Consider the following 56393-nt stretch of genomic DNA (forward strand, 5'->3'; position numbering starts at 1 on the left):
TGTACATCGCGGGGCGGAACAGCACCGAAGGGCTGTTGTCGGCAATGCCCAGCAGCGGGTAGAGGTCGCGCCGCACGAAGAAGGCGTTGTTGCCCATGTCGTCGCAGCAGACCAGCTCGTAGCCCTTGCGCTGGCCGAGGTGGTATAGCGATTCCAGGCTGGCGCCGTAATAGGTCGAGCCGTCCCAGGCGTGTTCCGGGTTGAAGCACATCACCCAGCGTTCGGGCGGCGCGTAATAAGGGTTGTATTCGATGGCCACGATGCGCGGCTGAAAGGCCGTCAGGCCCTGCCACACCCAGTAGTCGTTGCCGTCGATGTCCAGCGACAGCAGGTCGAAGTCTTCGGGCACGCCAGCCTCGCGCAACAAGGCATCCACGGTATCGGGCTGTACCTGCTCCCGCCGCAACTGCACGTTGCCCGCCGCGCCGTAGTTGGCGCGCAGCTTGTCGTAGCGGTAGGCGCTGGCTTCCACCAGCAGGCCTTGCCATCCCTGTTCGCGCAGCAGCAGGGCGGTGTTGCTGTTGCGCAGGCCGTCGCTGGCGCCGATGTCCACGCAGTGCCGCGTCGTGGGGGCGATGCGCGCCATCAGGCGGGCGAGGATGGCTTCTTCGGTGCCTTGTGCGTACAGGCTGGGGCCCAGACCGGACAGGTCGAGAGCGGCGGGGGCGTCCTGCATGGCGTTCCTGGAAGGAGGCTTGAAGGGGGGCCGCCTTCGAGCCGGCGGCCGGGCCATGCCGAAGCCTATCAAAGAACGGCGCCCTCGGTCTTGGCGGCATGGCCCAGCAGCCGGCTGATGGCCTGCGCCTCGCGGCGCACCGCCTGCGCGATCGGGCCATCCACCGAAGCGTCGAAGCCGCCCGTGGCGCCCAGCGCCGTCAGCACGGCGCGGGGACGGCCGGTGTAGTCGTACAACGCCGCCGCGACTGCGCTGATGCCGGGCAGGTTGGTGTCGCGCACGCAGGCGCAGCCGGCGGCCAGCACCGAGCGCTGCAACTGGCCGATGGGATCGTCGGCGTCCAGCAGCGCCCGCCGCTCGGGCGGCGCGCTGTCCAGTTCGGACAGCGCCAGCGCGCGCACGGCGCTTTCGTCCAGGGTGGCCAGCAGGGCGCGGCCGGTGGCCGACCACAGCAGCGGCATCACCGAGCCCACCCGCACGTTCACGGTAACGGGCAGGCCCGGCTCTTCGAAACGCACGATGGTCGGGCCCTTGTTGCCCATGACGGCCACGAAGCAGGTCACTTCCAGTTCTTCGCGCAGCCGCACCAGCGAGGCCTCGGCCATGCGGATGGGGTCGGCCTGGCGCATGGCGGCCAGGCCCAGCAGCAGGCTTTCCAGGCCCAGGTAGTACTGCTGCGTGGCGGTGTCCTGGTTGACCAGGCCGGCTTCCATCAGGCTGACCAGATAACGATGCACCTTGGCGGGGCTTTCCTGGACGGCGCCGGCCAGCAGCGTCAGGCTGGCGCGGCCGCCCAGCGCTGCCAGGGCCTTCAGCACGGCCATGCCCGTCTCGGCGGCCTGCACGCGCTGGCGGCGTTCACGAGGGCGGGAGGGGACGTGCGTAGCGGCGGGCGCAGCGGTCATGGCGAGGCATCGTGAAGGAAAGCCGCAGGTTAAACCCGGGTTGACGAATTACGCAATGCGTATATGATTTACGCAAAATATGCTGCATCCACAACAGCCACAACACCACGGAGACAACCATGCGCCTGGCCCGCATATCCCACATCCTTGCCCTCTGTCTGCTGGCGGTCGCACCCGCCGCCCACGCCGCCGAATCCTATCCGTCCAAGCCCGTGCGCTGGATCGTGCCCTACGCCGCTGGCGGCGGCTCCGATTTCCTGGCCCGTACTGTGGGACAGGGCCTGACCACCCGCCTGGGCCAGCCCGTCGTCATCGACAACAAGCCGGGCGGCAACACCGCCATCGGCGCGTCGGAAACGGCACGTTCCGCGCCCGACGGCTACACCATGCTGTCGGCCGACAACGGCACCCTGGTCTTCAATCCGGCGCTGTACCAGAAGCTGTCGTACGACCCGGTCAAGGACCTGGCGCCGGTCACGCTGATGGGCCGGTTTCCGATGATCCTGGTCGCCGGTCCCGCACTGAAGGCCAATGACGTGAAGGGCTTCCTGGAAGCCGCCAAGTCCAGCGGCAAGGGCCTGGACTATGGCTCGGCCGGCGCGGGCAGCCCGCACCACCTGGCGATGGAACTGCTGAAGGTGAACACGGGCGTCAACCTGGTGCACGTGCCGTATCGCGGCGCGGCGCCGGCCCTGGCCGACGTGGCCGGCGGCCAGATCCCCGCCATGATGGTCGACCTGGCCGCGGGCGCCGGCTTCATCCAGGGCGGCAAGGTGCGCGCGCTGGCCGTGGCCAACCCCACGCGCCTGCCGCAACTGCCCGACGTGCCCACGTTCGCCGAGCTGGGCTACAAAGGCGTCGAGGCCGCCGCGCTGGTCGGCATCGTGGTGCCGGCCGCCACGCCGCAGCCCGTGGTCGACACGCTGAACCGCCAACTGGTGGCCACCATCAACGATCCGGTCATCCGCCAGAAGCTGGTGGACTTCGGCATCGAGCCGGTGGGCAATTCGCCAGCGGAATACCGCGACCTGCTGCAGGCCGAGCGCGCCCGCTGGCACAAGCTGATCAAAGACCTGAACATCAAGCTCGACTAAGGGCTTCGCTATCCGGACGGGGCCGGCGCGATGGCCGGCCCGCGTCCCGTCTAGATTCATCTCCGGAGGACGCCATGTCCGCAACCGCCCCTTCCGTCTCGCGTTGTCCCATCAACCACGCGGCCGCGCCCGCCGCCTCGGCCAGCGGCTGTCCGGTGCACGTCAGCGCGCCCGCGGCCGAGTTCGATCCGTTCGGCGACGGCTATCAGCAGGATCCTCCGGAATACGTGCGCTGGGCGCGCGATCAGGAGCCCGTGTTCTACAGCCCCAAGCTGGGCTACTGGGTGGTGACGCGCTACGACGACATCAAGGCGATCTTCCGCGACAACCTCACCTTCAGCCCGTCCATCGCGCTGGAGAAGATCACCCCCACGGGCCCGGAGGCCAACGCGGTGCTGGCCACCTATGGCTATGCAATGAACCGCACGCTGGTCAACGAGGACGAGCCCGCGCACATGCCGCGCCGCCGCGTGCTGATGGAACCTTTCACGCCCGAGGAACTGAAGCATCACGAACCCATGGTGCGCAGGCTGACGCGCGAGTACGTCGACAAGTTCGTCAATGATGGCCGCGCCGACCTGGTGGACCAGATGCTGTGGGAAGTGCCGCTGACGGTGGCGCTGCATTTCCTGGGCGTGCCCGAGGAAGACATGGACCTGCTGCGGCAGTACTCCATCGCGCATACCGTCAATACCTGGGGCCGTCCGAAGCCCGAGGAACAGGTGGCCGTGGCGCATGCCGTGGGCAATTTCTGGCAGCTGGCGGGCAAGATCCTGGACAAGATGCGCCAGGATCCCGACCAGCCGGGCTGGATGCAGTACGGCATCCGCAAGCAGCGCGAGCATCCCGAGGTGGTGACGGACTCGTACCTGCATTCGATGATGATGGCCGGTATCGTGGCCGCGCACGAGACCACGGCCAACGCCTCGGCCAACGCGATCAAGCTGCTGTTGCAGCATCCCGATGCGTGGCGCGACATCTGCGAGGATCCCTCGCTCATCCCCAACGCGGTGGAAGAGTGCCTGCGCCATAACGGCTCGGTGGCGGCCTGGCGCCGCCTGGTCACGCGCGATACCGAGATCGCGGGCGTGCCGATCGCGGCGGGCTCGAAGCTGCTGATCGTCAGTTCCTCGGCCAATCACGACGAACGGCATTTCGCCGATGCGGACCTGTTCGACATCCGGCGCGAGAATTCCAGCGACCAGTTGACGTTCGGCTACGGCTCGCACCAGTGCATGGGCAAGAACCTGGCGCGCATGGAAATGCAGGTGTTCCTGGAGGAACTGACCCGCCGCCTGCCGCACATGAAGCTGGCCGAGCAAAGCTTCACCTATGTGCCGAACACCTCGTTCCGCGGTCCGGAGCATCTGTGGGTCGAGTGGGACGCCAGCCGGAATCCCGAGTTGCGGACACCCGAAGTGCTGTCGCTGCGGCAGCCCGTGCGCATCGGCGAGCCCACGGCAAGCGCCATCACGCGAACCCTGGTGGTGGAGCGCGCCGAGCTCGTGGCGCGCGACGTGATGAGGCTGACCTTGGCCTCGCCGGACGGCCGCGCGCTGCCGCGCTGGGCGCCGGGGGCGCACATCGACGTGGAGTGCGGCGACAGCGGCCTGTCCCGCCAATATTCGCTGTGCGGCGATCCGGCGGATACGGGACGGCTGGTGATCGCCGTGCTGCGCGAGACCGACGGCCGGGGCGGTTCGGCGTGGATTCATGCGAATGCGCGGCAAGGCATGCGGCTGCGCGTGCGTGGGCCGCGCACGCACTTCCGGCTGGACGAGGAAACCCGCCAGGCGATCTTCATCGCGGGCGGCATCGGCATCACGCCGATCAGCGCGATGGCGCGCCGGGCGCGCGAGTTGGGCATCGATTACGAACTGCACTACAGCGGCCGCTCGCGCGCCTGCATGGCCCTGCTGCCGGAGTTGGCCGCGCTGCACGGCGACAGGCTGCGCGTGCACGTGGGCGATGAAGGGCAGCGCAATGATTTCAAGGTGCTGCTGGCCGAGGCGCGGCCGGGCGTACAGGTGTATGCCTGCGGGCCGGAACGCATGCTGGACGGGCTGGCGCAGGCTTGCGCGCATTGGCCCGAAGACACGTTGCGCGTGGAGCACTTCCATTCCACGCTGGGCAAGCTGGATCCGTCCAGGGAGCACGGCTTCGAGGTGGAGCTGAAGGATTCCGGCCTGACGTTGCAGGTGCCGGCCGGCCAGACCTTGCTGGGGGCGCTGCGCGCGGCCAACATCGACGTGCAGAGCGATTGCGAGGAAGGCCTGTGCGGGTCGTGCGAAGTGCGCGTGCTGGCCGGCGACATCGACCACCGCGACGTGGTGCTCACGCGGGCCGAGCGCGAGGCGAACGGCAAGATGATGAGTTGCTGTTCGCGGGCGAAGGGGACGAAGATCGTGCTGGAGTTGTAGGACTGCTGGGTCGGGTCCTACTGCTCCAGCCGTTCCTTCAGGCGTGCCAGCAGATCCATCTGCTCATGGAGCACGGCCAGGATGACGGCAGGTTGGCTTCGGCGAGGAAGGCAAAAAAATAAAGTGTTTTCCCGCCTTTTTTGCACGCAAACCGGGTAGCAGGTCATCCAATGTCTTGAACACGCCTTCACCAAGGGCGAGTTCGCAGGCGGCTCTTTCCAGTGCTGCGGCATACGCGATGCTTTGCGCATTGCCCCCATGCTTTCTGGGTGTACCGGACGATGCTGCGCAAGTCAGCCGCCGCGCTGCGGGACAGCGCGTAAGGACGCGTCATCGCGTCTTGCCGCGATGCATTTCCGCCATGGTGATCTCGGTGATGCTGCCATCCTCGATCTCGCCGCGTTCGACCTCGGCCAAGCGCTCGTTCAGGAGCGACTTCAGTTCATACATCGCCTGGTCCTGCGCGACGGAGCTGGGAAAAAGACGCTCCAGCGTGTATTGCTTGATGGTTTTTCCTTCCAGCGCGGCCCTGGCTTTAAGCATTTGATGCTGATGGTCCGTTACATCTATGGTCAGTCGGCTCATGGGGCTTCCCAGGATTGAATAATGGACCCACATCAGCACAAATGTGGGTCCGCCGGCTCTTGCTGATGACGAGGGGAGGGCAAACGTACTCATTTCCCTGGCTTCCCGGGAACGCGCTTTCTGGATCAACCGTCCGTCGACATCGTCAGCGCTTCCCATTGCTCGATCTCCTGCGCGAAGGCCGTCAGCTTGCCCCGCACCAGGCCCAAGGCATCGCTGCCCAGCAGCAGATGCGCGGGCGGTTGATCCGCATCGATCGCCGCCAGCATCGCCCGCGCCGCCTTCGCCGGATCGCCCAACTGCTTGCCGCTTTTTTCTTCGCGCGCCTGGCGGATGGGATCGAAGATCGCGTCGTAGTCCGCGATGGAGCGCGGTGTGCGGGTCATCGAACGGCCGGCCCAGTCCGTGCGGAACGAGCCCGGCGCCACGGCCGTCACCGAGATGCCGAGCGAGGCCACTTCCTTGCCCAGCGCCTCGGAAATGCCTTCCAGCGCGAATTTGCTGCCGCAGTAGTACGTGATGCCAGGCATGGTGATGTGGCCGCCCATCGACGTGATGTTCAGGATGTGCCCGCGCCGGCGCTGCCGCATGAACGGCAGCACGGCCTTCATCATGGCGACCGCGCCGAACACGTTCACGTCGAACTGCCGGCGCATCTCCGACAGGGGCGACTCCTCCATGATGCCTTCGTGGCCATAGCCGGCGTTGTTGACCAGCACGTCGATGGGGCCGACGCCGGCTTCGATGCCGGCCACGATGCCGTCGATGGCGTCGAAGTCGGTCACGTCCAGCTGGCGCGCGAGGGCCTTCGCCGACAGCGACTCGAATTCCTGCCGTGCCTGCTCGTTCCGTACCGTGCCGACCACGGTATGGCCCGTGGCCAGTGCTTCCTGCGCCAGGGCTCGGCCAAAGCCGCTGCTGACGCCCGTGATGAGCAGGATCTTTTGGGATGCCATCTGGATTTCTCCGATATCTAGGTTGGAGAATGCATAATAATTACGTGAATGAATCCGATGAATCCAGGATTCGCTATTTATCTTGCATAAAACTATGAGGCCAAAGCGTCTTGCCAAGATGCCGATGAGCGCGCCGCCCTCGGTCGGCCAGCAGCGCACGATCGCGCTGCTGCACGCCCTGGCGCCCGACGAGGGCTACAACCTGACGGCCTTGCCCAGCGTGCGCATCCTGCGTTCCAACCGCGCGCTGTCCCGCACGCCCGTGCTGTACGACCCCGGCATCGTCATCGTCTGCCAGGGCCGCAAGCGCGGCTATTTCGGCGATCAGTTGTACCTGTACGACGAATGGCACTATCTGGCCGTGTCGGTGCCCGTGCCGTTCAGCATGGAGACCGAGGCCACGGCGGAACATCCCCTGCTGGCGCTGTATCTGCACCTGGATTTCACGATGGCGGCCGAGCTGGCCGAGCAGATCGACAACGAGGGTACGGACGGCAGCGCGCAAGCGCCGCTGAGCATGATGTCCACGCCGATGGACCCGGCGATGCAGGCCTCGGTGCTGCGTTTGCTCGAAGCCATGAGCCAACCGCTGGAGGCCGCCGTGCTGGGGCCAGGCCTGCTGCGCGAGCTGTACTTCCGCGTGCTGACGGGCGAGCAGGGCGGGGCGATGCGGCAGGCGTTGGCCCTGCGCGGGCACTTCGGCAGGGTCGGCCGCGCCTTGCGCCGCATCCATGCCGAATACGCGCAGCCCCTGGACGTGGCGCTGCTGGCCGAAGAGGCGGGAATGAGCGTGCCCAGTTTCTACAGCCACTTCAAGGCGATCACGCAGTTGTCGCCGATGCAGTACGTGAAATCGACCCGGCTGCATCAAGGGCGTTTGCTGATGGTGCGGCAGGACCTGACCGCCGAGGCGGCGGGTTATGCGGTGGGCTATACCAGCCCCTCTCAGTTCAGCCGCGAGTTCAAGCGCCTGTTCGGCGCGACGCCCGCGGCCGAGGCCCGGCGTATGCGAGACAGCTTCGCCATCCCGGAAGCCTTTGCGGATGCGGTGTACGTGTCGTCGCATTGATGTGTTTGATGGCCGGAGAACGTCGAGGGAGTCGAGCCGCCACGATGTTCTCCATTACGCTTTCAGCGATGCGGCCTGCCGGTCAGGCGGCGGAAGACGCTCACGGCGACCCATCGGCGCTGCCGGCTTCAGGGCGGCCGAACCAGCGTTCGATCGCTGCCACGGCGGCGGTCTGGTCCGGTTCGCCGTCGCCTGCCCAGGCGACGATGCCGTCAGGGCGCACCAGCGCGGCGCTCAAGCCCAAGGTGTCTGCCGCTTCGCCGCACACATATCCGATGCGGCCGTCCCAGTGCCGCGCCATCTCGGCCAAGGGCGCCCGAAGGCTGAAATCCAGTAGCAAGCCTTTGCCGCTGCGCAGGTGTGCCGCCAGCCGGGTTCCATCGGCCAGCATGAAGTCCGGTGCGCTAAGGCCCACCAGCGGATGTGCATCATCCAGTTCGTGACGCAATGACACGCCCCACATGCGTTCGGCGAAATAGGTGGCGCCATCGCGCGTCTCGATGAGATCGCGCAGGATGGCCCCGAGCGCGCGAGAGCTTGGGCTGGGCCGCATCAGGGCGACCTGCGCGCGCGACCAATCCAGTATCCGTGCCCCGATAGGCATGCGCTCTGAGGGATAGCTGTCCAGCAAGCCGCGCGGCGCGGCGCCGTGGATCGTGGCGGCCAGTTTCCAGCCGAGATTCATGGCGTCGCCCAATCCCAGGTTCAGGCCCTGGCCGCCCAACGGCGAATGCGTGTGCGCGGCATCGCCGGCCAGCAGCACGCGGTCCCTGCGATAGGCCGTTGCCTGGAAGGCGCGGTCGGTCCAGGTCGTGACGAGCCGGAGCGCCTCGATATCGACGTCCACGCCGGATATCCGGCGCAGTACCGATTGCAGGTGTTCCCGCGTGATCGCTTCGGTGCGATGGAATGCGCCGCCATCGAAATCGACCAAGGTGACGAAGCCCGGACGCTGGTACGTATACATGCCCGCGGGCGTGTAGTGCCGGCCCGGCGCGAGAGCATCGGGATCCGCCATGACGATATCCGCGCTGTAGCCGGTGAACTCCGGATGCGTGCCCTCGAACGTAAAGCCCGCCGCCTTGCGCACGCTGCTGCGGCCGCCGTCGCATCCCACCAGCCAGCGCGCGTGGAAGGCTTGTCCCTCCGCATGCACCGTGACGCGGTCTTCGGTTTGTTCGATCGCCCGGACGCCGAGGCCACGCCGTATCTCCGCGCCCATCTTCACGGCGCGGGCCGCCAGCACCTGTTCGATGTGCGCCGTGTCGCTGACCAGCATGCCTTCTTCGGCATGGGGCAGGCGATACGGCCATCGGGACGGGTCCACGTTGTCCCGATGGAGCGGGATGCCGGCGAAGTGGCCCGCGGACGGGCGCGGCTGCTGCATCCAGTGCGGCGCATGCGCGCGGTCTTGCGGGGCGGGCGGTTGGCCGGGCCGGAGGGCTGCCATCTCTGCCAGCAAGCCTCGCCGGTCCAGGGCTTGCTGCGTCGGGACGGACAGGCCGCGCATGCCGAAAGGCGGCCGTTTCAGCGGCGAGTCCGGACTGCCAGCCTGTTCCAGCACCAGGACCGAAACACCGGCCAGGCGCAGCTCGCAGGCCAGGAACAGCCCGACGGGGCCGGCGCCGGCAATGATGACATCGTGGGAAATCGAATCGTGCATGAGAGACCTCGGAATGGAATGGCCGTTCGACCAGAACAGTTCGTTGTCTTGAGAACCGCACTGACGAACAGGACCCACGCGGGATCGCGTGGATGTTCGTCGTGGGACTCATGCGCGGGCATGGACAGAGCTTCCGCGATGCGGAAGGACTTGGGCTGGACCACACCAAGTCTGCCTTTTTCGACGGGGCTAATTTACGTCGGTTCGGGCGCGCTCGGCAAGCGCGGGCCATTCATGTGTGGGCTGTGTTGTTTCAGGGAGCATTCCGTGCCGCTTGGAGCGGCGCAAGCACAACGGCCCCCGCGCGTTGGAGTCGTATCCAGCGCGCGGGGGCCGTTCGGAGCAGCCAGTACGATCAGTCCGCCTTGACGCCTTCCACCTGGATCTGCAGGCGCGTGAACATCTGGAAGCCCCACTCCTTGCCGAAGCTGACGCCGTAGTCGGCGCGGTTGAATTCAGCTTTGGCGTCGGCGCCGCACACTTCGCGCTTCAGGATCGGATTCTCGTAGCACTTGAACGAATTCAGCGTGAGCGTCAGGGGCTTCGTGACGCCGTGCAGTGTGAATTCGCCTTCGATCTTCGTCGGGACGTCGCCCTTGAAGATGAACTTCCTGCTCTTGTAGACGGCCTTGGGGAATTTCGCCACGTCCAGCATCTTGTCGCTGACGATTTCCTTGTCCAGGTCCGCGTCGCCGCTGCTGACGGTGGCGGTGTCGATCTCGACTTCCAGGCTGCCGGTCTTGGCGGCGCGGTCGATCACCACCTTGCCCGAGCTTTTCAGGAACTTGCCACGCCAGACCGAGGCGCCGTTGAAGTGGTCGACTTCGAAGCTGGGGTAGGTGTGCGAGGGATCGAGGTTGTACGTGACGGGGGCCGCGATCACGGGCGAGGCAGCCAGCGCGAGGCAGGTGAGGATGAGTTTTTTCATGGCCGGATCTTCATGCTGCAAGTTGGTCGGAGAGTTGCCAGCAGGCCGTCGAATCGGGCCGCGAGCGCATGAGTGACGTGCCGGGCAACCAAGGGAAGGACGATCCTAGCATGGCGGATTTCGCCGCTTGGGGCGCCTCACAAGACGCACTGTTCCATTTTTTGGCGGCCCGTGCGGGCGCGAAAAATGCCATGTATGGCGAGGCGGGCCTGTCCTGGCGTGAGGCGCGTTGACGGCGCCGATGGACAGCCCGCGTGCGTGGATCATCAGTTCGCGGCGGCTTCCTCGGCGGCGTCGGTGCGCCACTCCAGATCCTCCAGCCGGGTCGCCGGCGACAGGCCGAACGTCACGCGCATATCCCGGACTTCATCGGACGGCGTGCGCCCGAAGAAGCGCTTGAATTCCCGGCTGAACTGCGACGGGCTTTCATACCCCACCTTCGCCGCCGCGCCCGCCGCCGTCAGTCCATCGCGGATCATCAGCAGGCGGGCCTGATGCAGGCGCGTCGACTTGATGTACTGGATGGGCGAGGTCTGCGTCACGGTCCGGAAGTTCGCATGGAATGCAGGCACGCTCATGCCGGCTTCCTTTGCCAGTTGCGCCACCGTCAGCGGCTGCGCGAAATCGGCATGGATGTAGTTCAAGGCGCGCGCCACGCGGCCGAACCGGCCGTTGTGCGCCAGCGCCGCGCGCATGGACGCGCCCTGCGCGCCCGTCAGTACGCGAAAGCAGATCTCGTTGACGATGGCCGGCCCCAGGATCCGGGCATCCAGGGGAGAGGCCAGCGCGCGCAACAGCCGCAGCGTGGCGTCGGCCAGGTCATCATCGAGCGGCGTGGACACGATTCCCATCGGCGCCCCCTGAGCCGGACCGCCGGCATCGTCCAGCTCGGTGACCAGTTCGCTCAGTTCCAGCAAATCCAGCCGGATGGCCACGCCCAGCATCGGTTCGTCCTCGCTGGCGATGGTCTCGGTCGAGAAGGGCAGCGGCACCGACAGCACCAGGTACTGCTGGGCGTCGTACACATACATCTCGTCGCCCAGGAAGCCCAGCTTGCGGCCCTGGCACACGATGACGATGCTGGGCTCGTACAGCACGGGCGTGCGCCCCAGCGGGCGGTTCGAGCGCATCAGGCGCACGCTGTCCAGGGCCGATTGGGTATAGCCCTCGTTGGGCGCCAGGCGCATCAGGATGTCGGTCATGCGCAGCGATGCCGGGGTGGTGCTCTTCACATGGGTCTCCGTGTCTGGCGCGTGGCCCGCCATTGTAGGCGGGTGACGGAGGGGAACGCGAGGCCATCGATAGGAATGGGCAAGGATCGAATCGTCAAGGGTCTTTTCCGAATCAGCCCGTGCTTCTACCATTTCGTCACAGGCTCTTGATCCGCAAGGCCAATCAAACGCCAGGGCAGGAAAGTCCCGCCATCGCGCGGAATACGCACCCGTCTCGGCTTATCGATAGGAGTGTGCAAATGGTTACCCAATCCAAAGTCATCCTCGTCACCGGCGCCAGCAGCGGGATCGGCGAAGGCGCGGTGCGCCTGCTGGCCGCGCAGGGCCACCGTCTGGTGATCGGCGCGCGCCGCACCGACCGGCTGGCCGCATTGGTCGGCGCGCTGGGCGACGCGGGCAAGTCGGTGCATTACCGTGCCCTGGACGTGACCTCGGCCGAAGACACCGCCGCCTTCGCGCAGTACGCGATGGACACGTTCGGCCGCATCGACGTCATCGTCAACAACGCAGGCGTGATGCCGTTGTCCCCGCTGAACGCCCTGAAGCTGGACGAATGGAACCGCATGATCGACGTGAACATCCGCGGCGTGCTGCATGGGATCGCGGCCGTGCTGCCCGTCATGGAGCGGCAGGGCGAGGGCCAGGTCATCAACATCTCGTCCATTGGCGGATTCGCCGTGTGGCCGCGTTGCGCGGTCTACAGCGCCACGAAATTCGCGGTGCGCGCCATCTCCGACGGGTTGCGCCAGGAGACGGACAAGCTGCGCGTGACGGTGATCTGCCCCGGCGTGGTCGAGTCCGAACTGGCCGACACCATCACCGACGAGGGCGCGCAGGCCGCCATGCGTGAATTCCGCAGCGTGGCGATGACGCCGGACGCGATCGCCCGCGCCATCGCGTTCGCGATCGACCAGCCTGCGGGCGTGGACGTGAACGAGATCGTCGTGCGCCCCACGGCCAGCCTGTACTGAGCCATTTCGCGCCGGCCCCGCGGGGGGCGGGCGATCTTCATTCAAGGAGCATCATGAGCAATCGATCCAAGGTATGGTTCATCACCGGCGCATCGAAGGGCATCGGCCGCTGCCTGGCGCGGCGGGCCCTGGAGCGTGGCGACCGCGTCGCGGCCACGTCGCGCACGCTGGCCCAGTTGGAGCGCGCCATCGCGGGTGCGCCACCCGGGCAGTTCCTGCCGCTGCAGGTCGACCTGGGCGACGAGCAGAGCATCGCGGCGGCTGTGCGGCAGGCCGTGGACGTCTTCGGCCGCATCGACGTGGTGGTCAACAACGCGGGCTACGCGCAGCAGGGCGCCATCGAGGCGTTGTCCGATGCGGAACTGCGGCGCAATTTCGACGTGAACGTGTTCGCGCCGGCCACGCTGCTGCGCCATGCCCTGCCGCACCTGCGGGCGCAGCGCTCTGGCCACGTCGTCAACATCGCCTCCATCGTCGGATACCAGGGCGGTTATGCCGGATGGGGCAGCTACGCGGCGAGCAAGTTCGCGCTGGCGGGCCTGACCGAGTCGCTGGCGGCCGAGGTGGCCGAGCTGGGCATCAAGGCCACGGTAGTCTATCCGGGCCCGGTGCGCACGGACTTCCTGGCCAGCGGCGCGCTGGGAGTGGCCGCGCGCCAGATCGACGACTATGCCGAGGCCCGGGCCTCGCTGGATCTGCACCTGGATACGCTGCACGGCAATCAGCCGGGCGACCCGGACAGGCTGGCGCTGCTGATCCTGCAAGCCTGCGATGTCGACGAACCGCCGCTGCACCTGTTCGCCGGCAGGGTCGCCCACGAACTGGCCGAGCAGAAAGCGGTGTTGGTGCGGGCGGACATCGAGCGATGGCGCGGCTCGGCCCTGGCAACCGACTTCACAGGCTGATCCGACCGGGGGAATTTCCCTTCCGTGGCGGCTTGAAGCACGCATGGGAAGGGCCTTTTCCTACACTTTCTTTCATGTGTGTCCCCAATACGCTCGCCATCTTTGATAGGGTAGAGTGTTACAAAAGCAGGGCGACCTGCGGCCAATCCGGGTGGCCGCGGGCGTGACGACATACCCCGACGCTGCGCCTTCGGCTTGCCGCCCCGCTTGGGGGCCGCTTGTCCGTTGGGGCGGCCAGGCGGGAAAAAAGGACACCAATGACGACCAAGAAACTGTCCCAGACGGTATCCCCCATCACATTCTTCGGCTCCGCCATCATTGCGCTCGCACTGATCGCCTATGCCAGCCTCAAGCCGGAATCGGCCGCCGAACTCTTCAAGCACGCCAACGATTGGGTAATTGCCGAGGCCGGCTGGTTCTATCTCCTGGCCGTCGGCTTCTTCGTCGTTTTCCTCCTGGGCCTGGCGATCAGTCCCTATGGCCGTATCAAGCTCGGTCCTGACGACTCTTCCCCTGACTACAGTTACGGCACCTGGGCCGCCATGCTGTTCTCGGCGGGCATGGGGATCGGCATCGTGTTCTACGGCGTGGCCGAACCCATCACGCATTTCTCGCAGCCGCCCGACGCCGAGCCGCGTTCCATACAGGCCATGCGCGACGCGATGGAAATCACGTATTTCCACTGGGGCGTGCACGCCTGGGCGATCTACGCGCTGCTGGGCATGTGCCTGGCCTACTTCGGCTATCGCAAGAACCAGCCGCTGTCGCTGCGTTCGGCGCTCTATCCGCTGATCGGCGAGCGCGTCAATGGCCCCATCGGCTCGATCGTCGACATCTTCGCCGTCGTGGGGACGCTGGCCGGGCTGGCGACCTCGCTCGGCCTGGGGGTATCCCAGCTCAATGCCAGCCTGAACTACCTGTTCGGCCTGACGCAGTCGCTGGACATGCAGCTCTGGCTGATCCTGATCGTGACGATCCTGGCCACGTTCACGGTGGCCACCGGCCTGGATGCCGGCGTGCGGCGCCTGAGCGAGTTCATCATCGTGCTGTCTTTCGTGCTGATGTTCCTGCTGCTGTGCCTGGGGCCTTCGGCCTTCCTGATGTCGGCGTTCGTCGAGAACCTGGGCCTGTATCTCAGCGGTTTCATCGGACGGACATTCCACGTCTATGCGTACGATCCGACGCCGTGGGTCGGAAAATGGACTTTGTTCTATTGGGGCTGGTGGGTGTCGTGGGCGCCGTTCGTGGGCCTGTTCATCGCGCGCATCTCGCGTGGCCGCACCATCCGCCAGTTCCTGCTGGGCGTGCTGTTCGCGCCCGCGGGCTTCAGCTTCATCTGGTTCACGATCTTCGGCGACCTGGCAATGTGGCTGGACATCAACCGCGCGGGCGGCGCCATTTCGGAAACGGTGTCCAAGGACATGTCGATCGCGCTGTTCACGGTGTTCGAATATCTGCCCTGGTCGCAGGTGCTGGCGTGGATGACGGGGATTCTGGTCGCGGTGTACTTCGTTACCGCATCGGACGCGGGCGCGCTGGTCATCGCCATGATCACCGCGCGCAACAACGATGAGGACGAGCCCGCGCTGTGGCTGCGGGTGTTCTGGGCGCTGACCTGCGGCGCCGTGGCGGCCTGCCTGCTGCTGGCGGGTGGCCTGGCCGCCGTGCAGACGGCCGCGCTGATCGCGGGCTTGCCGCTGGCGGTGGTGCTGTTGTTTACCTGCTGGGGAATCTGGAAGGCGCTGTCCGACGAGGCCTCGATGATGGCGACGCAGTCGCTGCAGTCCGCGCCGCTGCTGCCGTCCGATGGCCAGGTGCCATGGCGTCGCCGCCTGAGCGCCATCGTCAGCCACCCGACCAAGGACCAGGTGAACCGCTTCATCGAGAGCACGGTGAAACCGGCGCTCAGCTCGGTCAAGGAGGAGCTGGCGCGTCGCGAATTGCAGGCCGAGATGGAAGAGCTGGACGATGGGGTGCAACTGAAGGTGTTGCACGGCGACGGCACCCCCGAGTTCCTGTATGCCGTGCGCCGCCAGAGCCATCCGATTCCGGCGTTCGCGCTGTCGGACCAGCGCGGCAGCAAGGACGAGCGCCGCCGCTACTCGCGTGCCGAGGTGTATCTGAGCAATGGCGGCCGCGGATATGACATCTACGGCTACAACGCCGAGCACGTGATATCCGACGTGATCACGCATTACGACCGCTTCCGGCATTACCTGCATACGAAGTGATGTCGCCGTGCAAGGCCCGCCCTGGTTGAGCGGGCCTTGCCGATTCTGCGGCCCGTGCCGCGTTTCCCAGAACTCATTCCGAACAAGGACGGCTCCATGGATCTGCAGTTGAACGGCAAGCGCGTGCTGGTGACCGGCGCGTCCAAGGGCATCGGCCTGGCTTGCGCCGTGGCGTTCGCCCGCGAAGGCGCGCGGCCGGTGCTGGTGGCGCGCGATGCGCAGGGGCTGGCCGAGGCCGCGGGCCAGGTGGCCAGGCAGGCGGGCGTGCAGGTCGACATCATCGCGTGCGACCTGGCCGAGCCCTACGCGGCGGCGCGCCTGGCCGACAAGACCGGCGGGCTCGACATCCTGGTGAACAACGCGGGCGCCATTCCCGCGGGGTCGCTCGACCAGGTCGACGACGCGCGCTGGCGCGCCGGCTGGGAGCTGAAGGTGCATGGCTACATCGCGCTGGCCCGCGAGTATTACCCGCAGATGCGCCAGGCGCAGGCCGGCGTCATCGCCAACGTGATCGGCATGGGCGGCGCCAATCCGCGCGCGGACTATATCGCGGGCGCGGCGGGCAACGCTGCGCTGATCGGCTTCACGCGTGCGATGGGCGGCGAGGGCCCGAGCCACGGCGTGCGGGTATTCGGCGTGAATCCCTCGCGCACGCGCACGGACCGCGTGATGACGATGGCGCGCCAGCGCGCCGAGGCCCGCTGGGGCGACGCCGAGCGTTGGCAGGAAACGCTGGACGACCTGCCGTTCGGCCGGCTGATGGAACCGGCCGAGGTGGCCGACCTGGTGGTGTTCGGCTGCTCGCCGCGCGCCGGCTATCTCAGTGGCACGGTCATCGACCTGGATGGCGGCGAGCAGTATGCGGGGCGGCGCTGAGATCGGCGCTACGAGGCGGGTTTGAAAGAGCGCGCAGGCTTCGGCCTGCGTCTTCTTTCAGGACAGGGCTTCGATTCCCTTGCGCCGGATGACGTTGAGCAGTGCCAGCGCAGGGCCTTTGGCTTGCGTGGCGCCGCGCTCCAGTTGAGATATGTAGCCGGCGGTCATGTTGAGATAGCGTGCCAGTGCCGCTTGGCTCAAATGCGCGTTCTCCCGGACTTCACGTATCTGTTGCGCCGACAGGGGTTCGGCTGTTGGCAGTTTCGCGGATCCGAGATGGCGGGCGGTAATTTTTTCATGGGTACTTTCGTCCATGATGCCGAGCCGGCGTTGAGTGTCCGCCATGTCCAGCAGTTCGCTGGCGAGGCGGCTACGTCTGGTAGTCGTCATACTCGATCTCCTGCAGGTCTCCATCGTTCATTGCCGTTGCGATAGCAGTGGCCGATGCGGTCAGCCAGTTGGCGCCAAGGGTGCGTAGCGTACGCAATTCATCGCCGGTGATATTGCCGCGGTCGTTCTTGGCAAAGCCATACAAGAACACAGCCCGGTTGGATTGACGGTAGGCCTCGATCATGCGAAACCCTGAGGAGCTTCCCTGGCCGCGGCGGGCGACTCGTTGCTTGATAAGCCCCCCGCCCAGATCCGCGTCGACAAAACCTTGTGTGGCGCGCTCGATCGCGGTTCGCAGATCATCGTCGGAGATCTGTTCATGGCGAGCGAAGCGTTTTACCCCTTTTGTCTTGAACACCCTCACAGAGTCCACCCCTACTGCTAAAAACTATAGCACTGGAAATCATGGTCTGGGCGAAGTCTGCAGATCCGCCCCGAGGTGGGGATTTAACCTCGGTTCAATGAGGAAGTATGTTGAAGAAGGGACGTGAATGTCACGCTTTGAAGGCCAGGGGCTGTGCCAAAACTCCCGGCATGAGATCAATGCCCCGGCGCCGCTATTTTCCCCGGCTTGTCGTGCGTTCCATACTTCTCCACCATCGTGGCGCTGGCGCGGTTCAGCCCGTGCACGTCCACCTCGATGCCGTTGCGCCGGAACTTGTGCACCACGCGGTCCAGCGCGTCCACCGCGGTGATGTCCCAGAAGTGCGCGTGCGACAGATCCAGCACCACGCGCGGCACGGCCTCCTTGAAGTCGAACTCGCCGACCAGCGACTCGGATGACGCGAAGAACACCTGCCCGCGCACGCTGTAGCGGCGCGTGCGGCCATCGTCTTCCAGCGCCGATTCCACCTGCAGGATGCGCTGCACTTTCGAGGCGAAGAACACCGCGCTGAGCAGCACGCCAGCCCCGACGCCCAGCGCCAGGTTGTGCGTGAAGACCACGACCACCACGGTGGCCAGCATGACGAACGACGAGCTGCGCGGGTGCGTGACCAGGTTGCGGAACGAGCGCCAGTCGAAAGTGCTGATCGACACCATGATCATCACGGCCACCAGCGCGGCCATCGGGATCTGCTTGACCCACGGGCCCAGGAACACGACCAGGATCAGCAGCACGACGCCCGCCGTCAGGCTGGACAGGCGGGTGCGGCCACCGGACTTCACGTTGATGATGGACTGGCCGATCATGGCGCAGCCGGGCATGCCGCCCAGGAAGCCGGCCGCGATGTTGGCGAATCCCTGGCCGCGGCACTCGCGGTTCTTGTCGCTGGCGGTATCGGTGAAGTCGTCCACGATGGAGGCCGTCATCAGCGACTCCAGCAGGCCGACCACCGCGATGGCCAGCGAATAGGGCAGGATGATGCGCAGCGTGTCCAGCGACAGCGGCACGGCGGGCAGCGCGAACGAAGGCAGGCTGCCGGGGAAGGCGCCCATGTCGCCCACGGTGCGCACCGGCAGGCCCAGGGCGACGGCCACGAGGGTCAACAGGATGATGCAGACCAGCGGCGAGGGAATCGCCTTCGTGACGTACGGGAACAGGTAGATGATGGCCAGGCCGGCCGCCACCAGGACGTAGACGGCGGCGGGCCCGGCCGTCAGTTCCGGGATCTGGGCCAGGAAGATCAGGATGGCCAGGGCGTTGATGAAGCCCGTGATGACCGAGCGCGACACGAAGCGCATCAGCCCGCCCAGGCGCAGCAGGCCCGCGCCGATCTGGAACAGGCCGGCCAGGACGGCCGCGGCGAACACGTACTGCACGCCGTGGTCTTTCACCAGCGAGGTGATCAGCAGGGCGACCGCCCCGGTGGCGGCCGAGATCATGGCGGGGCGGCCGCCGGTGATGGCCGTGACGACGGCGATGCTGAAGGCGGCGTACAGGCCGACGGCGGGATCGACGCCGGCAATCAGGGAAAAGGCCAGGGCTTCAGGGATGAGCGCCAGGGCGACGACCAGGCCGGACAGCAGGTCGCCGCGGACGTTCGACAGCCAGTCCTGGCGCAGCGAGGGGGTGATCATGATGGTTGCGTATGTCTGATGAAGCGGGGGGCGGGCAGACGCCAGCCGCGCGGCGTGCGTGCATCGTCCAGGCGCCGGGCCCGACGGAATGCTTGCAGGAAAGGGGGACGCGAGCCCGCCCTGGGGATGGCGGTATGCGCCGCCGTCGCCGCGGCGACCGACCTCTGGAGTCAGGGGCTGGAGAAGATCCAGGCAGAGAGGTCGGCAGCGGCTTTACATGGGTGGACGGCGGGTCGGGGAAAATTTCAGCGCGGATTGTAGGGCGAGGATGGCGATGGCGGCAAATCGGCCGTGTCCGAGCGCCATCCGCGCCGCCTATTGTCGAGCCTTGCGGTGTTTTCGTTGTGACACAGGCAGCCTGGCGAACCCGACGCGCAGCCGCCGCCAGCCGATCACGATGCCGGTGATGGAAACGATCAGGCCGCCCAGGCTCAGCACGATCAGCGCCAGATCGCGCAGCAGGCCGTCCCGCAACAGGGCGGGCGTATCCCAGCTGTGCAGGAAGTTGAACAGCCAGCGGCCCACGCGCTGCGAGCGGTCCAGGCTGGCGGCGACGTCGCCGGTGCGCAGGTCGATGTAGACGCGCGTGGCGCCCGCGTCGGCGAAGTCCAGGCGCAGCACGGGCAGGCCGCGCCATTGCGCGCCGTTCATGGCTTCCGGCTGGCGCGGGTAGTAGTAATCGTCGTAGCGGTCCAGCACCCGGTCGGCTGAAATCGGTGCGGCGAACAGCTTGCGCGCGGCGGGCAGCAACTGGCTTGCAGTCCATTGCGCGGCGATGCTGGCCTGGCCGTGCCCGCCGTCCCGCACCAATCGGCTGGCGCCCGCCGCGTCATAGGCCAGGACGTAGGGCGTGCCGTCCAGCCGCCGCCATTGAAGCTCCACCGCCCGGAATCCCTGGTCGCCCAGCGCCCGCAGCATGCCGGCGGGATCCTGCAGCACGCTGGCGTTTCCGTCGCCGGGCTCGCCCCGATACGCCGCCATGTCAGGCCGCCCATGCGCCGGGGAAAACACCCCCAGCGGATTCATGGACATCAGGCCGCTGAAGATCCACGTGAACAGGATGCCGCTGAACACCAGCCCCATCACGTGGTGCCAGTGCATCCAGCCTTCGCGGTAGGGCGAACGCGATCCGGATTTGTAGCGTCCCCGGAAGCGCCAGCGCCAGATGCCCACCACGATGCCCGTGCCCGCGCTGAGGGTGCCGAAGGCCGACAGCACGATCACCGTCCATGACCACACCGGATCGACCGGCTGGTTGCGGAACAGGTACAGCCAGTGCAGCCAGGCGCCGACGTAGTTCCAGCGCTGTTGCGCCAGGGGTGCGTCCATCACCACCTGGCCGGTGGCGGACGATACGTAGAGCGTGCCCGGCTCGGGGCCTTGCAACTGTATGCGGTGCAGGGGGCGATGCGGGTCCAGGCCGCGCGAGTGGGTCCAGCGGTCCTCCCGGATTTCGTCCTGGCCGCGAATCGACGCGCCAGGCAGGAACGCCAGCGCGGCGGCCGCTGCACTGCTGGCATCGACCGGCCCCGCCGGCAGTCCCGTCGTGGCGGAATAGGCGCGCGGAACCCCTCGTGCATCGTCCGCCACGTAATACGGCTGGCCGCGGATGGACGTCAGCACCGCAGGGCCGCCGCCGCGCGGCAATGCGGCCGGCGCCACGCGGCAGTCCTGCGCGGACAGGGCGGGCAGCGCACCCAGCCGCTCCCAGGGCGTCAACTTGGGATAGCCCACATACAGCATGACCACGCCGCTTGCGAACCACAGCGCCATCAGCACGCAGCCGGCCACGCCGGTCCAGCGGTGCACCAGATACGTCAGCCGCCGGGCGCGCGCGCCGATGTCCGTCATGGCCGTTTCTCCCGGATCAGAAGCGGTGGTTCAGCGTCAGCTCGATACGCCGGTCCGCGCCGTACAGCCATTGCGTGGACGTGTAATAGGCCGTGGTGAAGTAGGCCCGGTCGAACACGTTGTAGCCGCGCAGGCTGACGGTGGTGTCGCGGTTCATGTCCCAGCGCAACGCCAGATCGGTGGTGGTGTAGGACGGCAGTTCCAGCGTGTTGGCGCTGTCGGCGTAGCGCTTGCCCACGTAGCGCAGGCCGCCCATCGCCGTCCAGCCCGGCTGGAAATTCCAGCTCAGCCACAGGTTGGCCAGGCGCTCGGCCACGTTGGGCGGCACCTTGCCTTCGCGCGACACCGCCACGCCGCCGGACGATTCGGTGAAGTCGTCGTACTTGGCGCGCAGCACGGTGGCATTGGCTTCCAGCTTCCAGCCGGGCGCGAAGGCCACCGCCAGCGAGGCCTCCAGCCCGCGCGACGATTGTTCGCCCACCTGCATCCGCAGGCTGGGATCGGCGGGGTCGCGCGTCAGCAGGTTGGATTTGCGGATGTGATAGGCCGCAAGCGTCCATTCGCCGCGGCCATTCCAGAAGCCCTGCTTGACGCCCACCTCGACCTGTTTGCCGCGCGACATGTCGAAATCGGCGTTGGACGGACTGAGCATCAGCAGTCCGCCGACCGGATCGGACGCCTCGGAATACTGCGCATACACCGACAGGTCGGGCTGGATGTCGTAGACCGTGCCCACGCGCCAGCCGATGTCCGAGTACGTGCGGTCCAGCACCTGCTGGCCGGCCACCAGGTCTTGCCGCCGCAGGCGCGCATGGTCGTAGCGCAAGCCGCCCAGCACGCTCCATTGCCGGGTCAGCGCGATGCGGTCCTCGGCGAACAGCGAGTATTGCCCGGCCTTGTTGCGGTAGCGCGGAATGAACGGGACATCGCTGGCGAAATAACCGGGGTCGAAAACGTAGGGATCGACCGGCCCGCTGGTGCCGACGTAGGTGTTGTTGGTGTGCTTGAACGTGCTGTGGTTCACGTCGAAGCCCACCGACAGCGTGTTGTCCAGGCCGCCCAGCTTGCCCTTGAACGTGGCGTCCGTGGTCAGGCCCGTCTGCGACTGGTCGTGCGAGATGGCAGTGTTGTCGGATCGGTCGATCAGGCCCGTGGCCGGGTCGTAGACGTAGGCCTCGGCGTTGCGCCAGTCGCGCTTGCTGCCCACGTGGTACAGGCGGGTGCGCAGCGTGGTGGCGTCGTTGGGCGTCCAGGTGGCGTCCAGTTGTGTCCACTGGTCGCGAAAGCGCATGAAGCTGTCGCGCACGTTGTAGTTCTTGCCGCGCAGGGATTCCAATTGCCGGCCATCCACCAGCGGCGTGCCGAAGTAGCGCATGGGCCGCTGGTAGCCATAGGCATGACTCAACGTGAAAGAAAGGTCGGGCGTGGCATCCCAGCGCAACGCGCCCGAGAAGGTGGCGTCGCCCGAGTCGCCGCGATCCACCCAGCCGGCCGTGTGGTTGCCGCTGACGTCCAGCCGGTACGAGAGCTGGTCGGTCAGTGCGCCGCCGCTGCCCAGGCCCAGCCGCGCCGTGTCTTCGGTGCCCACGGTGGCCTGCACCTCGCTGCGTATCGGGCCTTGCGTGGGCTTCTTGGGCACGATGTTGACCACGCCGCCGATGGCGCCGTCGCCGTAGATCACCGACGCCGGGCCGCGCAGCACTTCGATGCGCTCGATCGACCAGGTGTCGAACGGAAACGTCACGCCCACGCCGCCATATTGGCGCAGGCCGTCGTACAGGCGCATCACCGAGGTGCTGTCGGTGAACCCGCGCGTGGACAGCGCGGACAGGCTGTTGCCCGGATGCGGCATGGCGCTGATGGCGCCGGCGCGGGTGATGGCATCCGATACGTTGGCGTCGCCGCGGTCTTCCAGTTGCTGGCGCGTGATGATGTCCAGGCTGGCCGGCGTCTGCCGTGGCGTCAGGCCCAGGTTGGAGCCCGTCGTGGCGGGCGTGTCCAGCGTGTCGTCGACCCCGTCGGCGCTGACGGCCACGGGGGCGAGCAGGGCAGGCGTCTGGGCCTGGGCGGCGCAGGCAGCCAACCCCAGCGTCAGCGGCCCGGCCGTGCGCAACAAGGCCGCGCGCAGGCTGCCCGGGAAAGGAGAAAACATGATGTCGTTCCTGAATGCGGCGGGACGGCGGACACGGGCGACACCGGGCGCGCATGGCGGCCATGCGGGTCCGCGATGCGTTCGACGAGGTGCGCGCCGGTACGCGCGAACCGCCTGTCTTGAAGGCGTTCGCGGTCCCGCGGGTTATCGGTAGGGAGATCGCGCCGGGCCCGCGCAAGCAGGCGGCCGGACGCGTGGCATTCAGGTGGCGACGGGGGGCGCGCGCGCCAGCGAGACGTTCCAGACCGGCGCGGCGCGCGGGGCGGGATCGTCGGCCACGACCAGGCGCAGGTAGCGCACCAGAACCACCGCGACGTTCGGCGTTTCCGTGGTCGGAAGCAGGGAGGGCGAGTGGCACAGCAGGCAATGGCCCGTTGCGCGGCTGGCGGAGGGCTTGTCGCCCTCCGAAGACTTGTCGGTCAGGTCGACGGCGACGAACTCGTGGGTGGCCGAATTGCACAGTTGCACCCACACCGTGCGCGCGACCGCACTCTTGCCGCTGGCCAGCCCCAATGCGGGAACCAGCGAGGCATAGAGAAAGGCGATCAGCAGGAGCCAGCACGATCGGCGTCGTGCCGAAAAGCTCGGACCCATGATGTGTCGTAATAATAATGAGGCGTGCTTGACGCGGGAATTCTAGCAGCCGCAGGCTGTTTTGCGCGTGCCGCAAAATGTCGCACCGCGGCAGGACGCGATGAATGAAGCTTCAAGCATTGTCAGGGCGGCATGCGGGTGTGCGTGCGAAGAGATCCTCTTGCTCATGCCTTCCTGTACAGTGCAAGACATCCTGCGGCCATTCGCTGGCCGCCGTCTCCGCATCGAATTCCCCGTTTTTTCCATGCCCGACACCGCCGCCATTGCTCCCGCCATCGTCTGGTTCCGCGACGACCTGCGCCTGGCCGACCATCCTGCCCTGACGCGCGCCGCCAAGTCCGGTGCGCCGCTGGTCTGCGTGTACGTGCTGGACGATCTCAATCCCGATATCCGCACGCTGGGCGGCGCGGCGCGCTGGTGGTTGCACCGCGCCTTGCAGGCGCTGGACGCCGCGTTGGCCGGGCAGGGGGGCTCGTTGCTGCTGCTGCGCGGCGACGAGACGCGCGCCATCGCTGGCCTGGCCGAAGCCCTGGGCGCGGGCGCGGTGTATTGGAACCGTCGTTATGCGCTGGCACAGCGCACGGTGGATGCGGGTTTGAAGGCGTCGCTGCGCCAGCGCGGCCTGACCGTCGAGAGCGCGGGCGGCAGCCTGCTGTTCGAACCGTGGGAAGTGCAGACCGGCTCGGGCGGCCCGTTCCGGGTGTACACGCCGTTCTGGCGCGCCGCCTGCAAGCTGGGCAGCGTGGCGCCACCCTTGCCGGCGCCTGCGGAACTGTCGTTTGCGAAGCTGCCCGGCCAGTTGCCGATGTGCGCCACGCTGGACGATCTGAAGCTGCTGCCTCAGTCCCCCGAGCCCGATTGGGCCGGCGGCATGCGCGACGCCTGGGCGGGCGGCGAGACCGCGGCGATGGAACGCCTCACCCATTTCCTGAAGCGCGGCCTGCACGGCTACGCGGAAGGCCGCGACCGCCCCGACCAGCCCGCCACCAGCCGCCTGTCGCCCTACCTGCGTTTCGGCGAGGTCTCGCCGCGTCAGGCCTGGCATGCCGCGCAGGCGGCCGAGGGCAGCGGCCGCGAGAAATTCCTGGCCGAGCTGGGATGGCGCGAGTTCTGCTACAGCCTGCTGTACCACTATCCCGATCTGCCCACGCGCAACTTCCGCCGCGAATTCGACGACATGCCCTGGCGCGACGATCCCGCGGGCGTGCGTGCCTGGCAGCGCGGCCAGACCGGTTATCCGCTGGTGGACGCGGGCATGCGCGAACTGTGGACCACCGGCTGGATGCACAACCGCGTGCGCATGGTTGTCGCGTCATTCCTGGTCAAGCACCTGCTGGTCGACTGGCGCGTGGGCGAGGCGTGGTTCTGGGATACCCTGGTCGATGCCGATCCCGCCAGCAATGTGGCCAACTGGCAGTGGGTAGCCGGTTGCGGCGCAGATGCCGCGCCGTACTTCCGGGTTTTCAATCCCATCCTGCAAGGCACCAAATTCGATCCCAAGGGCGATTACGTGCGCCGCTGGGTGCCCGAACTGGCCGGCTTGCCGGCGTCGGTGATCCACGAGCCCTGGAAGGCCTCGGCCGAGCAGTTGTCGGCCGCCGGAGTGAAGCTGGGGCGGGAGTATCCCGAGCCCATCATCGTCCATGAAGAAGGGCGCGGGCGGGCGTTGGCGGCGTTTGCGACGCTGACGGGCAAGTCCGGGTCCTGACGTGCGGCCGGACAGGCGTGCGTCGGCGTGCCGGCGCTATGGCGCGGTACCCGGGCAGGCTCCCAGCGGCGACTGGAAATAGCGGGCCTCGAACGCTTCGATCTGAGGCAGGTAGGAAAGGGTCAACGCGATTTCATCCTGTCCGGTCAGCAGGCATTCCCGCCAGAATGGGTCGATGGAGAACGCGTGGTGCACGGGCTCGCCTTTTTCGCGCCATCGTACCTGCTGGGCCGGCAGGTCGACCTCGATGGACAGCGGCTCGCTTTCCATGGCCCGCCGGGCCAGGTTCTCGATGATGGGCTCGTCGAGGCGAACAGGCAGCAGGCCGTTCTTCAGGCAGTTGTTGTGGAAGATATCTCCGAAGCTGGAAGCGAGCACGGCACGATATCCTCGGTCGACCAGTGCATAGACCGCACCTTCGCGGGAGGAACCGCAGCCGAAATTGGCGCCCGCGACCAGCACGGTGGCGTGGTCCCGCGTGGCGGCCGCATGGTCGCTCAACGACAGGTCGTGAAACAGGAACGGGCCATAGCCGCCGGGCCGCGAGCGGTCCATTTTCAGGAAGCGGGCGGGAATGATCTGGTCCGTGTCGATGTCCCGGCCCGCGATTGCAAACGCCCGACCCTCGAAAACAGTGAATTTTTCCATGGCAGGAGTCCAGAGGAGGTCAGCAGGAAGTGTCTGTCCTGAGCCGGCGCACGTCGGCGATTCGTCCCGAGACCGCCGCGGCGGCTGCCATCGCCGGGCTCATCAGGTGGGTGCGCACGCCGGGGCCTTGCCTGCCGACGAAATTTCGGTTGGTGGTCGAGGCCACCCGTTCTCCCACCTGTCCGGTATCGCCGTTCATGGCCACGCACATCGAGCATCCCGCCTCGCGCCATTGCAAGCCAGCCTCGATAAACACCTGGTGCAGGCCTTCGGCTTCGGCCGCCATCTTCACGACGCCTGAGCCGGGCACCACGACGCCGGGCACCCGGACGCGCCTGCCCCGCAGCACGGCGGCCGCCTCCCGCAGGTCTGACAGGCGGCTGTTGGTACACGAGCCAATGAAGACGCGGTCGATGGCGATGTCCTGCACACGCATGCCGGGGGCCAGGTCCATGTATTGCAGCGCCGCCTGCATGGCGCGGCGCACGGCTGGATCCCGCTGGTGGGCGGGGTCGGGAATCGCGCCGTCGATCCCGATCGCGGTGTCGGGACTGGTGCCCCAGGTCACCATGGGACCGACGTGATCGATATCGACGTGGGCCTCGCGGTCGAAGGCCGCGCCCGGATCGGTGGGCAACGCGCGCCAGAATCGTTCGGCGCGCTCCCAGGCCGGGCCGGCAGGGGCGTACGGCCTGCCATGCAGATACTGGTAGGTCGTGTCGTCGGGAGCGATCATGCCGCAACGTGCGCCGGCCTCGATCGACATGTTGCACAAGGTCAGGCGCTCTTCCATGCTCATCGCTCGCACCGCCTGGCCCGTGAACTCGATGACGTGTCCAGCGGCGCCCGCCGCACCCAGGCAGGCCAGGACGGCCAGGGCGATGTCCTTGGCACTGGCGCCCGGCTGCCGGACGCCTTCGATGGACACGCGCAGCGTGCGGGGCTCGACCTGCCACAGTGTCTGCGTGCTCAACACATGCACGCTTTCCGATTGGCCGATGCCGAACGCAATCGCGCCCAGCGCGCCGTGCGTGGACGTGTGGCTGTCGGTGCAGACCAGCATCATGCCCGGCAGGCTGATGCCTTGTTCCGGACAGACCACGTGCACGATGCCTTGGCGGGGATCCTGCAACGGGAAATTCGGGATGCCCGCCCAGGCCATGTTGCTGTCGAAATGCGAGATCATCCGCGCCACCTCGGGGCTGGAGGCCTGTTCCGCGCTGCGGCCCGTGGTCGGCACATAATGGTCCGGCACGCCGAAGATGCGATCGGGGTGGCGCACGGCCAACTGCCGGGCGCGCAACTGCCTGAAGGCATGGAACGAGCCGTCATGCAGCATGTGCCTGTCGATGTACATCAGTTGCGGTCCGGTATCGCGCGCCAGCACAAGATGATTGGCCCAGATCTTGTGGAACAGGGTGCGCGGGGCCGTGGCGCTTGCACGGGCGCCGGCCATCATGCCGTCCTGACCGCGGGTTGTTCGTGCTGGGCGAAGCGGGCGCGGACCTCATCCCACTCATCGGCGCCAAACCGCTGGAAACTCTGGTGCGGAGAGTATCGGTTCAGCCGTTCCGGCACGATGTGCTCCTGCATGATGTCGGCCAGCACTTCGTCGAATGCGATGACCGCCGTGCGCAGCAGGACGCCCGGCAGGATCGCCAGCTTGTAGCCCATCTGCTGCACGTCGCGCAGGTCCGTCACGGGTGTCTTGCCGCCTTGGACGATGTTCAGCAGGCATGGGCCATTGACCCGCCGCGGGATCGAGACGACTTCCTCGTGGCTTTGCGGCGCCTCGATGAACGCCATGTCCGCGCCTTCGGCCAGGGCGGCATTGGCACGCTCGACGGCTTCGTCCAGGCCCATGGACGCGCGGCTGTCAGTGCGGGCGATGATGTAGAAATCCGGATGCCGGCGCGCCGCGCAGGCCGCGCGGATCTTGCTCAGGTAGCGTGGCAGGGGCTCGATTTCCTTGCCGTCCAGGTGTCCGCAACGTTTGGGCGCCACCTGGTCCTCGATGTGAATGCCCGCGACGCCGCGGGATTCGAATTCGTGTACCGTCCGCGTCACGTTCAGTTCATTGCCGTATCCGGTATCCGCGTCCGAGATGACCGGAATGTTGACGGACCTCGCCAGAATGGCGGCCTTGTCGACCATCTCGGTCTGCGTGATCAGGCCGTAATCCGGGTATCCGAGCGATGCCGAGGTTCCCGCGCCCGTCATGTAGACCAGCGGATAACCGGCCTGCTGGATCAGGCGGGCAGTGATGGCGTCATAGGCGCCGGGGGCGATGCGCATGCCCGGCTGCTGCAATGCCGCGCGCAATTGAGTGCTGGCGTTCATGGCGGTCAGTTTCCTTTTTCAGTGGACGTCAGGTACTTCTCGAGCAAGGGCTCGACGGCGCGGGCCTCTTCGCGTGCCTCGCGGTCGAACGTCGCGGCATCGCTGAAGACCGGAATCGCGCCTTCGCTGCGCATGCTTTCGCGCACTTTCCTGTCGTGGGCTGCCGCCTGGATCCCCGCGCCGATGGCAGCCACGACGTTCTCGGGCGTACCCTGGCGGACCATCAAGCCGTACCAGGTCACGGCGCTCATCTGCAGGCCGAGTTCATTGAGCGTAGGCACGTCGGGCAACTCGGGCAGGCGCGTGTTCGAACCCGTGGCCAGCGCACGGAATGATCCTCCCCTGACCTGGGGCAGCGCCACCACCAGTGACGGCATGCCCAGGGTGATGTGGCCTCCCAATGCGTCGGTCATCATCGGGGCGGTGCCCTTGTAGTTGGCGACGATGGCATTGCCCAGTTGCGACTTCTCGGCTATCTGGCGCGCCATGATTTCACCGTGGCGCGTGGCTGCGCCGAACGAGCACGGTGTTCTGGCGGTCCTGCAGCGCTTGATCAGGTCTGGAAAGGTCTGGTCGGGAGAGTCCTTCGCCACGCCGAACACCATTGCGTTCTGCTGCAGCTTCGACACCATCTTGAAGTCCTTCAGGATGTCGATGTTGGCCGAAGGCAGGGTGTACGGGTAGAACAAGGCCTGATTGACCTGCATCAGTACCGTGTAGCCGTCGGCCGGCTGGTTCCTGACGTACTCGGTGCCGATGATGCCATCGGCCCCCGTCCGATTGACGACCAGCACGGGTGTCTTCCATTGCTGCTGCCAGACTCGGGCGATGTTGCGCGCCAGCGCATCCGTGCCGCCGCCGGCGGAGTAGGGGACCACGATGGTGACGGGCCTGGACGGAAACGCGGGTTCGGCGGGCAGGCCGGTCGTCGGTAGCCCGGCCCCCAGGCAGATCGCGAGGCCCAAGATGGCGGTGTGGTGGGATCTCATCTCGGACTCGCCTCGTAGTAGTGGTTATCCATGCCGTGATGGCTGGCCATGCGTGCTTCGAAATCCAGGAAGGCGGAGGTGATGGCCTGGCCGCGCAAGCCGCCCCTGACCGTGTTGGCGTTGGTGCTCTTGTAAGGTTCGCCCCAGCCCGCGGGCAGGGGCTGGCAAGCGGGAATGCCGAGCCATAGCCGCAACAGGTGCCGCTTCCGGTCGGGCAGCTCGTGGTCCTCGAAGTGTGTGCGCGAATGGATCGTGACGTAGTTGTTCAGCAACTGCATATCGCCGGCATCCAATTGCATGGCATAGCAGAAGCGCGGGTCTGGATACAGTGTGTCCAGCAGGTCGAGCAGCGCGACCTGCGCGTCGGACAGGCGTGGCACGTCGGAGAAGTCGCGCTGGGCGGCCACGATGTTCTTGCGGTTGGATCGGAATGCGAAATGGCCGTCCCGCGTGCCCGCCAGGGAGCATTGGTAGTAGGGGGCATCGTGCTGCCCCATGGCGCCCTGCCAACTGAAATGGAACGGCTGGAGCAAGGTGTCGCGCAGCTCGGGGTGCGTGCGGACCACTTCATCGTGGATGGCGCGTGAACTGGCGATCAGGCTGCGCCCGCCGGATTTGGCCGTGCGGCGGCATAGCAGCGCGACGACGTCGCCGAAATCGATATGAAAGTCCAGGGACGCGTTGGTGTTGTAGCCGCGGCCTCCCTTGTCCCGGTAAGTGCCGCCTGCATCGCGGACGTCATTGAGGATGTCGCTGTTCCTGTTCTGCGGACGCGCCACCCCCATGTGCAGGCCCATCCCCCAGTAGGCCAGGCGAGTGTCCTCCTCCGACCAGCGGTCTACCGGAAACCCCTTGAGCAGGCAGAAACCCCATCTGGTCTGCGTGGCTCGCACGGCGCTCGCCAGTTTGTTCCGGGCGGCCTCCGATAGCGGGAAATCGCCGGGTGTCATGTCGAGCAGGGGCTTGGCGGTCTTCTTGGCGTGGGCCAAGGCGGTATCGATGCCGTGGATCTCGTCTGCCGTGAGGCGCAGTACCCAAGACCTGTCGTTTTCCACGTCGCGGGCGAGCCAGGGCGATGGCTGTGCCGGTATGTCAGCGTGCATAGCATGTGTCTCCAACTGCTTGTTATGAATCGTATTTCAAAAGTGTATGTGAAAATGCAGGACAAAACAATCGGACAAAATTGTGTTTACAATTCCGCCTGCGGTACCCGGCCGGGCGGCTCGGCGGGCGCACCCCACAGACCTATGAGCACATCTCCCAGCGATTCCAGGAAGCGCCCCGGCAACGTCACCGATCGCATCGTCGAGCAGATCCGCGCCGCCATTCACAATGGGCAGTTCGCCCCTGGGCAACGCCTGATCGAGGCGGATCTGATGGAGTCGTTTTCAGCCACGCGCGGGCCATTGCGCGAAGCCCTGCGCCGGTTGGGAATGGAAGGAACCGTCGATCTGGTCCCCAATCGCGGGGCCATCGTCAAGACGTTTTCCCGCCGCGAACTCATCGACCTGTTCCGAATACGCGAATCGATCGAAGGCTTGGCCGCGCGGCTGGCGGCCGAAGAGGTGGCAGGGAAGGGGTTGCGCGATGCCTTCATGCAGGCCTACGAAGCCATCGACGTGCAGGGATCGGATCCCGCCGCGGTGTTCCGCGAGGAGAACAGCGCCTTCCACGACCTGGTCCTGCGATTCGCCGGCAACGCGCAATTGACGCTGTTGATGAAGCGGCTTCAGTTACCCGTTCTGAGGGTACAGATCCGGGTGATGCTGGATGAGCGCTATCGGAACGAGTCCCGGAACGAGCATCGCGCCGTACTGGAGGCCATCATCGGCCATGATCCCGATGCCGCGGAGGCCGCCATGCGTGCCCACTTGCGCAATGCGGCGCATCGCATCTTCGAGCAGCCGTCGACCGCGCTCGGCTGATCGGCGGCGCGGTAGGGCGATGGCGCTCCGGCGCGGGCCAGTCATCGCGCCTGCTCAGCGCGCCAGATACGCCACCAGGTGCATCAGCCCATACAGCAATCCGCCGATCAGCGCCCCGACGAAGGTGCCGCTCAGCCGGATGGATTGCAGGTCGCTGCCCAGGTTCAGTTCCAGCTGGCTGGTCAGCTCCTCGGCGCTCCACGCCTGCACGCGGGCAACGATGAAGCGGCGGATCTTCTCCCGGTACTCTTCCACCAGCGGCTCCACCGTCTCGGTTACCCAGCCGTTGAACCACGCCTTCATCTCGGGCTGCTGGTCGATGCGCTTGCCCAGCGTCAGCGAGGCCTTGAACAGCGCGGCGCGCACTTCCGAATCATCGTGCGCCAGGTCTTCGCGCAGCCAGTCCAGCGCGCTGCGCCAGATGTCCTGGATGTACTGCGACAGTTCGTGGTTCTCCAGCACCCGGTCGCGGAACAGGTCGATGCGGGCGCGCAGCGCCGGGTCGGTGCGCAACTGCGCGATGAAGCGGGGAATGTTCCTTTCCAGTTTCACGCGAAGCTCATGGTCCTTGTCCCGCGCCATGTCCAGGAACAGCTGGCGCATGCCCGCCGCGACCTTGTCCGCGATGTTCTCGGCCACGGGCTTGTCCAGCCGCACCCAGCGCATCACCGACCACAGTTCTTCCGCGATCTTCTGCGCCAGCACGCCCCGCGCCGAGGGCGCGCCGGGGATGTCCGCGATGTCGCGCAGCAGGCGGTCCATCGCCTCCTGGTGGCGGCCGTCCTTGGTCAGCACGGTCAGCAGGCGGGCCAGCAGGTCCGACACGTCCAGCTTGCTCAGCTTCTCCTTGGTATTGGCGCGGATGAAGTCCTGCAGTTCGTCGCTATCGAGCAGGGCCACCAGCCGCGGCGCGTGGCGCACCACGAAATCGGCCAGCCGCGCGGCGGATTCCGGCCGGGACAGGGCCTGCACCAGCCGCTGGGCGGGATCGAAGGCGTGCAGGCGTTCCAGCACCTGTTCCTTGCCCAGGAAATGATCGCAGATGAAGTCGGCCAGGCTGGCGCCGATCCGGTCCTTGTTGCGGGGAATGATGGCGGTATGCGGCAGCCAGCGCAGTCCCAGCGGATGGCGGAACAGCGCGGTCACGGCGAACCAGTCGGCCAGGCCGCCCACCATGGCCGCTTCGGCCATTGCCGCCAGCGCGCCGATGTAGAGGTTCTGGTGCCCGGGGTCCAGCGCGGTCAGCACGACGAATACCAGGCAGGCGCCCAGCAGGCTCAGCGTGGCCGAGCGCTTCTTGCGGCGCAGTTTCCGCTCTCGGTCGCCCGGAGGGGGCAGGCCGATGGAAATCGTCTTGGGCGGGTCATCGCCGGAAGTCTGCATCGTCGTCTGGGGCCTGTCGACCCTGAAAGAAAGCTCGCCGCGCCCGGAAATGCCGCCATCCTGCCGCGTGGCAACGGAGCATGGCGGCTTTCCTTTCAGCCTTGCGAGACGGCGCCCACGCCCAACCCACGCAACGCATCGCCCAACTGCGCGAACTGATAGGGCTTCTGCACCGAGGCCAGCCGGGCGTGCGGCGGCAGTTCGCTGGCAGACACGTGGGCGCCGCTGGCGATGACGATGGCCAGCCCCGGATAGCGTTGCGCCAGCGTGCGCAGCAGATCCTCGCCTTTCATGTCGGGCAGGCCCATGTCGACGATGGCGCCTTCGAAGGCGCCGGGCTCGGCTTCGAGCAGGCGCAGCGCCTCGCCGCCGGTGGCGGCCTCGGCGACGTCGTAGCCCAGGTCTTCGAGGCCTTCCAGCGCCAGCATGCGGATCAGGTCTTCGTCTTCGACCAGCAGGATGCGCGATGGCGCTTCGGACGCGGATTCGGGTGCCTGGCGGTCCAGAATGTCGCGGATGCGGTTGGCCAGGTCCACGAACGAGAAGGGCTTGGGCAGCAGGTCGACGCCCGGCGGCAACTGCCCGCCATGCGTCAGCGCGCCTTCGGCATAACCCGAGGTGTACAGCACCGGCAGGCCGGGACGCAGCGCACGCGCCGCCTCGGCCAGTTCGCGTCCGTTCATGCCCTTGGGCAGCCCGACGTCGGTGAAGACCAGCGAGATGTCCGGGTGGCGCTCGATCTGTTCCAGCGCCTCGGGGCCATCGGAGGCTTCGTGCACCACGTAGCCAAGGTCCTGCAGGATGCGGGTGGAATGCAGGCGCACGCCGGTGTTGTCTTCCACCACCAGCACGACTTCCCCAGGGCGCGCCTGGCGGGCCTGGCCATCGTGAAGGGGCTCGGCCTCGGGCAGGCCGGCCGTGTTCTGGCGCGGCAGGTACAGATGCACCGTGGTGCCCGTGCCCAGTGTGCTGTCGATCCGCACGTGACCGCCGGACTGCTTCACGAAACCATACACCTGGCTCAGGCCCAGGCCGGTGCCCACGCCGATGTCCTTGGTGGTGAAGAAGGGTTCGAACACCTTGCCCAGCAATTCGGGCGGAATGCCCGTGCCGGTGTCGCCCAGGCTGATGCGTACATATTGCCCGGGCAGCAGGCCATCGGCTTCGGCATGGCCGATACCGATCTCGGCATTGCCGGTGCGGATGCTGATGACGCCGCCCTCGGGCATGGCGTCGCGCGCGTTGACCGCCAGGTTCACCAGCGCGCTTTCCAGCATGTGCGGGTCGGTCAGCGTGTCCCACAGATCGGCGGACAGTTCGGTGCGAACCTCGACGTGTTCGCCCAGGGTGCGCGACAGGATTTCGATGGTGTCCGAGATCAGGCCGTTCAGGTCGATGCGGCGCGGCTGCAGCGGCTGGCGCCGCGCGAACGACAGCAGCCGCTGCGTCAGCGCCGCCGCGCGTTGCGCGCCCAGCTTGGCATGGGCCAGCGCGGTGGCCGTGCGGCCGGGCGCGTGGGTCAGCGTGCGTTCGAGCGTTTCCAGGTTGCCCAGGATGACGGTCAGGAAATTGTTGAAATCGTGCGCCACGCCGCCGGTCAACTGGCCGAAGGCTTCCATCTTCTGTGCCTGGCGCAGTTGTTCCTCGGCGCTGCGGGCGGCGCTTTCCGCGTCGGCGCGCTGCTGCATTTCCTGCAGCAGGCGTTCATTGGTGCGCAGCAGCTCGGCGGTGCGGGCCGCCACCATGTGTTCGAGTTCGTCGCGGGCGCGCCTGGCGTCGGTGATGTCGACGTTGGTGCCCAGCAGCCCCAGGAAACGTCCGCTGCGGTCCATTCGCGGCACGCCCTTGCAGTGCAGCCAGCGCAGGTCGCCGCGGCGGTCCAGCACGCGCATTTCCATCTGGAACTCGCGCCGCTCGCGCGTGGCGCGCTGCATGAGATCGAGCACCAGCGGCAGGTCACGGCCGTCGATCGCCTGTTGCCAGCCCTGGCCCAGCATGGCGCCGGGGGGCTGGCCGAACAGGTCTTCGAAGTAGCGATTGGTGAAAATCATTTCGCCCTGTTCGTCGGTCTCCCAGATCAGGGCGGGAGCGCTGTCGGACAGCGTGCGGAAGCGCTCTTCGCTATCGCGCAGGGCTTCCTCGGCGCACTTGCGGGCACGCCGGTCCTCGGCCTCGAGCAGGGCGCGGCGCGCGGCCGCGCCCAGGCGCTCCAGGCGCTCTTTCAGCACGTAGTCGGTGGCGCCTTCCTTCATGGCCTTCACGCCGACTTCCTCGCCGATGATGCCGGACACGAAGATGAAGGGCGCATCCGGCGCCAGTTCGGCGGCCATGCGTTGCGCGGCCCAACCGTCGATGTCGGGCAGCGAGAAGTCGGACACCACCAGCGTGATGCCCCCCAGGCGCAGGCGCGCCTCGTACGACTTCCGGTTGCTGGCGCGCTGCACGGCAACGCCGGGCAGCGCTTCGCCGAGCCGATACAGGATCAGCTCGGCATCCAGGTCGTCGTCTTCCAGGATCAGAACACTCACGGCTCGTCGGCAATCCTGCGTTTGGTTTTCGTGGCGCCACGCTCGCGATGCATGGGAGGCGGCTGGTTCAGGATGGCCCAGAACATGCCCAGGTTGCGGATTGCGTCGAAGAACTCGGCGAACTCGACCGGCTTGACCACGAACGAGTTCACGCCCAGCCGGTAGCTGCGGACCACGTCGCGCTCTTCGCGCGACGAGGTCAGCATGACCACCGGGATCTGCTGCTGTTGCGGATCGGCCTTCAGGCGTGACAGCACTTCCAATCCGTCGATCTTGGGCAGTTTCAGATCGAGCAGGATGACCGCCGGTTCGCCCGGCGCGCGGCTGGCATGAGCGCCTTGACGATAGACGTAATCCAGGGCCTCGGCGCCGTCGCGCACGACGACGACCTCGTTGGCGATGCTGCATTGCGCCAGCGCGGCCAACGTCAGCTCGACGTCGTTCGCACTGTCTTCCACCAGAAGAATGGGACGCAAGTCCTTCATTTTTTCCATTTATGACTCATTGCGCGGGACCGCGAAAGTGAATCGGGCGCCTTGGTCGACGGCGCCTTCGCCCTTGATCCAGCCGCCATGCTTCTCGACGATGCGCTTGGACAGCGCCAAGCCGATGCCCGTACCCTCGAAGTCGTCGTGATGGTGCAGGCGCTGGAATACGCCGAACAGCTTGCCGACATACGCCATGTCGAAGCCCACGCCATTATCTTCGATGCTGTAGACGACGCTGGACCCGCCGTCCGATCCGGTGATGCGTATGAGCGGCGACTCGGTGGTGCTGGAGTACTTGACTGCATTCTCCATCAGGTTGTACCAGACCTGGCGGAGATATTTCGGATCGCCGTGGGCCGGGGGGAGTGGCGCGATCTCCCATTTAGGGCGGGCGTCGGGCAGGCTCAGTTCGACGGCCTGCCTGACCTCGGCCACCAACTTGTTCATGTCGACTTTCTGCGGCGCCAGCGCCGCGCGGCCCAGGTGCGAGAAGCGCAGCAGGTCGTCGACCAGACGGCCCGCCGTCACGGCGGCGCGCACGATGTTGTCGATGTAGTGCGTGGACGTATCGTCCAGGTCGCCTTCGCGGCGCTTGAGCAGCTCGGCGAATCCGGCGATGTGCCGGAAGGGCGCGCGCAGGTCGTGCGACACCGAATACGAGAAGGACTCGAGCTCGACGTTGCTGCGTTCCAGTTGCTCGGTCAGTTCGGCGCGTTCTTCCGCCCGCTTCAGGATCAGGTTGACCACGACGTTGCGGAAGTCCGTCAGCGCGTCGCATTCGGAACGCCGCCAGGGGATGGCTCGGTTGCGCACCTGTTCCTGCCAGATGTCGAACGACTTGCGCGGATGCAGGCGGCCCGATACCGGATCCAGCGATTTGTGAGGGTTGCCGCGCCAGCTGACGGTACGGATCTTCTGCGGCCGGAACCACAGCAGGAAGCTCTGATGCACCCGAGAAACGGAGGCTGCCGCCAGGCCGCTGGCGACGTCCGCGAAGGCTTCGGCGGCCGGCCAGCGCCCCGCCAGGTGTTCGGTGGTGTAGGTCTGCTCGATGCCCCGTTCGGCCAGCCAATCGACGATCTGGTTTATCTGTCCCTCGGATGGGGTGTCGCCCACGGTGTATATCTGGTCCTGCCAGACCAGCGCGGCGCCCTGGGCCTGCAGCAGCGACATCCAGGCGGGGGAGCGTTCCTTGAAGCCTTCCTGCAGGGTTTGCGAGCGGGCCAGCAGTTCGACCAGTTCGACCTCGACCTTCTTCAGTTCGATGCGGTGGGTGTGCTCGGAGATGCGTTCGTTGGCGCCCAGCTGTTGCGCCACGATGCGGCCCAGCAGCTCGCTGGCCGCGCGCACTTGCGGCTGCACATAGTGCGGCTCGGCGCTGTGGCACGACAGCAGGCCCCACAGTTCTCCGTCGAGCACCAGCGAGACGGACATGGACGAATGCGTGCCCATGTTGCGCATGTACTCGACGTGGATGGGCGAGACGCTGCGCCACGTGGCATAGGTCAGGTCCAGCGGCTGCTGTTGCGGCCCGATGAAGGCGGGTTCCAGCGGCACCGGCACGTAGCTGGCGTCGGGAATCAGCCGCACGCGGTTCAGGCAATACAGTTGCCGCGCCTGCGTCGGGATGTCCGAGGCGGGAAAGCGGTGGTTCAGGTAGACCGGCAGCACGCCGTTGTTGTCCTCGGCGACCACCGTGCCGTGCCCGTCGCTGTCGAACCGGTACACCAGCACGCGGTCGAAGCCGGTCAGGCGGCGCAGTTGGGCCGACGCGCGTTGCAGGATGACCCCGGGGTCGCCCGAGGGATCCAGGTCGTCCAGGAAGGACCGCAACTGCGGATACAGTGCGTCGAGCGTGGTGGGGCGGTGGGCGTCCACGGCCTCGAACTCGACCAGCAGGCCTTGCGGGCTGCGCGAGCCGGACATATAGAGATGGCGGTCCCGCACGCGGACATTGACGCTGAGGGTTTCGCCTTCGCTGCCAGACCAGTTCCGGATGGCGTCCAGCGCGATGTTCCAGCCCTCGTCGCCATGATGGGAAAGCGGCTGGCCCGCGGTGATGGACAGCCCGGTGACTTCGGCGCAGTTGACGCTGGCGCTGATGACGCGCTGTCCCTGCGCGGTAAGCAGGAGCAGCGCCCCGAATGGCTGAATGGCGCCGGGAATGCGGATGGGCTCCTGGGCGCACTGATCCAGATTCAGGCCAGCCGTGGACGAAGTTCCTGATTCTTGCACCGTTGCCAGACCCTCTGCCATTAGATGTTGCCCTCCAGACTCTTGGAGGATACCACCCCATAGATGGCGCCAATGAAGTGGGTTGCATCCGTGTTTCGGGGGAGAGCGGGCCGGCCGGGCGCGCTGCGAACTTGCCTATACTGGCGGCACTTCCCTGCTCGCCGGCGCCGCTTACGTGCACAGATTCATTCTCGGCAAGTTTTCCCGTCTTTTCCGTTTGCCGGCCCTGGGGCTGGCGCTGTCCTTGCTGGCCGGCTGCGCGGCCATGCATCAGCCCATGGGACCGGCCGGACAGCCCCCCCGCCTGGAAGACCAGGCCTTGGTGACGCCCGACGGCGTGTCGCTGCCGTTGCGCCAGTGGCTGCCCCCGGCGGCGCCGCGCGCCGCCATCCTGGCCCTGCACGGCATGAACGACTATTCGAATGCCTTTGCCCAGCCGGCCGAATATTGGGCGCAGCAGGGCATCGCCACCTATGCGTACGACCAGCGCGGCTTCGGCCGCGCGCCGCGGCCGGGTATCTGGTCGGACACAGAGACGATGGTGGCCGACCTGAACGCCGCCGTGGACGCCATCCACGCCCGCCAGCCGGGCGTGCCGCTCTATCTGCTGGGCGAAAGCATGGGCGGCGCCGTCATCGTCGCGGCGCTGGCGCAACCACGGACCGACGGCAAGCCGCTGGCGCGGCGCATCGACGGCGCGATACTCTCGGCGCCCGCGCTGTGGGGGCGCCAGACCATGAACGTGTTCTACCGGCTGACGCTGTGGGCGGCCTACCAGACCTTTCCCGGCATGGCGCTGGAGCCTCCCGCCGGCCTGAAGATCGTGCCCTCGGACAACGACGAGATGTTGCGCGCCCTGGGCCGCGACCCCCTGGTGCTCAAGCGCACGCGCATCGATGCCGTCAGCGGGCTGGTCGACCTGATGACCACCGCCTACGACGACCTGGACCGCTTGCCGCAAGATGTGCCGATGCTGGTGCTGTACGGCCAGCACGAGCAGGTGCTGGACCGCAAATCGGTGTCCGATGCACTGGCCCGCCTCGACGCGGTGCGCGCCGCCATGCCGGTGCGCCAGGCCGTTTATGCGCGGGGCTATCACATGCTGTTGCGCGATCGCTGCGCCGCCACGGTCTGGAACGACGTGGCTTCCTGGGTGGATGCTACCGCCGCGCCGTTACCCAGCGGCGCTGACCGGACTGCCTGGATCGAGGAGAAGGGCGAGGGCCAGGCGTGTCCCGCCGGGGGCGGCGGCGAGGCGGGATCGCAGGCTGGCAATGGCCTGGACGCGCCTGTCGCCACGCCCCAGCAGGGACGTTTTCCACCCGTGCCCTTGCCCGCCAGGGACTGACGTCAGGCTTCGGGCTGGATGGCCTGCTGCCCCACCCGTACCCGCCATGCTTCGAGCAAGGCCAGGTTGATGTGGAAGTCGTGGGTCGCCGAGGCTTGCTTCGACGCGGCGGCAAGGGTGACCAGTTCGGTTATCAGCCCGACGATTTCCCGTTGAGACAGCAGCAGGGCAAAGGCGTCTTCCATGACATGGCGCGCCCAGATGGGCTGGCTGAGGTCGAAGCCGACGAACCAGCGATACAGCAGATTGTGGTTGATCTGTTCGTGAAGCATGGCGTCGGACGGAATCGAATACAGAATACGGACGAGCAGCGCACGCACCAGCGGCTCCGGCGGAACGCGCATTTTGTTTGCGCTCATTGCCGCTTCGAGCAGGGTATTGGCCTTGTCCAACCTGGCGTTGATCGAGTCGCGGAGCAGGCCCAGGATATGTCCCTCGGGAAGAAACTGCTCGATTTTCGGATGGCGGGCCCAGGTCGCATGCCCCACCAGCCAGACGACGGGCGATTTGTATCGCCATACGCATACCGGGGCATATTCCGCTTCCGCGATGTATGAAGCGAACTTGCTGTAGAACTCGCTCATTTTCACGTGGCGAACGCCCACGGATGATGCCGCTGCTGGCCGATGCAGGGGGATGGCGGATTCGTTCGAGTCAGGCGTGATGGACATAAATTCCTCGGCAGCGCATGAAGCCATGCGGTCGTCAAACTGCGCTTCGGCGACCGTGTGGCCGCCCGCTGTCAGAAAAACGGCGCATTGCCATAAGAAAGCAGGTGTGCCAAATATAAAGAAATTTATGCGATAAATTCGTATCTGTTAAATGAAATTTCTTTTTTCAAGAAATGGGGTGGGCGCCGATTATCTGTGAGCGGGGTTTCTTTTGTTGAATGGTTGGTTATTCACTGTTCTGTAATTTTGCTTTGCTAGGCGGTTTCTGCGTGGATGCAAAATCAGAGGCGGGGATGTAAACGAAGTCCACGTAATAATCGTGGGACGAAGCGGGGCGGCAGCGCAGGAAACGCCTTTTCTCCACCTCGGTTTGCGAGGCGTGCCCGCGCAACCTGATTGCCGCTAGTCAGGCTGGCGCGTGCGTTCCTGGCTTGTGGTCAGCCCTTGCGGCCCAACCGGTATACCAGCGTCTCGAGCCGCGTCAGTCCGCGCTCGGCGAATTTCGGTTCTTTTTCCAGCGTGTCGCGCCGGTACACCTGTTCGGCCACGCTGTGCGGGCCGTACAGGGCCTGCACCTCGGCGTCGTTTACCGAAAAGGGGGGACCATCCATCTGCTGCTGGGGATAATCCAGCGTGACCAGCAGGCCCGCGTAGTCGTCGGGCAATTGGCTGTAGATATGCTGCACGTACGACGCGCGCATTTCCGGTGGCAGCGCGATCAGCGCCGCGCGGTCGAAGACGCCCCGGCAATCCGCCAGCGTCTGCGCATCCAGCGCGAAAATATCGCCGCAGACGATTTCGATATCGCCCGCCACATAATGCCTGCCCGCGGCGGATTCATGAATGGCGGCCTGCAAGCCCTGTTCTTCGAAGAATTGCTCGACGGCCAGCGGCGATAGCTCCACACCCAGCACGCGCAGTCCCTGGTCGGCCAGCCAGCGCATGTCCAGCGATTTTCCGCACAGCGGCACCAGCACGCGGCTGCCGCGCGGCACGGACAGCAGGGGCCAATAACGTTCCAGTGGCGGGGTTACCCGCGCCTGATGAAAGTTCGTCTGTCCGCCACGCCAGCGCTCCAGCCAGAATTCCGCTTCCATGCCGCTCCTCGTCATAGGTAGATGGAAGGCCGCTGATGGCCTTCGGTAGCCGGTATTGTAGGGATGGGCTTACTGGAATCCCGCCACGGCATGCGGCACGTAGGGGGATTCCAATTGGGCGATTTCCTCGTCGCTCAGCACCAGGGACAGCGAGGCGATCGCGTCGATCAGGTGCTGCGGCTTGGACGCGCCGACGATCGGCGCCGTCACGCCGCGCTTTTGCCGCACCCAGGCCAGCGCCACCTGCGCGCGGGGCACGCCACGCGCTTCGGCCACTTCACCGACCCGGCCGATGACCGCGCCATCCGCCAGGGCCGTCTGGTCGTACAGCTTGCCGCCGTAGACGTCCGTCTGCACGCGCGCGGTGATTTCGCCCGCCGGCCGGGTCAGGCGGCCGCGCGCCAGCGGGCTCCACGGGATGACGGCCACGCCTTGGTCCACGCACAGCGGCAGCATTTCGCGCTCTTCTTCGCGGTACAGCAGGTTCAGGTGGTTCTGCATGCTGGAGAAGGGCGTCCAGCCGTGCTCCCGGGCCAGGTATTGCGCCTTGGAAAACTGCCACGCATGCATCGACGACGCGCCGATGTAGCGTGCCTTGCCGGCCTTGACGACGTCGTGCAGCGCCTCGAGCGTTTCCTCGATGGGCGTGCCGTAGTCCCAGCGATGGATCTGATAAAGGTCGACATAGTCGGTGCCCAGCCGGCGCAGGCTGTTGTCGATCTCGGCGAAGATCGCCTTGCGTGACAGGCCCATGCCGTTGGGACCCGGCCGCATGCGGTTGTACACCTTGGTGGCCAGCACGACCTCCTCGCGCCGGGCGAAATCCTTGATCGCGCGGCCCACGATTTCCTCGGACGTGCCGTCGGAATAGGTGTTGGCGGTATCCAGGAAATTGATGCCCGCTTCCAGCGCCTGGCGGATCAGCGGACGGCTCTGGGCCTCGTCCAGCGTCCAGCTGTGCGCGCCGCGGTCGGCCACGCCGTAGGTCATGCATCCCAGGCAAAGCTGCGAGACCTCCAATCCTGTTGAACCGAATTTCACGTATTTCATGGCCGAGGCGGATGACATCGGAAAACTCCTGTGCAAGGGATAAGCGGGTAGGGGAGCCTTACTGTAGATCAGCGGCGCCGAAGAGGTGGGTTGACGCGTCGAGAATGATCGTTCTACCATGCGCCGTGTGTTGAGAACGATCATTCTCTATTTTGTCGCCTATGACTCCCGACGCCCCTCTCTCCGATTCCCGGATCCGCCTGCTGGACGCCACCGAACAACTGGTCTATGCCGACGGCATCCATGCCACGGGCATGGACCGCATCGTCAGGGCATCGGGCGTGGCCCGCAAGAGCATCTACCGGCATTACGCCAACAAGGACGAACTGGTGGCGGCCGCGCTGCGGCGGCGCGACGAGCGTTGGATGCAGTGGTTCGTCGCTGAAACGTCCGGCGCCGCCGAGCCTCGGGATCGCCTGCTATCCATGTTCCCGGCGTTGCAGCGCTGGTTCGAGTCGCCGGGTTTTCATGGCTGCGCCTTCATCAATGCCGCGGGTGAAATCGGCGACGCCGATCACCCCATCCGCGCGGTCTCCCGCTTGCACAAGCAGCGGCTGTACGACTACGTGCGCGAGTTGGCGGGCGGCTGCGTGCTGGCGGATCCCGACGACGTGGCCGGCCAGCTGCTGGTGCTGATCGATGGCGCCATCGCCGTGGCGCTGGTCATGGGCGATCCGTCCGCCGCGGCCAGCGCGGGCCGCGCGGCGCACACGCTGCTGGCGTCGGCTACGCCCCGGTCTTCCCAGTGTGCTGTCCCATAGATACCCCGACGTCTCTTTACGCTGTTCTCCCCAAGGAGCAAACCATGTCGACCCCGGCTGAAACCCGCCCGCCCGTGCCCCCGTTCACGCGAGAAACCGCCATCCAGAAGGTCCGCCTGGCCGAAGACGGCTGGAACAGCCGCGATGCCGCCAAGGTGGCGCTGGCCTACAGCCTGGATACCCGCTGGCGCAATCGCGCCGAGTTCGTGCACAACCGCGACGAAGCGCGCGCGTTTCTCGAGCGCAAGTGGGCGAAGGAGCTGGACTACCGCCTGATCAAGGAGTTGTGGGCATTCACCGAAAACCGCATCGCCGTGCGTTACGCCTATGAGTGGCGCGACGACTCGGGAAACTGGTTCCGTTCGTACGGCAACGAGAACTGGGCGTTCGGTCCGGATGGCCTGATGGTGAATCGCTACGCCAGCATCAACGACAAACCCATCGCCGAATCCGAGCGCAAATTCCGCTGGCCGCTGGGACGCCGGCCTGACGATCATCCCGGGCTTTCCGAACTGGGACTGTAGGATCCCGAGGCGGCGCAAGGAAGGTGGCAGGCGCAGGACGTCAGCGCAATGAACCGACCGACCTGCCGGCCGAAGCTTCGCGGTTCTGGTCGGCATGGACCTTCGTCGGCCTCTGCCGCGCGCGCGGCGGGGGTTCTTTCTTGTGAATTTGCTTTTTGATTCAGGGGTTGCGGCTGGTTGCCTGTTCGGCCGGCACGCGCCTTGCGGCCTTGCGCGGGCTTCGGTATCTTCCCCCGCATGATTCCCGATCCGCAGGGCACCGCTCGGGGCACGGCCCCGCTCACCGGCCAGGAGCCGTTCTTCATCGTCTGGAACCAGGGTTCGGGCCGCAACGATGCCGAACTCGTGCGCTCGACCATCCAGAGGGTGCTGGACGAGGCTGGCCGCACCTACGAGCTGATTGCCGTCGATGACGGCAGCAAGCTGCCGGACATCGCGCGCCGCGCGGTTGAGGCCGCGCGCGCCAGGAATGGCATCGTCGTGGCCTGCGGGGGCGACGGCACCCTGAATGCCGTGGCGCGTGCCGTGCTGGGCAGCGGCGTGCCGTTCGGCATCCTGCCCCAGGGCACGTTCAATTACTTCGGCCGCGCCTACGGCATTCCGCAGGACACCGAGATCGCCACGCGCGGCCTGGTCGGCGCGCATCTCGAACCCGTGCAGGTCGGCCTGCTCAACGGGCAGGCCTTCCTGGTCAATGCCAGCCTGGGCCTGTATCCGCAATTGCTCGAAGACCGCGAGGCCTACAAGCAGCGTTATGGCCGCAGCCGCCTGGTGGCGCTGTGGTCCGCCATCGTCACGCTGTTGCGCGGCGGACATCGCCGGCTGGCCCTGCACCTGGACAGCGGCGAGGTGCAGCGTGTGATCCGCACGCCCTCGCTGGTGGTGGGCAACAATGCGCTGCAATTGCGGCAGATAGGCATCCCGCAGGCCGAGGCGCTCGAACGCGGCAAGCTGATGGCCATGACTGCCAAGCCGGTGGGATCGCTCGCCCTGTACGGCCTGCTGCTGCGCGGACTGCTCAGCCGCCTGGGAGAAGCCGAGAACGTCATCAGCTTTCCCTTCGAAAGCATGACCGTGCGGCTGGGCAAGCGGCGCCGCCGCGACATCAAGGTCGCCATGGACGGCGAGATCTGCTGGATGCGCGCGCCCCTGGAATTCCGCGTCTCGCCCGAGCCGCTGATGATGCTTGTGCCTGCGGAGGAGCATCGGGTGGAAGTCGCATGACGGTAGTCCTGCACATTACCGACACGCATTTCGGCACGGAGGTGCCGGCGGTGGTGCAGGCCCTGTTGGCGCTTGCCGCGGGGCAGAAACCCGATCTCGTCCTGCTGAGCGGCGACATCACGCAGCGCGCGCGCCGCGACCAGTTCGCCGCGGCGCGCCGCTTCATCGAGGCGCTGCAGTTGCCGGTGCTGGCCGTGCCGGGCAACCACGACATCCCCCTGTACAACGTGGTGGCCCGCCTGCTGAACCCCTATGGCAACTATCGCAGTGCCCTGGGCGCGGTGCTGGAGCCTTCCTACGAAGACGAGCGCCTTCTGGTCCTGGGCGTGAACAGCACCCGGCCGCGCCGCCACAAGGATGGCGAAGTGTCGCCTGCGCAGGTGCAGCGCGTGGCGCAGCGGCTGCGTGCCGGCCAGCCGCAGCAATTGAAGCTGGTGATGCTGCATCACCCTGTTCGCGCCATCGAACCCACCGACGTGGCCAATCTGCTGATCGGCCGCGAACTGGCCGTGCCGCAATGGGTGGACGCCGGGGTAGACCTGATTCTTGGCGGCCACATCCATTTACCGTATGTGGTGCCCGTGCTGGGTTCCGCGGGCGAGGCGGGGCGTCGCGCCTGGGCTGTGCAGGCCGGCACGGCCGTGTCGCATCGGGTGCGCGGCAGCGTGCCGAATTCGGTCAATCTGATTCGCCACGAATTCCTGGATGGTGTCTTGCGCTGCGAGCTCGAACGCTGGGATTTCCACGCGGAGCAGGGCGCCTTCGCCTGCATCCACGCCACGCCGCTGGGGTGATCGCGCCATGGACCCGATAGCCGCCTGGGTCGCGGATCACGCGCTGATGCTGTTCCTGACGCTGCCGGCCTTGTCCGCGGCCGCCGCGCTGGCCATCTGGCGCCTGGCGGGGACCCTGCCGGCGGGACGCCGCCGCATTGCGCTTTATGCGGGCCTGGCGTGCGGCATGGCCGTTCTGTTCACGGGGCTCGCGCTGTCGGTGCACGGGCAGGGCGGCCTGGTGATGTTCGACATGATGCTCGCCCAGCATCTGGGCGCCTCGATGGCGCCACGGATGCTGTGGGCGTTGTCGTGGTTCACTCATCTGGGGGATCGGAATTTCCTGACGGTGGTGGCGGTGGGAATGACCACGCTGCTGCTGGCGCGCCAGCAATGGCTGCTGGGCGCTGGATGCGTGGCCGTGACCCTGGGGGGAGGGCTGCTCAACATGTTCCTCAAGAACCACTTCCAGAGAGAGCGCCCTGCCTTCGAGCACGAGTACGCGGCCGTGTCAGGGTGGAGCTTTCCAAGCGGGCATGCCTCGGCCGCCATGGCCGTCTATGGCATGGCCTGTTATCTCCTGCTGCGTGTGCTGCCCACGTCCTGGCGGCCCGTCTGCGTGGCGGGCGCCGCGGCGCTGATCATGGGCATCGGCATCAGCCGCGTGCTGCTGCAGGTGCACTACGCCAGCGACGTGGTGGCCGGGTTCGCGGTCACGGCGCTGTGGCTGGCGCTGTGCGTGGCGGTGCTGGAGCGCCGGATGGGGCCGGCTCGACGCTGATCCCCGCATGCCGCCCCTGTCGGGCGATATCGTCCCGCTCCGCGCGGGCGAGGGTCAGGCTTTCGGCACCGACCACGTGCTGACCACGTGCGCCACGGGGTCGCCGCCCTGTTCCGGATACAGCATCGCTTCTCCCGCGGTCAGCCGGCCCGTCTTGAACAGGCGGGCCTCGGCATGCACCGCGCCGGGCGGGCTCTTGCGCAGGAAATTCACGGTGAGGCTGGCGGTGACGGCTTCGGGTTGCCCGGTGGCCCCCACCACGGCGGCGTACAGGGCCAGGTCGGCCAGGCCCATCAGCATGGGCCCCGCGACGATGCCGCCCAGGCGCTGATGGCCATCGCTGGCGGGCAGCACGGCATGGGCGGTGCCGTGGCCGATGTCGACGATGTCGATGCCCAGCACTTGTGCAAACGGGTGCTGCTCTCGCAGCAGGCGTTGGAAGTCGGCGACGCTGATGCGGGCGGCGGGCTGGGGGGAAGCGGGGCTGTTCATGGCTGGCGTTGCTCCAGGGTGTCGCAGAATCGGTCCAGCAGAGGCTGGGCTTGTTGGTTCAACGATTTGAGCCGCCGCGTGTGGAACAGCAGCAAGAGGCCCATCAGATAGGTGAAGACGTTCATCTGCTCCAGCCGTGCGGCGGACGCGTGCATCGCGCCTTGCGTGGCCAGGCCGCTGCCCAGTTCGTCCACGCAAGCCGCAAGCCGGCCATTCAGATCCTCGTCCGTCTCCCGGCCCAGGCCGTGGGGCCCCATGCCCTGGAACAGATACATGCCCAGCGAGAACTCGGTCTGGCGCTGTGCGTAATAGTCGAAAAAGGCCTGGATCACGTGCCGGGGGCGGGTGGCGGCCTGCCTCTCTTGCGCCAGGTGGCGCCGCAGCCGGTCGAGCGAATCGCGCAGCAGGGCCGCGTAGATTTCCTCCTTGCCCGTGAAGCAGGGATAGATGGCGCCGGTGGTGCAGCCGGCCTCCTTGGCGATGGCGCGCATGGTGGCGGCGGGCAGCCCATCGCGGGCGAACACCCGTTGGGCGGCCTCCAGGATGGCCTGGCGGCGCGGGGCCATCATCGGTGGGGCGGTGACGGAACGAGAGGGTAAATCCGGCATGGAAGTGGAGGCGAGCGGGCAGGATGCCCTGGCTTGATAACAATGTTATCCGAACGGAGAGCCCAGTGGCAGCTCGTTCGCCACGCCATAAGCTAATGAGGGTTTTCCCTAGAAAAACAGAGACATGGCGCAGCTTCCTCGGGCAGTATCTGCTCACCTTCGAGGCGTGTGTTGCAGGTTTCCAACAGGAGTACCGGAAAGCACGGGTTTTCGGACTGGCAACGTAGCCAGTCCTGCCGATTTTTGATGCAATAGCGACAACTTCCCTTCGCGGAGTTAGGGGGGCGGCAAGTTAGATCGCTGCTCTTGTCACTCAAATCAACGGAGATTTCTTCAATGAAAAAGACTCTGCTCGCAGCCGCCCTGCTCGCCGGCTTCGCTGGCATTGCCCAGGCTGAAACCTCGGTGACGCTGTACGGCATCATCGACACCGGTATCGGCTACAACAAGCTGAAGGCTGATGGCTACGACCACAGCCGCATCGGCATGATCAACGGCGTGAAGAACGGTTCGCGTTGGGGCCTGCGCGGTAACGAGGATCTGGGCGGCGGACTGCGCGCGGTCTTCCAACTGGAATCGGGTTTTGACTCGAGCACCGGTTCGTCGGCGCAAGGCGGCCGCCTGTTCGGTCGTCAAGCCACCGTCGGTCTGGCCAGCAACAGCTGGGGCCAACTGGACTTCGGCCGTCAAACCAACATCTCGTCGAAGTACTTCGGTTCGATCGATCCGTTCGGCGCTGGTTTCGCCCAGGCCAACATCGGTATGGCCCTGAGCGCTGCCAACACCGTCCGCTACGACAACATGGTCCTGTATCAGACCCCGTCGTTCGGCGGTTTCCAGATGGGCGTTGGCTACTCCTTCGCTCGTGATGGTTCGGGCAACTTCGAAACGGCCGACAACGTCCGTGCGCTGACCGCTGGTGTCCGCTACGCCAACGGCCCGCTGAACATCGCCCTGACGTTCGACCAGCTGAAGCAAGTTCACGCTCTGGACGAAGAAGCCACGCCGCGTATGTATGCCGTCGGCGCTTCGTACGACTTCGAAGTCGTGAAGCTGGCTCTGGCCTTCGCGCGTACCGAAGACGGCTGGTTCGGTGGCCAAGGCCCCGGCGTTGCCGATTCGTCCGCCTTCAACCTGCCCTCGTACCAGTTCGCCGACGGCTTCCGCGCCAATTCGTACATGGCCGGCCTGACCGCCCCCATCGGCGGCGCGACGAGCCTGTTCGGTTCGTGGCAAATGATCGATCCCAAGAACGATCTGCTGACCGGCGGCGACGAAACCAACAACATCTTCAGCGTGGGCGCAACCTACGACCTGTCGAAGCGCACCAACCTGTACGCCTACGGTTCGTACTCGAAGAACGCCCTGTTCTTCGAAGACGCCAAGAGCACCTCGGTCGGCGTCGGCCTGCAACACCGCTTCTAATCGCGCATGGGAAGAGGGTGACCTCTTCCGCTGCCCGATTCGCAGGCATTCATCGGCTTCGGCCGGTGAATTTCCTGCGTGCAAAAAAAAGCCACCTTCGGGTGGCTTTTTTCATCTACGGAATAGTCTGTTCAGGTAAGCGCCTTAAGGCGTGAGTAACCAGTTGAATGCTACAATCTGAAGGTTTGCGCATTTGACGGACGCATCATGAACCTGCAACAGTACTTCCCCGTCCTGCTGTTTATCGTAGTGGCAACCCTGATCGGGTTTGCCCTGTTGACGGCGGGTTCTCTGCTAGGGCCGCGGCGTCCGTACGCCGAAAAGCTCTCGCCCTACGAGTGCGGCTTCGAGGCTTTCGAAGACGCCCGCATGAAGTTCGATGTGCGCTATTACCTGGTCGCCATCCTCTTCATCCTCTTCGACCTGGAAATCGCGTTCTTGTTCCCGTGGGCCATCGCCCAGGGCACGGTCGGCCTCGTCGGGTTCTGGACTGTCATGGTCTTCCTGACCGTGCTGACGGTGGGCTTCATCTACGAATGGAAAAAGGGCGCGCTCGACTGGGAGTAACCGGGGAGGCTTTCCCCGCGTTTGTTCCGCAAGCTCGCCATCAGGGACCAAAATGGCTATAGACGGCATTCTCAAGCAAGGTTTCATCACCACCAGCGCCGACAAGTTCATCAACTGGGCAAAAACCGGTTCGATGTGGCCCATGACCTTCGGTCTGGCCTGTTGCGCGGTCGAGATGATGCACGCCGGCGCGGCGCGCTACGACCTTGACCAATTCGGCATCATTTTCCGCCCCAGTCCCCGCCAGTCCGATCTGATGATCGTGGCCGGCACGCTGTGCAACAAGATGGCTCCCGCCCTGCGCAAGGTCTACGACCAGATGCCGGAACCGCGCTGGGTCGTTTCCATGGGCTCCTGTGCCAATGGCGGCGGCTACTACCACTACTCGTATTCGGTGGTGCGTGGCTGTGACCGCATCGTGCCGGTCGACGTCTACGTTCCGGGCTGCCCTCCCACGGCCGAGGCGCTGGTCTATGGTCTGCTGCAAATGCAGAACAAGATCCGCCTGACCAACACCATCGCGCGCTAGTCGCGCCCCGTAGTTGCCAGGCGGTTGCCGCCGGTCGCAAGAACCGGCGGTGGCGAAACTGTGTATCGGTTTATCTATGCGTACATGATGATGACCAGGCTCGAAACCCTGAAAACCCATTTGCAGGCCGCATTCGGCCAGGAAGCCGCGCTGACTGAAGCGCTGGGCGAACTGACCCTCGAAGTGCCGGCCGAGCAGTGGTTCTCCGCTTGCACCAAGCTGCGCACCGATCCCGGCCTGCGCTTCGAAAGCTGTATCGACCTCTCCGGCGTCGACTACCTCACCTGGGGCAACGGCACCCGTACCCCGCGCGACGCGCAGGCCGGCATGCCGCAGCGCGGCCGCTACGCCGTCGTGATCCACCTGCTGTCCATCGAGCACAACTGGCGTCTGCGCGTGCGCACCTTCGCCACCGACGACGAGTTTCCCGTCGTGGCCTCGCTGGTCGAGTGCTGGCCGGGCGTCAACTGGTACGAACGCGAAACGTTCGACCTGTACGGCATCATCTTCGAAGGCCACCCCGACCTGCGCCGCATACTGACGGACTATGGCTTCATCGGCCATCCTTTCCGCAAGGACTTCCCGCTGTCCGGCACGGTCGAGATGCGCTACGACCCCGAGCAGAAGCGCGTCATCTACCAGCCGGTCACGATCGATCCGCGCGAGATCACTCCGCGCGTCGTGCGTGAAGACTCCTACGGCATGGGGCGTTAATCATGGCAGAAATCAAGAACTACACGCTCAACTTCGGCCCGCAGCACCCGGCCGCGCACGGCGTGCTGCGCCTGGTGCTCGAACTGGACGGCGAAGTCATCCAGCGCGCCGACCCGCACATCGGCCTGCTGCACCGTGCCACCGAAAAGCTGGCCGAGCACAAGACCTTCATCCAGGCGCTGCCCTACATGGATCGCCTGGACTACGTCTCGATGATGTGCAACGAGCACGCCTACGTGATGGCCATCGAGAAGCTGCTGGGTGTCGAGCCGCCGCTGCGCGCGCAATACATCCGCGTGATGTTCGATGAAGTCACGCGCATCCTGAACCACCTGATGTCGCTGGGTTCGCACGCGCTGGATGTGGGCGCCATGGCGGTTTTCCTGTACGCCTTCCGCGAGCGCGAAGACCTGATGGACGCCTACGAGGCCGTCTCGGGCGCCCGCATGCACGCGGCCTACTACCGTCCGGGCGGCGTCTACCGCGACCTGCCGGACGCGATGCCGCAGTTCCAGAACACCAACAAGTACCGCAGCGAGAAAGACGTCCGCGCGATCAACGACGCGCGCTCCGGTTCGCTGCTGGACTTCCTGGAAGACTTCACCAACCGCTTCCCGGCCTGCGTCGACGAGTACGAAACCCTGCTCACCGACAACCGCATCTGGAAGCAGCGGCTGGTCGGCATCGGCGTGGTCGATCCCGATCGCGCCAAGGCGCTGGGCTTCACCGGCCCGATGCTGCGTGGCTCGGGCGTGGCCTGGGACCTGCGCAAGACGCAGCCCTACGAAGTCTACGATCTGGTCGACTTCGACGTGCCGGTCGGCGTCAATGGCGACTGCTACGACCGCTACCTGGTCCGCGTGGCCGAACTGCGTGAAAGCAACCGCATCATCCGCCAGTGCATCGAATGGCTGCGCAACAATCCCGGCCCGGTCATGGTCGAGAACCACAAGGTCGCGCCGCCCAGCCGTACGGCCATGAAGACCAACATGGAAGAGCTGATCCACCACTTCAAGCTCTTCACCGAAGGCTTCCACGTGCCCCCGGGCGAGGCCTACGCCTCGGTCGAGCACCCGAAGGGCGAGTTCGGCATCTATCTGGTGTCCGACGGCGCCAACAAACCGTACCGCCTGAAGATCCGCGCGCCCGGTTTCGCCCACCTGCAGTCTCTCGATGAGATGTCGCGCGGCCACATGATTGCCGACGCCGTCACCATCATCGGTACGCAGGACATCGTTTTCGGCGAGATCGACCGCTGACGGCCCGCCGCCAGTACAGAGCGCCCGCATAAGAACCGGATTCCCATCATGCTGCTTTCCGAACAGGCCTACCAGAAGATCGATCGAGAACTCGCGAAGTTCCCGGCCGACCAGCGGCAGTCGGCCATCATGGCCTCGCTTGCCATCGCGCAAGAAGAAAAGGGCTGGCTGCCCACCGAAGTGATCGAAGACGTCGCGAACTACATCGGCGTGCCGCCGATCGCCGTGCAGGAAGTCGCCACGTTCTACAACATGTTCGACGTCGCCCCCGTGGGCCGCCACAAGATCGCCGTCTGCACCAACTTGCCCTGTGCCTTGCGCGACGGCGAGCGTGCCGGCGACTACCTCAAGCGCAAGCTGGGCGTCGAATACCGTGAAACCACGGCCGACGGCAAATTCACGCTGATCGAGGGCGAGTGCATGGGCGCCTGCGGCGATTCGCCGGTCGTGATCGTCAACAACAAGCATATGTGCGTGCGTATGGACGAGCAGAAGCTCGACGCGCTGATCGATACCCTGAAGGGAGAATCGGCATGAACGCGCCTGATCTCTACAAGAACCTGGCCCAGGGCCTGGTGGCCGATCCGGCCAACGATCCGGCCTCCTCGATGTGTTTCCACGGCCGTCACATCCAGCCGCAGATCCTCGACGGTGTCGACGGCGCCAACTGGCGCCTCGAAGAGTACGTCAAGCGCGGCGGCTACGAGGCCCTGCGCAAGATCCTGACCACCGGCATGAAGCCGGAAGACGTGATCGCCGAAGTCAAGGCGTCGGGCCTGCGCGGCCGCGGCGGCGCGGGCTTCCCGACCGGCCTGAAGTGGAGCTTCATGCCGCGCGCCTTCCCGGGCCAGAAGTATCTGGTCTGCAATTCGGACGAAGGCGAACCGGGCACGTTCAAGGACCGCGACATCCTGCGCTTCAACCCGCACATCGTCATCGAGGGCATGGCCATCGCCGCCTTCGCGATGGGCATCAGCGTGGGCTACAACTACATCCACGGCGAAATCTTCGAAGTCTACGAGCGCTTCGAGGAAGCCCTGGAAGAGGCGCGCGCCGCGGGCTTCCTGGGCGACAAGCTGTTCGGCTCCGATTTCAGCTTCCAGCTGCACGCGTTCCACGGTTACGGCGCGTACATCTGCGGCGAGGAAACCGCGCTGCTGGAATCGCTGGAAGGCAAGAAGGGCCAGCCGCGCTTCAAGCCGCCGTTCCCGGCCAGCTTCGGCCTGTACGGCAAGCCCACCACGATCAACAACACCGAGACCTTCGCGGCGGTGCCCTGGATCATCCGCAACAGCGGCCAGGCCTACCTCGAAGTCGGCAAGCCGAACAACGGCGGCACCAAGATCTTCTCGATCACGGGTGACGTCGAGCGTCCCGGCAACTACGAAATCCCGATGGGCACGCCGTTCTCCACGCTGCTGGAGCTGGCGGGCGGCATGCGCGGCGGCAGGAAGCTGAAGGCCGTCATCCCCGGCGGCTCCAGCGCCCCGGTGCTGCCGGCCGACCTCATGATGGCCTGCACGATGGACTATGACTCCATCGCCAAGGCCGGCTCGATGCTGGGCTCGGGCGCCGTCATCGTCATGGACGAAACGCGCTGCATGGTGAAGTCGCTGCTGCGCCTGTCGTACTTCTATTTCGAAGAAAGCTGCGGCCAGTGCACGCCGTGCCGTGAAGGCACCGGTTGGCTCTACCGCATGGTGCACCGTATCGAAAACGGCCAGGGTCGCCCCGAAGACCTCGACCTGCTCGACAACGTTGCGCAGAACATCATGGGCCGCACGATTTGCGCCCTGGGCGATGCCGCCGCCATGCCGGTGCGCGGTTTCATCAAGCATTTTCGCGACGAATTCGCGCACCACATCGAGCAGAAGTCGTGTGTGGTCCCGAAATATCTGTAAGCGTCAGGAACAGCAATGGTTGAACTAACCGTCGACGGCAACAAGGTCGAAGTCCCCGAGGGCAGCATGGTGATGCATGCGGCCCAGAAGATCGGGCTCTACGTGCCGCATTTCTGCTACCACAAGAAGCTTTCCATCGCGGCCAACTGCCGCATGTGCCTGGTCGAAGTCGAGAAGGCGCCCAAGACCCTGCCGGCTTGCGCCACGCCCGTGACCAACGGCATGGTGGTGCACACCTGCTCGGAAAAGGCCCGCGCCGCGCAAAAGTCGGTCATGGAATTCCTGCTGATCAATCACCCGCTGGATTGCCCGATCTGTGATCAGGGCGGCGAGTGCCAGTTGCAGGATCTCGCCGTCGGCTACGGTGGCTCTTCTTCCCGTTATCAGGAAGAGAAGCGCGTGGTGTTCCACAAGGACCTGGGCCCGCTGGTGTCGGCCGAGGAAATGTCGCGCTGCATCCACTGCACCCGCTGTGTGCGCTTCGGCCAGGAAATCGCCGGCGTCATGGAACTGGGCATGCTGGGCCGCGGCGAACACTCCGAGATCACCACCTTCGTGGGCCGCACGATCGAGTCCGAGCTGTCGGGCAACATGATCGACATCTGCCCGGTCGGCGCGCTGACCTCCAAGCCGTTCCGCTACAGCGCCCGCACCTGGGAACTGGCGCGCCGCCGCTCGGTCAGCCCGCACGACAGCGTGGGCGCCAACCTGGTCGTCCAGGTCAAGGGCGACCGCGTGCTGCGCGTGGTGCCGTTCGAGAACGAAGCCGTCAACGAATGCTGGATCAGCGACCGCGACCGTTTCTCGTACGAAGGCCTGAACAGCGAAGACCGCCTGGCCGCCCCGATGATCAAGGGCGCCGATGGCAAGTGGCAGGAAGCCTCCTGGTCGGATGCCCTGCAGGCCGTGGCCCAGGGCCTGTCGCGCGTGCGTGACAGCTTCGGCGCCGGCCAGATCGGCGCGCTGGCGTCCGAGTACGCCACCACCGAAGAATATGCGTTGCTGGGCCGCCTGGTGCGCGCCCTGGGGTCCGAGAACATCGACTTCCGCCTGCGCCAGACCGACCCGGCCTTCGACGCCGCCCTGTCGGGCGCGCCGTGGCTGGGCATGCCGATCGCCGAGATCGACAACCTGGACCGCGTGCTGGTCGTCGGCTCGTTCCTGCGCAAGGATCACCCCCTGATCGCCCAGCGCTTGCGCCAGGCCGCCAAGCGCGGCACGCAGATCTCGCTGATCGACGGTTCCGCCGACAACCAGTTGCTGCCGGTCACCGCCCGCGTCACCGTGGCGCCGTCCGAGATGGCCGCCGCGCTGGCCGAAGTGGTCGTCGCGCTGGCGCAAGCCAAGGAACAGCCGGTCGCCGCCGAGTTCGCCTCGGTCGTGCCGGGTGAAAACGCCAAGCTCATCGCGGCCAGCCTCGCTTCGGGCGCCAACACCGCCGTGCTGCTGGGCAACCTGGCCGTGTCGTCGCCCGTGGCCGCCACGCTGGCCGCCAACGGCAACGCGCTGGCCGCGCTGGCCGGCGGCAAGTTCGGCTTCCTGACCGCCGGCGGCAACACGGTCGGCGGCTACCTGGCCGGCGCCGTGCCGGGGCAGGGCGGCAAGACCGCCGCCGCCATGCTGGCCGAGCCGCTGAAGGCCTACGTCGTGCTGCACGCCGAACCCCTGCTGGACGCCGACAACGGCCCGCAGGCGCTGGCCGCGCTGCGCGGCGCGCAATTCGCCGTGGCGCTCACGCCGTACCGCTCCAGCGCGCAGGACTGGGCCGACGTCATGTTGCCCGTCTCGCCGTTCACCGAAACCTCGGGCACCTACGTCAACGCGCAGGGCGCCGCCCAGAGCTTCAAGGGCACGGTCACGCCGTTCGGCCAGACCCGTCCGGGCTGGAAGGTGCTGCGCGTGCTGGGCAACGTGCTGCAACTGCCGGGCTTCGACGACGAAACCTCCGAATCGGTGCGCGACACCGTGCTGGCCGGCGGCTTCGAGAACCGCCTGTCCAACGCCGTCAAGGCCGCGCCCGGCCTGGGCAAGCGCCTGACTGGCCTCGAGCGCCTGGCCGACGTGCCGATCTATCGTTCCGACGCCATCGTGCGCCGTTCCGAACCGCTGCAGGCCGCGCCGGCCTCGCGCGCGCCGGGCGCCCGCATGAACGGCCAGACCCTGGCGCAACTGGGCCTGACGGCCGGCGTCAAGGTGCGCGTGTCCACCCCGGCCGGTGCGGTCGAGCTGGAAACGGTGCAGGACGATGCCGTGGCCGATCGCGCGGTGCGCATCGCCGCGGCCTGGGAACAGACCGTCGCCCTGGGCGGCGCCTTCGGTGAAATCAGCGTGGAGCGTGCCTGATGAATTGGCTCAACGTAATCGAAAGCCAAGGCGAAGCGCTGCTGGGCGCAACGCCGTGGCTGGTGATCTGGACCATCATCAAGATCGTCGTGATCGCGGTGCCCATCATCCTGTGCGTGGCGTACCTCACGTACTGGGAGCGCAAGATGATCGGCTGGATGCACGTCCGCCTGGGACCGACCCGCGTCGGTTTCAAGGGCCTGCTGCAGCCGTTCGCCGACGTGTTCAAGCTGCTGACCAAGGAAGTGGTGGTTCCGTCCGAGGCCAACAAGGTGCTGTTCGTCGTGGCCCCGGTCGTCACGCTGATGCCGGCGCTGGCCGCCTGGGCGGTGGTGCCGTTCGGTCCTGAAGTGGTGCTGGCCAACGTCAACGCCGGCCTGCTGTACGTCATGGCCATCACGTCCATCGGCGTGTATGGCGTGATCGTGGCCGGCTGGGCGTCGAACTCCAAGTATGCCTTCCTGGGCGCGCTGCGCGCCTCGGCGCAGATGGTGTCGTACGAACTGGCCATCGGTTTCGTGCTGGTCACGGTGCTGCTGGTGTCGGGCAGCCTCAACATGAACGA

General features: G+C 66.2%; 52 protein-coding genes (2 of these 52 running past the window's edge). 25 read left to right on the plus strand and 27 right to left on the minus strand.

What is annotated here, in order from left to right:
• Positions 1-676 carry the 5' portion of a class I SAM-dependent methyltransferase gene (locus A7W11_RS13965; RefSeq protein ID WP_066413251.1) on the minus strand. Its footprint begins 74 nt before the window's first position, so the window shows 676 of its 750 coding nt (coding positions 1-676); it begins with the start codon at positions 674-676; its stop codon lies off the left edge, out of view.
• A 68-nt stretch (positions 677-744) separates the two neighbouring features.
• Positions 745-1581 (minus strand): IclR family transcriptional regulator, encoded by an 837-nt coding sequence (locus A7W11_RS13970; RefSeq protein WP_066413254.1) that lies wholly within the window; start codon positions 1579-1581, stop codon positions 745-747.
• 119 nt (positions 1582-1700) lie between these two features.
• Between A7W11_RS13970 and A7W11_RS13975 the strand changes: the two genes are divergently transcribed.
• Both A7W11_RS13975 and A7W11_RS13980 read left to right on the plus strand, forming a co-directional pair.
• Positions 1701-2675 carry a Bug family tripartite tricarboxylate transporter substrate binding protein gene (locus tag A7W11_RS13975; protein WP_066413256.1) on the plus strand — a complete coding sequence of 325 codons (975 nt, stop codon included), beginning with the start codon at positions 1701-1703 and terminating at the stop codon, positions 2673-2675.
• A 74-nt stretch (positions 2676-2749) separates the two neighbouring features.
• Positions 2750-5095 (plus strand): cytochrome P450/oxidoreductase, encoded by a 2346-nt coding sequence (locus A7W11_RS13980; RefSeq protein WP_066413259.1) that lies wholly within the window; start codon positions 2750-2752, stop codon positions 5093-5095.
• A gap of 330 nt (positions 5096-5425) precedes the next feature.
• Here A7W11_RS13980 and A7W11_RS13985 read toward each other — a convergent pair whose 3' ends face one another.
• Entirely contained in the window at positions 5426-5680 is a 255-nt protein-coding gene (locus A7W11_RS13985; RefSeq protein WP_066413261.1) for an antitoxin, read from the minus strand.
• A gap of 125 nt (positions 5681-5805) precedes the next feature.
• A complete protein-coding gene (locus A7W11_RS13990; protein ID WP_066413263.1) occupies positions 5806-6636 on the minus strand; it encodes an oxidoreductase in 831 nt (276 codons plus the stop codon).
• Positions 6637-6754: 118 nt separating this feature from the next.
• Here A7W11_RS13990 and A7W11_RS13995 point away from each other — a divergent pair, with 118 nt between their 5' ends.
• Complete coding sequence (locus A7W11_RS13995; RefSeq protein WP_412778731.1) at positions 6755-7705, plus strand: AraC family transcriptional regulator; 951 nt, start codon at positions 6755-6757, stop codon at positions 7703-7705.
• 100 nt (positions 7706-7805) lie between these two features.
• On the opposite strand, the gene A7W11_RS14000 is transcribed toward A7W11_RS13995, so the two are convergent.
• Both A7W11_RS14000 and A7W11_RS14005 read right to left on the minus strand, forming a co-directional pair.
• Complete coding sequence (locus tag A7W11_RS14000; protein ID WP_066413269.1) at positions 7806-9368, minus strand: FAD-dependent monooxygenase; 1563 nt, start codon at positions 9366-9368, stop codon at positions 7806-7808.
• A gap of 355 nt (positions 9369-9723) precedes the next feature.
• Positions 9724-10296, minus strand: a complete 573-nt coding sequence (locus A7W11_RS14005) for a YceI family protein (RefSeq protein ID WP_066414052.1) — start codon at positions 10294-10296, stop codon at positions 9724-9726.
• Between the two features lie 68 nt (positions 10297-10364).
• Between A7W11_RS14005 and A7W11_RS28005 the strand changes: the two genes are divergently transcribed.
• On the plus strand, positions 10365-10529 hold the full coding sequence (locus tag A7W11_RS28005) for a hypothetical protein (protein ID WP_156523073.1): 165 nt from the start codon (positions 10365-10367) through the stop codon (positions 10527-10529).
• 33 nt (positions 10530-10562) lie between these two features.
• On the opposite strand, the gene A7W11_RS14010 is transcribed toward A7W11_RS28005, so the two are convergent.
• Positions 10563-11498 (minus strand): AraC family transcriptional regulator, encoded by a 936-nt coding sequence (locus tag A7W11_RS14010; protein WP_066414061.1) that lies wholly within the window; start codon positions 11496-11498, stop codon positions 10563-10565.
• Between the two features lie 269 nt (positions 11499-11767).
• On the opposite strand from A7W11_RS14010, the gene A7W11_RS14015 reads away from it, so the two are divergent.
• The 4 genes from A7W11_RS14015 to A7W11_RS14030 all read left to right on the plus strand — a co-directional run bounded on the left by A7W11_RS14015 (position 11768) and on the right by A7W11_RS14030 (position 16511).
• Positions 11768-12499, plus strand: coding sequence for an SDR family oxidoreductase (locus A7W11_RS14015; protein ID WP_066413272.1), 732 nt, complete (start codon positions 11768-11770; stop codon positions 12497-12499).
• A gap of 53 nt (positions 12500-12552) precedes the next feature.
• Positions 12553-13404 (plus strand): SDR family NAD(P)-dependent oxidoreductase, encoded by an 852-nt coding sequence (locus A7W11_RS14020; protein WP_066413274.1) that lies wholly within the window; start codon positions 12553-12555, stop codon positions 13402-13404.
• Positions 13405-13661: 257 nt separating this feature from the next.
• Positions 13662-15635 (plus strand): BCCT family transporter, encoded by a 1974-nt coding sequence (locus tag A7W11_RS14025; protein ID WP_066413277.1) that lies wholly within the window; start codon positions 13662-13664, stop codon positions 15633-15635.
• 96 nt (positions 15636-15731) lie between these two features.
• Complete coding sequence (locus A7W11_RS14030; RefSeq protein WP_066414064.1) at positions 15732-16511, plus strand: SDR family oxidoreductase; 780 nt, start codon at positions 15732-15734, stop codon at positions 16509-16511.
• A 57-nt stretch (positions 16512-16568) separates the two neighbouring features.
• On the opposite strand, the gene A7W11_RS14035 is transcribed toward A7W11_RS14030, so the two are convergent.
• From A7W11_RS14035 to A7W11_RS14060, 6 genes are all read right to left on the minus strand, one after another.
• Positions 16569-16901 carry a helix-turn-helix domain-containing protein gene (locus A7W11_RS14035; protein ID WP_066413280.1) on the minus strand — a complete coding sequence of 111 codons (333 nt, stop codon included), beginning with the start codon at positions 16899-16901 and terminating at the stop codon, positions 16569-16571.
• Positions 16882-17259: a type II toxin-antitoxin system RelE/ParE family toxin gene (locus tag A7W11_RS14040; RefSeq protein ID WP_218188590.1), complete on the minus strand. Its 378-nt coding sequence runs from the start codon at positions 17257-17259 to the stop codon at positions 16882-16884. Before A7W11_RS14040 ends, A7W11_RS14035 begins: the two co-directional genes overlap by 20 nt.
• 182 nt (positions 17260-17441) lie before the next feature.
• Positions 17442-18920, minus strand: a complete 1479-nt coding sequence (locus tag A7W11_RS14045) for a SulP family inorganic anion transporter (RefSeq protein ID WP_066413291.1) — start codon at positions 18918-18920, stop codon at positions 17442-17444.
• Positions 18921-19235: 315 nt separating this feature from the next.
• A complete protein-coding gene (locus tag A7W11_RS14050) occupies positions 19236-20771 on the minus strand; it encodes a PepSY domain-containing protein (RefSeq protein WP_066413293.1) in 1536 nt (511 codons plus the stop codon).
• Between the two features lie 16 nt (positions 20772-20787).
• Positions 20788-22923: a TonB-dependent receptor gene (locus A7W11_RS14055; protein WP_066413296.1), complete on the minus strand. Its 2136-nt coding sequence runs from the start codon at positions 22921-22923 to the stop codon at positions 20788-20790.
• Between the two features lie 201 nt (positions 22924-23124).
• Positions 23125-23517: a DUF2946 family protein gene (locus A7W11_RS14060; protein WP_066413310.1), complete on the minus strand. Its 393-nt coding sequence runs from the start codon at positions 23515-23517 to the stop codon at positions 23125-23127.
• Positions 23518-23761: 244 nt separating this feature from the next.
• Between A7W11_RS14060 and A7W11_RS14065 the strand changes: the two genes are divergently transcribed.
• Positions 23762-25225 (plus strand): cryptochrome/photolyase family protein, encoded by a 1464-nt coding sequence (locus A7W11_RS14065; RefSeq protein WP_066413313.1) that lies wholly within the window; start codon positions 23762-23764, stop codon positions 25223-25225.
• A gap of 36 nt (positions 25226-25261) precedes the next feature.
• On the opposite strand, the gene leuD is transcribed toward A7W11_RS14065, so the two are convergent.
• Genes leuD through A7W11_RS14090 form a run of 5 tightly spaced genes read right to left on the minus strand, consistent with a single transcriptional unit; the run spans position 25262 to position 30305 of the window.
• A complete protein-coding gene (gene leuD / locus A7W11_RS14070; protein WP_066413316.1) occupies positions 25262-25873 on the minus strand; it encodes a 3-isopropylmalate dehydratase small subunit in 612 nt (203 codons plus the stop codon).
• 19 nt (positions 25874-25892) lie between these two features.
• Complete coding sequence (gene leuC, locus A7W11_RS14075) at positions 25893-27332, minus strand: 3-isopropylmalate dehydratase large subunit (RefSeq protein WP_235816871.1); 1440 nt, start codon at positions 27330-27332, stop codon at positions 25893-25895.
• Positions 27329-28213 (minus strand): isocitrate lyase/PEP mutase family protein, encoded by an 885-nt coding sequence (locus tag A7W11_RS14080; protein WP_066413320.1) that lies wholly within the window; start codon positions 28211-28213, stop codon positions 27329-27331. Before A7W11_RS14080 ends, leuC begins: the two co-directional genes overlap by 4 nt.
• Positions 28214-28218: 5 nt before the next feature.
• Positions 28219-29202 carry a Bug family tripartite tricarboxylate transporter substrate binding protein gene (locus tag A7W11_RS14085; protein ID WP_066413323.1) on the minus strand — a complete coding sequence of 328 codons (984 nt, stop codon included), beginning with the start codon at positions 29200-29202 and terminating at the stop codon, positions 28219-28221.
• A complete protein-coding gene (locus A7W11_RS14090; RefSeq protein WP_066413330.1) occupies positions 29199-30305 on the minus strand; it encodes a TauD/TfdA family dioxygenase in 1107 nt (368 codons plus the stop codon). The genes A7W11_RS14085 and A7W11_RS14090 overlap by 4 nt, the downstream gene beginning before the upstream one ends.
• Positions 30306-30329: 24 nt before the next feature.
• Here A7W11_RS14090 and A7W11_RS14095 point away from each other — a divergent pair, with 24 nt between their 5' ends.
• Entirely contained in the window at positions 30330-31127 is a 798-nt protein-coding gene (locus A7W11_RS14095; protein WP_162270272.1) for a GntR family transcriptional regulator, read from the plus strand.
• A gap of 54 nt (positions 31128-31181) precedes the next feature.
• On the opposite strand, the gene A7W11_RS14100 is transcribed toward A7W11_RS14095, so the two are convergent.
• From A7W11_RS14100 to A7W11_RS14115, 4 genes are all read right to left on the minus strand, one after another.
• On the minus strand, positions 31182-32510 hold the full coding sequence (locus tag A7W11_RS14100; protein ID WP_082887227.1) for a DUF445 domain-containing protein: 1329 nt from the start codon (positions 32508-32510) through the stop codon (positions 31182-31184).
• Between the two features lie 95 nt (positions 32511-32605).
• A complete protein-coding gene (locus tag A7W11_RS14105; protein ID WP_066413337.1) occupies positions 32606-35038 on the minus strand; it encodes a response regulator in 2433 nt (810 codons plus the stop codon).
• Positions 35035-35532, minus strand: coding sequence for a response regulator (locus A7W11_RS28285; RefSeq protein WP_235816872.1), 498 nt, complete (start codon positions 35530-35532; stop codon positions 35035-35037). Before A7W11_RS28285 ends, A7W11_RS14105 begins: the two co-directional genes overlap by 4 nt.
• Complete coding sequence (locus tag A7W11_RS14115; protein ID WP_218188591.1) at positions 35533-37761, minus strand: ATP-binding protein; 2229 nt, start codon at positions 37759-37761, stop codon at positions 35533-35535.
• A 175-nt stretch (positions 37762-37936) separates the two neighbouring features.
• Between A7W11_RS14115 and A7W11_RS14120 the strand changes: the two genes are divergently transcribed.
• On the plus strand, positions 37937-39109 hold the full coding sequence (locus A7W11_RS14120) for an alpha/beta hydrolase (protein WP_066414083.1): 1173 nt from the start codon (positions 37937-37939) through the stop codon (positions 39107-39109).
• Between the two features lie 2 nt (positions 39110-39111).
• Here A7W11_RS14120 and A7W11_RS14125 read toward each other — a convergent pair whose 3' ends face one another.
• The 3 genes from A7W11_RS14125 to A7W11_RS14135 all read right to left on the minus strand — a co-directional run bounded on the left by A7W11_RS14125 (position 39112) and on the right by A7W11_RS14135 (position 41927).
• Entirely contained in the window at positions 39112-39780 is a 669-nt protein-coding gene (locus A7W11_RS14125; protein ID WP_162270273.1) for a transposase, read from the minus strand.
• Positions 39781-40217: 437 nt separating this feature from the next.
• Positions 40218-40877, minus strand: coding sequence for a thiopurine S-methyltransferase (locus A7W11_RS14130; RefSeq protein ID WP_066413355.1), 660 nt, complete (start codon positions 40875-40877; stop codon positions 40218-40220).
• 69 nt (positions 40878-40946) lie between these two features.
• Entirely contained in the window at positions 40947-41927 is a 981-nt protein-coding gene (locus tag A7W11_RS14135; protein ID WP_066414086.1) for an aldo/keto reductase, read from the minus strand.
• A gap of 161 nt (positions 41928-42088) precedes the next feature.
• Here A7W11_RS14135 and A7W11_RS14140 point away from each other — a divergent pair, with 161 nt between their 5' ends.
• The 5 genes from A7W11_RS14140 to A7W11_RS14160 all read left to right on the plus strand — a co-directional run bounded on the left by A7W11_RS14140 (position 42089) and on the right by A7W11_RS14160 (position 45990).
• A complete protein-coding gene (locus A7W11_RS14140; protein ID WP_066413357.1) occupies positions 42089-42688 on the plus strand; it encodes a TetR/AcrR family transcriptional regulator in 600 nt (199 codons plus the stop codon).
• A gap of 44 nt (positions 42689-42732) precedes the next feature.
• Positions 42733-43212 (plus strand): nuclear transport factor 2 family protein, encoded by a 480-nt coding sequence (locus tag A7W11_RS14145; RefSeq protein WP_066413360.1) that lies wholly within the window; start codon positions 42733-42735, stop codon positions 43210-43212.
• 237 nt (positions 43213-43449) lie between these two features.
• Entirely contained in the window at positions 43450-44436 is a 987-nt protein-coding gene (locus A7W11_RS14150; RefSeq protein WP_066413362.1) for a diacylglycerol/lipid kinase family protein, read from the plus strand.
• Positions 44433-45230 (plus strand): metallophosphoesterase family protein, encoded by a 798-nt coding sequence (locus A7W11_RS14155; RefSeq protein WP_066413365.1) that lies wholly within the window; start codon positions 44433-44435, stop codon positions 45228-45230. The genes A7W11_RS14150 and A7W11_RS14155 overlap by 4 nt, the downstream gene beginning before the upstream one ends.
• 7 nt (positions 45231-45237) lie before the next feature.
• Positions 45238-45990: a phosphatase PAP2 family protein gene (locus A7W11_RS14160; protein WP_066413367.1), complete on the plus strand. Its 753-nt coding sequence runs from the start codon at positions 45238-45240 to the stop codon at positions 45988-45990.
• A gap of 54 nt (positions 45991-46044) precedes the next feature.
• On the opposite strand, the gene A7W11_RS14165 is transcribed toward A7W11_RS14160, so the two are convergent.
• Positions 46045-46482 (minus strand): PaaI family thioesterase, encoded by a 438-nt coding sequence (locus tag A7W11_RS14165; RefSeq protein WP_066413370.1) that lies wholly within the window; start codon positions 46480-46482, stop codon positions 46045-46047.
• Complete coding sequence (locus A7W11_RS14170) at positions 46479-47051, minus strand: TetR/AcrR family transcriptional regulator (protein ID WP_235816873.1); 573 nt, start codon at positions 47049-47051, stop codon at positions 46479-46481. Before A7W11_RS14170 ends, A7W11_RS14165 begins: the two co-directional genes overlap by 4 nt.
• Positions 47052-47426: 375 nt before the next feature.
• On the opposite strand from A7W11_RS14170, the gene A7W11_RS14175 reads away from it, so the two are divergent.
• The 9 genes from A7W11_RS14175 to nuoH all read left to right on the plus strand — a co-directional run.
• On the plus strand, positions 47427-48515 hold the full coding sequence (locus tag A7W11_RS14175; RefSeq protein WP_066413376.1) for a porin: 1089 nt from the start codon (positions 47427-47429) through the stop codon (positions 48513-48515).
• Between the two features lie 207 nt (positions 48516-48722).
• Entirely contained in the window at positions 48723-49082 is a 360-nt protein-coding gene (locus tag A7W11_RS14180; RefSeq protein WP_066132778.1) for an NADH-quinone oxidoreductase subunit A, read from the plus strand.
• 52 nt (positions 49083-49134) lie between these two features.
• Entirely contained in the window at positions 49135-49611 is a 477-nt protein-coding gene (locus A7W11_RS14185; RefSeq protein WP_066132774.1) for a NuoB/complex I 20 kDa subunit family protein, read from the plus strand.
• Between the two features lie 84 nt (positions 49612-49695).
• A complete protein-coding gene (locus tag A7W11_RS14190; protein ID WP_156523102.1) occupies positions 49696-50325 on the plus strand; it encodes an NADH-quinone oxidoreductase subunit C in 630 nt (209 codons plus the stop codon).
• A 2-nt stretch (positions 50326-50327) separates the two neighbouring features.
• Positions 50328-51584: an NADH-quinone oxidoreductase subunit D gene (locus A7W11_RS14195; protein ID WP_066132768.1), complete on the plus strand. Its 1257-nt coding sequence runs from the start codon at positions 50328-50330 to the stop codon at positions 51582-51584.
• Between the two features lie 48 nt (positions 51585-51632).
• Positions 51633-52121: an NADH-quinone oxidoreductase subunit NuoE gene (nuoE, locus tag A7W11_RS14200; protein WP_066132764.1), complete on the plus strand. Its 489-nt coding sequence runs from the start codon at positions 51633-51635 to the stop codon at positions 52119-52121.
• Positions 52118-53485: an NADH-quinone oxidoreductase subunit NuoF gene (nuoF, locus tag A7W11_RS14205; RefSeq protein WP_066413378.1), complete on the plus strand. Its 1368-nt coding sequence runs from the start codon at positions 52118-52120 to the stop codon at positions 53483-53485. Before nuoE ends, nuoF begins: the two co-directional genes overlap by 4 nt.
• 15 nt (positions 53486-53500) lie before the next feature.
• Complete coding sequence (gene nuoG, locus A7W11_RS14210; RefSeq protein ID WP_066413383.1) at positions 53501-55828, plus strand: NADH-quinone oxidoreductase subunit NuoG; 2328 nt, start codon at positions 53501-53503, stop codon at positions 55826-55828.
• Positions 55828-56393 carry the 5' portion of an NADH-quinone oxidoreductase subunit NuoH gene (nuoH, locus tag A7W11_RS14215; RefSeq protein ID WP_066413386.1) on the plus strand. Its footprint extends 508 nt past the window's final position, so only the first 566 of its 1074 coding nucleotides appear in the window; the start codon lies at positions 55828-55830; the stop codon falls past the right edge of the window. The genes nuoG and nuoH overlap by 1 nt, the downstream gene beginning before the upstream one ends.

This window comes from Bordetella ansorpii, assembly GCF_900078315.1.
In the GTDB taxonomy this organism is placed as follows: Bacteria; Pseudomonadota; Gammaproteobacteria; order Burkholderiales; family Burkholderiaceae_B; genus Bordetella; species Bordetella ansorpii.

Bases quoted from the DNA above. Each gene is read 5' to 3' on its own strand.
- A7W11_RS13995 (WP_412778731.1), top strand. From the start codon at position 6,755: ATGCCGATGAGCGCGCCGCCCTCGGTCGGCCAGCAGCGCACGATCGCG.
- A7W11_RS13990 (WP_066413263.1), bottom strand. From the start codon at position 6,636: ATGGCATCCCAAAAGATCCTGCTCATCACGGGCGTCAGCAGCGGCTTT.
- A7W11_RS14100 (WP_082887227.1), bottom strand. From the start codon at position 32,510: ATGCAGACTTCCGGCGATGACCCGCCCAAGACGATTTCCATCGGCCTG.
- A7W11_RS14065 (WP_066413313.1), top strand. From the start codon at position 23,762: ATGCCCGACACCGCCGCCATTGCTCCCGCCATCGTCTGGTTCCGCGAC.
- A7W11_RS14020 (WP_066413274.1), top strand. From the start codon at position 12,553: ATGAGCAATCGATCCAAGGTATGGTTCATCACCGGCGCATCGAAGGGC.
- A7W11_RS14165 (WP_066413370.1), bottom strand. From the start codon at position 46,482: ATGAACAGCCCCGCTTCCCCCCAGCCCGCCGCCCGCATCAGCGTCGCC.
- nuoE (WP_066132764.1), top strand. From the start codon at position 51,633: ATGCTGCTTTCCGAACAGGCCTACCAGAAGATCGATCGAGAACTCGCG.
- nuoF (WP_066413378.1), top strand. From the start codon at position 52,118: ATGAACGCGCCTGATCTCTACAAGAACCTGGCCCAGGGCCTGGTGGCC.
- A7W11_RS14090 (WP_066413330.1), bottom strand. From the start codon at position 30,305: ATGCACGCTGACATACCGGCACAGCCATCGCCCTGGCTCGCCCGCGAC.
- A7W11_RS14030 (WP_066414064.1), top strand. From the start codon at position 15,732: ATGGATCTGCAGTTGAACGGCAAGCGCGTGCTGGTGACCGGCGCGTCC.
- A7W11_RS14160 (WP_066413367.1), top strand. From the start codon at position 45,238: ATGGACCCGATAGCCGCCTGGGTCGCGGATCACGCGCTGATGCTGTTC.
- A7W11_RS14085 (WP_066413323.1), bottom strand. From the start codon at position 29,202: ATGAGATCCCACCACACCGCCATCTTGGGCCTCGCGATCTGCCTGGGG.
- A7W11_RS14135 (WP_066414086.1), bottom strand. From the start codon at position 41,927: ATGAAATACGTGAAATTCGGTTCAACAGGATTGGAGGTCTCGCAGCTT.
- A7W11_RS28005 (WP_156523073.1), top strand. From the start codon at position 10,365: ATGAGTGACGTGCCGGGCAACCAAGGGAAGGACGATCCTAGCATGGCG.
- A7W11_RS14125 (WP_162270273.1), bottom strand. From the start codon at position 39,780: ATGTCCATCACGCCTGACTCGAACGAATCCGCCATCCCCCTGCATCGG.
- A7W11_RS14185 (WP_066132774.1), top strand. From the start codon at position 49,135: ATGGCTATAGACGGCATTCTCAAGCAAGGTTTCATCACCACCAGCGCC.
- A7W11_RS13985 (WP_066413261.1), bottom strand. From the start codon at position 5,680: ATGAGCCGACTGACCATAGATGTAACGGACCATCAGCATCAAATGCTT.
- A7W11_RS14175 (WP_066413376.1), top strand. From the start codon at position 47,427: ATGAAAAAGACTCTGCTCGCAGCCGCCCTGCTCGCCGGCTTCGCTGGC.
- A7W11_RS14155 (WP_066413365.1), top strand. From the start codon at position 44,433: ATGACGGTAGTCCTGCACATTACCGACACGCATTTCGGCACGGAGGTG.
- A7W11_RS14060 (WP_066413310.1), bottom strand. From the start codon at position 23,517: ATGGGTCCGAGCTTTTCGGCACGACGCCGATCGTGCTGGCTCCTGCTG.
- A7W11_RS14080 (WP_066413320.1), bottom strand. From the start codon at position 28,213: ATGAACGCCAGCACTCAATTGCGCGCGGCATTGCAGCAGCCGGGCATG.
- A7W11_RS14005 (WP_066414052.1), bottom strand. From the start codon at position 10,296: ATGAAAAAACTCATCCTCACCTGCCTCGCGCTGGCTGCCTCGCCCGTG.
- A7W11_RS14015 (WP_066413272.1), top strand. From the start codon at position 11,768: ATGGTTACCCAATCCAAAGTCATCCTCGTCACCGGCGCCAGCAGCGGG.
- nuoG (WP_066413383.1), top strand. From the start codon at position 53,501: ATGGTTGAACTAACCGTCGACGGCAACAAGGTCGAAGTCCCCGAGGGC.
- A7W11_RS14035 (WP_066413280.1), bottom strand. From the start codon at position 16,901: ATGACGACTACCAGACGTAGCCGCCTCGCCAGCGAACTGCTGGACATG.
- A7W11_RS14190 (WP_156523102.1), top strand. From the start codon at position 49,696: ATGATGATGACCAGGCTCGAAACCCTGAAAACCCATTTGCAGGCCGCA.
- A7W11_RS14150 (WP_066413362.1), top strand. From the start codon at position 43,450: ATGATTCCCGATCCGCAGGGCACCGCTCGGGGCACGGCCCCGCTCACC.
- leuC (WP_235816871.1), bottom strand. From the start codon at position 27,332: ATGATGGCCGGCGCCCGTGCAAGCGCCACGGCCCCGCGCACCCTGTTC.
- leuD (WP_066413316.1), bottom strand. From the start codon at position 25,873: ATGGAAAAATTCACTGTTTTCGAGGGTCGGGCGTTTGCAATCGCGGGC.
- A7W11_RS13970 (WP_066413254.1), bottom strand. From the start codon at position 1,581: ATGACCGCTGCGCCCGCCGCTACGCACGTCCCCTCCCGCCCTCGTGAA.
- A7W11_RS14055 (WP_066413296.1), bottom strand. From the start codon at position 22,923: ATGTTTTCTCCTTTCCCGGGCAGCCTGCGCGCGGCCTTGTTGCGCACG.
- A7W11_RS13975 (WP_066413256.1), top strand. From the start codon at position 1,701: ATGCGCCTGGCCCGCATATCCCACATCCTTGCCCTCTGTCTGCTGGCG.
- A7W11_RS28285 (WP_235816872.1), bottom strand. From the start codon at position 35,532: ATGGAAAAAATGAAGGACTTGCGTCCCATTCTTCTGGTGGAAGACAGT.
- A7W11_RS14145 (WP_066413360.1), top strand. From the start codon at position 42,733: ATGTCGACCCCGGCTGAAACCCGCCCGCCCGTGCCCCCGTTCACGCGA.
- A7W11_RS14140 (WP_066413357.1), top strand. From the start codon at position 42,089: ATGACTCCCGACGCCCCTCTCTCCGATTCCCGGATCCGCCTGCTGGAC.
- A7W11_RS14010 (WP_066414061.1), bottom strand. From the start codon at position 11,498: ATGACCGACATCCTGATGCGCCTGGCGCCCAACGAGGGCTATACCCAA.
- A7W11_RS14180 (WP_066132778.1), top strand. From the start codon at position 48,723: ATGAACCTGCAACAGTACTTCCCCGTCCTGCTGTTTATCGTAGTGGCA.
- A7W11_RS13980 (WP_066413259.1), top strand. From the start codon at position 2,750: ATGTCCGCAACCGCCCCTTCCGTCTCGCGTTGTCCCATCAACCACGCG.
- A7W11_RS14170 (WP_235816873.1), bottom strand. From the start codon at position 47,051: ATGATGGCCCCGCGCCGCCAGGCCATCCTGGAGGCCGCCCAACGGGTG.
- A7W11_RS14130 (WP_066413355.1), bottom strand. From the start codon at position 40,877: ATGGAAGCGGAATTCTGGCTGGAGCGCTGGCGTGGCGGACAGACGAAC.
- A7W11_RS14000 (WP_066413269.1), bottom strand. From the start codon at position 9,368: ATGCACGATTCGATTTCCCACGATGTCATCATTGCCGGCGCCGGCCCC.
- A7W11_RS14095 (WP_162270272.1), top strand. From the start codon at position 30,330: ATGAATCGTATTTCAAAAGTGTATGTGAAAATGCAGGACAAAACAATC.
- A7W11_RS14195 (WP_066132768.1), top strand. From the start codon at position 50,328: ATGGCAGAAATCAAGAACTACACGCTCAACTTCGGCCCGCAGCACCCG.
- A7W11_RS14050 (WP_066413293.1), bottom strand. From the start codon at position 20,771: ATGACGGACATCGGCGCGCGCGCCCGGCGGCTGACGTATCTGGTGCAC.
- A7W11_RS14045 (WP_066413291.1), bottom strand. From the start codon at position 18,920: ATGATCACCCCCTCGCTGCGCCAGGACTGGCTGTCGAACGTCCGCGGC.
- A7W11_RS14025 (WP_066413277.1), top strand. From the start codon at position 13,662: ATGACGACCAAGAAACTGTCCCAGACGGTATCCCCCATCACATTCTTC.